The sequence below is a fragment of the Streptomyces exfoliatus genome, assembly GCF_000725545.1.
Classification (GTDB): domain Bacteria; phylum Actinomycetota; class Actinomycetes; order Streptomycetales; family Streptomycetaceae; genus Streptomyces; species Streptomyces exfoliatus.
In genome coordinates this window covers 1-56,217 of the sequence record NZ_JNZP01000017.1, presented here as the reverse complement: position 1 = coordinate 56,217, position 56,217 = coordinate 1, and the positions used below count along the sequence as shown (strand labels likewise).

Sequence of the window (56,217 nt, the reverse complement as noted above, 5' to 3'; positions counted from 1 at the left end):
GCTCGCCCCGCAGGTCGTCGTGGCCGGAGCCGGCTCCGGCAAGACGACGGTGATGGCCGCCCGGGTGGTCTGGCTGGTCGGCACCGGCCAGGTGGCCCCCGAGCAGGTCCTCGGTCTCACCTTCACCAACAAGGCCGCGGGAGAACTCGCCGAGCGCGTCCGCACCGCCCTCGTCCGCGCCGGAGTCACCGATCCCGACGTCATCGACCCGGACGACCCCCCGGGCGAGCCCCGCATCTCCACGTACCACGCGTTCGCCGGCCAGCTCCTCACCGACCACGGCCTCCGCATCGGCCTCGAACCCACCTCCCGGCTGCTCGCCGACGCCACCCGCTACCAGCTCGCCGCCCGCGTCCTGCGCGAGGCCCCCGGCCCGTACCCGGCCCTCACCCGGTCCTTCCCGACCCTCATCACCGACCTGCTCGCCCTCGACGCCGAGCTCGCCGAACACCTCGTACGGCCCGAGAGCCTCCTCGCGTACGACTCCGAGCTGCTCACCGGCCTCGCCGACGCCAAGCTCAGCAACGCCGAACTGCGCAAGATCCCCGAGGCCGCCGCCGCCCGGCGGGAACTCCTCGACCTCGTCGTCCGCTACCGGTCCGCCAAGCGCTCCCGCGACCTGCTCGACTTCGGCGACCAGATCGCCCGCTCCGCCGAGCTGGCCACCACCCGGCCCGAGGTCGGCGAGATCCTCCGCGAGGAGTTCCGGGTCGTCCTCCTCGACGAGTACCAGGACACGTCCGTCGCCCAGCGGCTGCTGCTCTCCGGCCTCTTCGGCCAGCGCACCTCCGGCACCAGCGACGTCACCGGCACCGGCCACGCCGTGACCGCCGTCGGCGACCCCTGCCAGGCCATCTACGGCTGGCGCGGCGCCTCCGTCGCCAACCTGGACGACTTCCCCGAGCACTTCCCGCACGCGGACGGCAGCCCCGCGAGCCGCTACTCCCTCTCCGAGAACCGGCGCAGCGGCGGCCGCCTCCTCGACCTCGCCAACGGCCTCGCCGCCCCCCTGCGCGCCATGCACGCGGGCGTGGAGGCGCTGCGCCCCGCGCCCGGCGCCGAGAACGACGGCAGCGTCCGCATCGCGCTCCTCCCCACCCACGCGGAGGAGATCGACTGGCTCGCCGACTCCCTCGCCCACCTCGTCCGCACCGGACGCGAGCCCGGCGAGATCGCCGTCCTGTGCCGTACCGCGACCGACTTCCCCGCCATCCACGCCGCCCTCGTCGCCCGCGACGTGCCCGTCGAGGTCGTCGGCCTCTCCGGCCTCCTCCACCTGCCCGAGATCGCCGACCTCGTCGCCGTCTGCGAGGTCCTCCAGGACCCCGGGGCCAACGCCTCCCTCGTCCGGCTCCTCACCGGCCCGCGCTGGCGGATCGGCCCCCGGGACCTCGCCCTCCTCGGGCGCCGGGCCCGGCTCCTGGTCCACCGGGGCGGCGAGGAACCCGACCCCGAGCAGCGGCTCGCCGCCGCCGTCGAAGGCGTCGACCCGGCCGAGGTCGTCTCCCTCGCCGACGCCCTGGACACCTTCCTCGACTCCGGCGGCGCGGCCGACGACGGCCTGGCGTTCTCCGCCGGCGCCCGGGTCCGCTTCGCGCGCCTCGCCGCCGAACTGCGCGCCCTGCGCGGCTCCCTCGCCGACCCCCTCATGGACGTCCTGCACCGGGTGCTCACGGCGACCGGCCTCGAAGTCGAGCTGTCCGCCTCCCCGCACGCGCTCGCCGCCCGCCGCCGGGAGACCCTCGGCCACTTCCTCGACATCGCCGCCGGCTTCGCCTCCCTCGACGGCGAGGCCAGCCTGCTCGCCTTCCTCGGCTTCCTGCGCACGGCCGTCCAGTTCGAGAAGGGCCTCGACAACGCCCTCCCGGGCGGCGAGAACACCGTCAAGGTCCTCACCGCCCACAAGTCCAAGGGCCTGGAATGGGACGTCGTCGCCGTCCCCGGCCTCGTCACCGGCCAGTTCCCCAGTACGCGCGCGCGTGAGTCGTGGACCTCCCAGCCGCAGGTGCTCCCGCACGACCTCCGCGGCGACGCGGACACCCTGCCGACGATCGACACGTGGAACGCCAAGTCCCTCACCGCCTTCAAGAACGAGATGCGGGACCACCAGCACACCGAGGAGCTCCGCCTCGGCTACGTCACCTTCACCCGCCCCCGCTCCCTCCTGCTCGGCTCCGCCCACTGGTGGGGCCCCACCCAGAAGAAGCCCCGCGGCCCCTCCGACTTCATGCAGGCGCTGTACGAGCACTGCGCGGCCGGCCACGGCGACATCGAGGCCTGGACGGAGGAACCGGAGAAGGACGCGGAGAACCCATCGCTGACGGACCGGGACGGGGATCTGGCGTGGCCGCTGCCGCTGGACGCGGACTCGTTGCGGAGGCGTCGGGACGCGGCGGAGGCCGTGAAGACCAGGCTGTGGGCACTCGTCCCGCAGGGCGGAACCGCCACCGGCACGGCGCCCGCCCCCCAGGACCCGCACCCGGAGGACCCCTGGCCGGAAGAGGAGGAACCCGTCTGGGACGAGGACGAGGAGGCCCTCCCGGAGGACACCCACGCGGACGCGGTCCCGGCCCCCCGCGAGGAGGCCCATCCGCTCACCCCCGAGGACGCGCGCGCCATCGCCTCCTGGGACCGCGACCTCACCGCCCTCACCACAGAACTCCGCCGTGCCCGCGCCACCACCCGCGACGTCCTGCTCCCCGCCTACCTCTCCGCCTCCCAGGTGCTGCGCCTCGCGGCCGACCCCGACGGCTTCGCCCAGGAGCTGGCCAGGCCCATGCCCAAGGCGCCACAGCCGGCCGCCCGCCGGGGCACCCGGTTCCACGCGTGGGTGGAGTCCCGTTTCGAGGAGCTGCCTCTGCCGTTCCTCGGCCCCGAGGAGCTGCCCGGCGGCGAGGACTTCGCGGGCGAGCCCGAGATCCTCGACGAGCGGGACCTCGACGAGCTCAAGGAGGCCTTCGCCCGTACCGCGTACGCCCACCGCACCCCGTACCGCGTCGAGGTCCCCGTGCACCTCACGCTCGGCGGCCGGGTCGTGCGGGGCCGCATCGACGCCGTCTACCGGGACCCGGACTCCGGCGCGTACGAGATCGTCGACTGGAAGACCAGCAGGGTGCGCACCGCCGACCCCCTCCAGCTCGCGATCTACCGGCTCGCCTGGGCCGAGCAGCACGGCCTCGCGCCCGAGGACGTGGCCGCCGCCTTCGTCTACGTCCGTACGGGTGAGGTGGCCAGGCCCGCCCGCCTGCCCGGCCGGGCCGAGCTCGAAGCCATCCTGCTTGGCGGAGCACCCCCGGACGCCGGATAGGCTCGGAGGCATGAGCGAGACCCCGGACAGCGCCGTCCACGCCGTACGCACGTACATCGACCAGCACCGCGCCGCCTTCCTCGGCGACCTGGCCGAGTGGCTGCGCATTCCCTCCGTGTCCGCCCAGCCGGACCGGGCGGGGGACGTACGGCGCAGCGCCGAGTGGCTCGCCGCCAAGCTCACGGCGACCGGGTTCACCACCGTCGAGGTCTGGGAGACCGACGGCGCCCCGGCGGTCTTCGCCGAGTGGCCCTCCGACGACCCCGACGCCCCGACCGTCCTCGTCTACGGCCACCACGACGTGCAGCCCGCGGACCGCGAGGACGGCTGGCACACGGACCCCTTCGAGCCGACCGTGGTCGACGGCCGGATGTACGCGCGCGGGGCTGCCGACGACAAGGGCCAGGTGTTCTTCCACACCCTCGGCGTCCGCGCCCACCTCGCCGCCACCGGCCGCACGGCGCCCGCCGTCCACCTCAAGCTGATCGTCGAGGGCGAGGAGGAGTCGGGGTCCCCGCACTTCCGCGCCCTGGTCGAGGCGCACGCCGAGCGGCTCGCCGCCGACGCCGTGATCGTCTCCGACACCGGCATGTGGTCTGAGACCACACCCACCGTCTGCACCGGCATGCGCGGGGTCGCCGACTGCGAGATCGAGCTGTACGGCCCCGACCAGGACATCCACTCCGGCTCCTTCGGCGGCGCCGTCCCGAACCCGGCCACCGTCGCCGGCCGGATCGTCGCCGCGCTCCACGACGAGCACGAGCGGGTGGCGATCCCCGGGTTCTACGACGGAGTGACGGAACTCACCGACGCCGAGCGCGCCCTCGTCGCCGAGCTGCCCTTCGACGAGGAGGCCTGGCTGCGTACGGCCACGTCGCACGGCACGCTCGGCGAGGCCGGCTTCACCACCCTGGAGCGGGTCTGGGCCCGCCCCACGGCCGAGGTCAACGGCATCGGCGGCGGCTACCAGGGCCCCGGAGGCAAGACGATCGTCCCCGCCTCCGCCCAGCTCAAGCTGTCGTTCCGCCTCGTCGCGGGCCAGGACCCGTACAAGATCGAACTCGCGGTACGGGACTGGCTCGCCGGACTCGTCCCGGCCGGCGTCCGGTACGGGATCGTCTTCGGCGCCCCGACCCGTCCCTGCCTCACCCCGTTGGACCACCCCGCCCTCAAGGCGGTCGCCGGCGCCATGAGCCGGGCCTTCGACGGCGCCAAGGTCCGCTACACCCGCGAGGGCGGCTCGGGCCCGGCCGCCGACCTCCAGGACGTCCTGGAGGCACCCGTCCTGTTCCTCGGCATCTCCGTACCGTCCGACGGCTGGCACGCCCCCAACGAGAAGATCGAGCTCGATCTCCTCATGAAGGGCGTAGAGACGACCGCCCACCTGTGGGGCGACCTGCCCGCCGCCCTAGGGCGTGTCTGACCGGCCCTGGCCGCCGAGCGCCGAACCCACACACCGATCCGGGGGAGTTGGAAAGCACCTGTGAGCACCCTGAAGAACGCGCCGGACCTGAAGAACGCGCCGGCGGACCGCCCGATCTCGCTCACCGCCCCGAGCGGCATCGACCGCGCCGCGCACCACCGCCTCGACGAGGCGTGGCTCGCGGCAGCCTGGAGCCACCCCACGACCCGTGTCTTCGTGGTCTCGGGCGGCCAGGTGCTGATCGACGACACCCCCGACGGCCGGACCGAACTGGTCATGACCCCGGCGTTCGAGGCCCCGGTCACCGAGACCCACCGCTACTTCCTGGGCACCGACGCCGAAGGCGTCTCGTACTTCGCGCTCCAGAAGGACTCCCTGCCGGGCCGCATGGACCAGTCCGCCCGCCCGGCCGGCCTCCGCGAGGCGGGCCTGCTGCTCTCGGACCGCGACGCGGGCCTCATGGTGCACGCGGTGGCCCTGGAGAACTGGCAGCGCCTCCACCGCTTCTGCTCGCGCTGCGGCGAGCGCACGGTGATCGCGGCGGCCGGCCACATCCGCCGTTGCCAGGCCTGCGGCGCCGAGCACTACCCCCGCACCGACCCGGCCGTGATCATGGCGGTCACGGACGAGCAGGACCGCATCCTCCTGGGCCGCCAGGTCCACTGGCCGGAGGGCCGCTTCTCGACCCTCGCCGGCTTCGTCGAGCCCGGCGAGTCCATCGAGCAGTCCGTCGTCCGCGAGGTCTTCGAGGAGGCAGGCGTCACGGTCGGCGAGGTCGAGTACATCGCCAGCCAGCCCTGGCCGTTCCCGTCCAGCCTCATGCTGGGCTTCTTCGCCCGCGCGACCTCCTCGGAGATCACCGTGGACGGCGAGGAGATCCAGGAGGCCCGCTGGTTCTCCCGCGACGACATGACCGCCGCCTTCGAGTCCGGCGAGGTCCTCCCCCCGTACGGCATCTCGATCGCCTCCCGCCTGATCGAACGCTGGTACGGCAAGCCCCTGCCGAAGCCGGGCGACGCGGTCTGACCCGGACACGACGAAACCCCCGGCCGTGTGGTCGGGGGTTTCGTCGTGTCCGGGTCCGGCTCAGACGCCGACCTTCTGCTTGACCTGCGCGAGGCTCGGGTTCGTCAGCGTCGAGCCGTCCGGGAAGAGGACGGTCGGGACGGTCTGGTTGCCGCCGTTGGCCTTCTCGACGAACGCCGCCGAATCCGGGTCCTGCTCGATGTTGATCTCCGTGTACGCGATGCCCTCGCGGTCCATCTGGCTCTTCAGCCGACGGCAGTAGCCGCACCACGTGGTGCTGTACATCGTCACAGTGCCCTGCATGGCGAGGCGCTCCTCTTCGTTCGCTGACGGGTGCCGAGAAGAAGAACGTACGCCCCGACCGGGCCATTCCCGGAATTCGTATGACCGGCGGCACGTGCCTGTGGACAACGCTCGGCACCGATCGCGCGCGACCTGGCAGCATTGGGGGGTGACAGCAGCAACGCACTCCACTCTCTTCCCGCAGGTCCCGGAGACGGCCGACGCGGTGCTCGACGGGCTCGACCCGGAGCAGCGCGAGGTCGCCCTGGCCCTGAACGGCCCGGTGTGCGTGCTGGCGGGAGCCGGCACGGGCAAGACGCGGGCCATCACCCACCGGATCGCGTACGGGGTGCGGGCGGGCATACTCCAGCCCGCCAGTGTGCTGGCCGTCACCTTCACCAACCGCGCCGCGGGCGAGATGCGCGGCCGGCTCCGCGAGCTCGGCGCGGGCGGCGTGCAGGCCCGTACGTTCCACTCCGCGGCCCTCCGCCAGCTTCAGTTCTTCTGGCCGAAAGCAGTCGGTGGCGATCTGCCGCGGCTCCTGGAGCGGAAGGTCCAGCTGGTTGCCGAGGCCGCGGCCCGCTGCCGCATCCGGCTCGACCGGAACGAGCTCAGGGACGTCACAGGGGAGATCGAGTGGGCCAAGGTCACCCAGACCGTCCCCGCCGACTACCCGGCCGTCGTCGCCAAGTCCGTCAGGGACGCCCCCCGGGACCCGGCGGAGATTGGCCAGATCTATGCCATGTACGAGCAGCTGAAGCGCGACCGCTCGGTGATCGACTTCGAGGACGTGCTGCTGCTCACCGTCGGCATCCTCCAGGACCGGCACGACATCGCCGACCAGATCCGCCGCCAGTACCAGCACTTCGTGGTGGACGAGTACCAGGACGTCTCGCCGCTCCAGCAGCGGTTGCTCGACCTGTGGCTCGGCGACCGCGACAACCTCTGCGTCGTCGGTGACGCCAGCCAGACCATCTACTCCTTCACCGGCGCCACCCCCGACCACCTGCTGAACTTCCGCACCCGGCACCCGGGCGCCACGGTCGTCAAGCTCGTCCGCGACTACCGCTCCACCCCACAGGTCGTCCACCTCGCCAACGGACTGCTCGGTCAGGCCCGCGGCCGGGCCGCCGAGCACCGCCTGGAACTGATCTCCCAGCGCGACCCGGGCCCCGATCCCGTCTACACGGAGTACGCCGACGAGCCGACAGAGGCCGAGGGCACCGCCCGCCGCATCAGGGACCTCATCGCCGCCGGCGTCCCGGCCGGCGAGATCGCCGTCCTCTACCGGATCAACGCCCAGTCCGAGGTCTACGAGCAGGCCCTCGCCGACGCCGGAGTGCCGTACCAGCTCCGCGGCGCCGAGCGCTTCTTCGAGCGCCAGGAGGTACGGGAGGCGGGCATCGCGCTGCGCGGCGCCGCCCGCGCCGGGGGCAACGACTCCCTCCTCGACGACGTCGAGGACCTGCCCGCGCAGGTCAGGGCCGTCCTGTCCACCAAGGGCTGGACCGGTCAGCCGCCCACCGGCTCCGGCTCCGTCCGCGACCGCTGGGAGTCCCTCGCCGCCCTCGTCCGGCTCGCCGAGGACTTCGCCCGCGCCAAGCCCGGCGCCACCCTCTCCGACCTGGTCGCGGAACTGGACGAGCGCGCCGCCGCCCAGCACGCCCCGACCGTCCAGGGCGTCACCCTCGCGTCGCTGCACGCGGCCAAGGGCCTCGAATGGGACGCCGTCTTCCTGGTCGGCCTCACCGAGGGCATGATGCCCATCACCTACGCCAAGACCGACGAACAGGTCGAGGAGGAGCGGCGCCTGCTGTACGTCGGCGTCACCCGCGCCCGGCTCCACCTCACGCTCTCGTGGGCGCTCTCCCGCTCCCCGGGCGGCCGGGCCTCCCGGCGCCCCAGCCACTTCCTCAAGGGACTGCGGCCCGGCTCGGGAACGCTCGGCGCCACGGGCTCCGGCGGTTACGGCTCCGCTTCCTTCGAGCGCGGCGGCGGGGCGGGCCGGCGCAAGCCGCGCGGCCCCGTCCTGTGCCGGGTCTGCGGGGCGACCCTCACCGAGGCGGGCGCGATGAAGCTGATGCGCTGCGAGGACTGTCCGTCGGACATGGACGAGGCGCTGTACGAGCGGCTCCGCGACTGGCGCTCGGATCAGGCCAGGGAGCTCGGCCAGCCGGCCTATTGCGTGTTCACCGACAAGACGCTCATGGCCATCGCCGAGCGCGTCCCCTCCACCGGTGGGGAGCTCTCGTCGATCTCCGGGGTCGGTGCCCGCAAGCTGGACCGCTTCGGGGACGAGGTCCTGGCCATCTGCGCAGGTGGGGTGGGTGGGGCGGGAGACGAGGAGAGCTGAGGAAAACTCGTCGGAAAAATAGTTTGCGCACGCCCCGTCAAGCCCCATAGGTTCTTAACCACGGACACGGCGGCTTCTTCGAAGCCCTGTCTTCGTGCTGTACTTGTCCAATAGAACATGAGGGTCCGGCTCGCACCCGAGCCCTCCGAGACGCCGAGAGGAGGCGATTGAAGTGATCAGCTACACCATCCAGACCAGCACCGCCAGCTTCGTCAGCACCGCCAAAATGACCGATCGCTCCGTCGTCTCCGCCTGCACCCTCGGCCTTTCCGCCTCGGCGTTCATTGGCACCGGTCTGCCTGTCGCCGGCCTGCCCGTCACCGGCCTTCCCGTCTCCGGACTCTCCGGTCTCGGCATGGCCGCCATCGAGCGCCGCGACGAGCGACCGACCAAGGCACTGGAAGCAGTAGCAGCAGGCAAGGCCTCGGCCTATGGCTTTGCGGCGGCCAGTGCCGGCAACCAGCAGACGACGAAGCACCACCACACGATGTGGGCCTTCCGTGGGCTCGAACCCTGGAGTGATCCAGTCTGATCCGTGATCAGACCGGCGCCTTCAGGGCCGCGGAACCCCACCCGGGATCCGCGGCCCTTCTGTTTGTCCCCGAACGGGGACGACGGCGTGAAGGCGCCTCGGGACAGATACCACCCGGTACCAGCCGAAACCCCGGTCAACAGGCCGGAACGACCAGACGAGGAAAGACCACCGTGCAACTCGAAGCGCACGCCCCGTCCGTACCGCCTTCCGATTCGATCCCCCTGCCCGGCCTCACGGAGGACCCCGCTTTGACCCCCGTCACCCCCCTCACCGCGCTCACCGCGCTGGACGACGCCATCGAGAACCTCGGCGTCCCCGTCCCCTGTCGCGCCTACGACCCGGAGGTCTTCTTCGCGGAGTCCCCGGCCGACGTCGAGTACGCGAAGTCCCTCTGCCAGACCTGCCCCCTCGTGGCGGCCTGTCTGGCCGGCGCCAAGGAGCGCCGCGAGCCCTGGGGCGTCTGGGGTGGCGAGCTCTTCGTCCAGGGCGTGGTCGTCGCCCGCAAGCGGCCCCGCGGCCGCCCGCGCAAGAACCCGGTCGCCGCATGAGCGCCACCGGAACCATCGACCGCCCCCTCACGCACGATCCCCAGAAGCAGGCCCCGATGACCTCTTCCGCAAGCGAGCCCGTCGGCTTCGCGACCCCAGTCTTCTCCCCGTCGGCCGCGCCCACCGCGCGTCAGAACAGGACCCGTGAAATGCAACTCATCCCAGAAGCCCTCGCCCGTGCGCATATGGACCAGCGACGGCATGAGGCCGAGGCGGAACGCCAGGCCCTGCGCCTGGTCGCCGCCCGGCGCATGCAGCGCCGCGCCGAGCGCGTCTCGCTGCGTGCCCGCCGCGCGCTGGCCATGGCCGTCATGCACTAGGCAGTGACCTCGCGCCCTCAGGGGCGCCGTCGCGGGGGCCGGTCCGTCAGGACCGGCCCCCGCGGTGCGTTGTCGGGGTCGCGGGGCCTTGTCGGGTTATCGTCACGAAGATGAACGACGCCCGTACCCCCGAGGGACCCCTCGCCTGCGCGCGCTGCGGCAAGACCGCCGACACCCTGCCGTTGACCTGGACCTGTTCGGTGGAGAACGGCAGGCGCAGCTACTTCTGCGAGGACTGCGCCCGCGCCAACATCCGCTCGATCGAGGGCCGTCTCGACTCCTCCTGGTGGTGACGCCCCAGACGTCGGGGCACACGCCCCGGACGTCCGGTCACACGCCACCGGACGTTTCGTCACGCGTCCGGGGCGTCGGGTCACGCGTCCTGGGTGTCCGGTGACACCTCTTCGGCGTCGGCGGGAGCCGCGAAGCCCGGCAGCCACTCCTCCAGTTCGGCCCGCAGCCGTACCGTCGCGTTGAGCTGGCACAGCACCCCGATGGTGCTCAGCGTCACCCGGTGTATCAGCAGGTACGAAGGCGGCAGATTGAGCTGCTTGCCCAACTGGTGGGCGGGGGAGCGGGGATCGGCGATCCGGGCCGCCTGGGCGCGCATCCAGCCGCGGGTGAAGACGAAGGCCTCCGCCTCGGCCGGCTCGATGATCGGCAGCAGGTACTCCAGGACCGTGTCCGGGGCGAGCGCGACGGACTCCTTCACGAAGCCTTCGCCGCGCAGCAGTTCGTAGACGGTGTCGGCCTCACCGGTGAGCGCCATCCGCAGACAGGTGCCGATGGTCTCCGGCAGCCCGCCCGGAAGCCGGTCCACGGTGCCGAAGTCGAGCACCCCGAGACGCCACGACTCCGGCCCCCCGTCCTCGTCGGTGCCCGGAAGCAGCCGGAAGTTGCCCGGGTGCGGATCGGCGTGCAGCAGACCGGTCCGCGCCGGGCCGGAGAAGAGGAACCGGGCGAGGAGCTGGCCCGCCCGGTCCCGCTGCGCCTCCGTGCCGTCCGCGATGACCTCCGCGAGCGGGATGCCGTCCATCCACTCGGTCACGAGGATCTGATCCGACTGGTGCACCACCGCCGGGACCACCACGCCCGGGTCGTCCGCGAACTCCTCCGCGTGCCTCTGCTGCGACGCCGCCTCCAGGGCGTAGTCCAGCTCCTCGGAGACCCGGTCCCGCATCTCGGCGATCAGCGGCTTGATGTCCATCCCCGGGATCAGCGGCCCGAGCAGCCGGGCGAAGCGGCTCAGCTGCGCCAGGTCGGAGAGCAGTGCCTCCCCGGCGCCGGGGTACTGCACCTTCACCGCGACCTCGCGCCCGTCGTGCCACACGGCCCGGTGCACCTGCCCGATCGAGGCCGCCGCGGCCGGCTTGTCCTCGAACTCCAGGAACAGCGCGCGCCACTCGGCACCGAGCCGCTCCTCCAGGACCGCGTGCACCGTCCGTGTCGGCATCGGCGGCGCGGCGTCCTGAAGCTTCGTCAGCGCCGCCCGGTACGGTCCCGCCACCTCCTCGGGAAGGGCCGACTCGAAGACGGACAGCGCCTGCCCGAACTTCATGGCCCCGCCCTTGAGCTCGCCGAGCACCTTGAACAGCTGCTCGGCCGTGCGCTGCTGGAGCTCGCGGGCGACCAGCTCCGCCGATCTGCCGCCGATCCGCTTGCCCAGGCCCCAGGTGGCCCGGCCCGCGAAGCCCAAGGGCAACGCGGCCAACTTCGCGGTCCGGGTGACCGCCTTCCGGGGAAGATCAGACATACGCCCCTCCAAATCCCAGACTGCCGTGCCGCGCAAGGCCGTTACCCCGCCATTGTGTCCTGCGCCCCTCGGGCTGCCGAGACGCGTACCCCCTCTACGTCGTTCGCCGCCCCGCAGGGACAGTCCGGGTGAGGTCTCAGAAGCTCCGCCCGCCACTCCAGTCGCGGCAGTGACGCCGTCCAGCGGGTGCCCGTGCTCGCCGGGAGATCCCCGTCCAGAAAGGCCAGCGCGTGGGCCGCCGCGAGACCCGCCACCGCCGTCGCGAGCCCCAGGTCGCAGGCGGGCAGCGGATGCGCGGCGCCGGAGCGCCACTGGGCGAGCAGCCGGGGCGAGACGGGCTCCCGGTCGGTCCGCGCCTCCTGGAGACACCGCGCGCAGGCGGTGCCGCCCGGCAGGACGAGCGGTCCTACGGTGCCCGTCGCCTCCAGGACCCCGGCGTACAGGTGCGGGGTGCCGGTGCCGATCCACCGCTCGGCCGGGAGCGGATCGGGGACGTACGCGCCGAGACCGTCGCGCGGTGTCACCACGACGAGTGACAGGCCGGCCCCGCCGGATCCCTCACCCGGCCGGCGCCGGTCGTCCGCCGCGGGACCGCTCGACGCGCCCGGTCCGCCGCGTCCGCTCCGCCACCTCCCGACCAGGCGTCGGGCCGCTGTCGCCCGTCTCTCGCCGACGGCCTCGGAGGGAAGGCCGCCCGGGGCGGTCTCCCAGGGCTCGACCCGGCCCGAGTCCACCACGTCGACCCCGCCGACTCCCGCCGCCGAGAGGAGCGCCGCCACCGTCGCCCCCACCCGTCCCGCGCCGCGGACCTGGACGCGCAGGGCCCGCCGGGCCGCCAGGGTCCGTACCGCCCGCTCCGGTTCGGGGTGGACGACGGAGAGGGAGGCCAGATCGGCACGGAGCGGGTCGAGGGCCGGGTCCGTGACGCCTGCTTTCGGGCCCGGCCTGCCGGGCCTTCCGGTCGTGGCGTCGGCGAGCAGGCCGGCCGACTCGAGGCGTTCGAGGAGTGCGTCGAGTCGGCCCTCGGGCATGCCCAGCGCCCGCGCCTCGGCGCGCAGCAGTTCGGTCCCGCGGGTGCCGTTGAGCAGCCCGAGCAGCGTGCCCGTCCGCTGGTCCACGGGGTCGAGGACCACCGCGTGCGCGGGAGTGACGCCGAACTGGACGCAGCGCAGACTCCGCCAGGCGCGCCGCAGCGCCGGTTTCACCATCGGATGCATTTCCCTGGCCCCCGCCCTCGTCCTGTCCCGCACGGATGTATCGGAACGTCGTGATCGCCAACGTCATCGCGTCATGATCGACAACGCCTCTTTCGTCGTCCCGGGGTGAGAATGCCCCGTCGCCGTGACGGCCGCCGAAAGTTGTCCACAGGCGAGGCAATTAGTCATTCGAATGGTGCGGGACGGGGGCGGATCGTTCCCGAAACCACTCTTGGGGCGGGACTTCCCCCACCGCCGGCGGGTAACGTCGGAGCCGTGCCCGCCGACCCACAGCGCAGTGTGACCGACTCCCCGCACCGAGGTGCGGGGACGAACGCGGTCGAGGTCCGCAGAAGCGCACGACGGAGCAGAACCGTCTCGGCCTACCGCGAGGGCGACCGGACCATCGTGCTCATCCCGGCCCGGATGTCCGAGACCGAGGAGCGCCGCTGGGTCGGCGTCATGCTCGACAAGCTCGCCGCCCAGGAGAGCCGCGGCGTCCTCGGGGACCGCGAGCTGACCGAGCGGGCGCTGCGCCTGTCCGAGCAGTACTTCGACGGCCGGGCCCGCCCCCGCTCCGTGCGCTGGGTCACCAACCAGAACACCCGCTGGGGCTCCTGCACCCCCTCCGAGGGCAGCATCCGTCTCTCCCACCGGCTTCAGGGGATGCCCGAGTACGTCGTCGACTACGTCCTGCTGCACGAGCTGGCGCACCTCCTCGTCCCCGGGCACGGGCCGGGATTCTGGCGGCTCCTGGAGGCGTATCCACGGACCGAGCGGGCCCGCGGCTACCTGGAGGGTGTGGTCGCCGCCGCGCGCCTGCCGCACCTCCCGGCCGCTCGCGAGGAGTGACAGCGCCAGTACGCGCACGTGAGCGGGTTTCCCGATTCCGTACCGAAAACGACCTGCCCTGTCTCAATGTCGCACTCAGCGGTTAGCCTGGCGCGAGCAATCGCCATTCGGGATGGGGGACGGTCGTTACGCATGGCCAGGGAATTCCAACGCGGCCACAAGGCCAAGATCAGTGATCTCACCGCGGGAACCGATCTGTACGTGGGCGTGCAGATCTCGGCGCCCGGGCTGACCTTCGACATCAGCTGTTTCGGACTCGACGCGGAAGAGCGGCTCTCCGACGACCGCTACTTCGTCTTCTTCAACCAGCCGAAGACTCCCGAGGAGTCCGTGCAGCTGCTCGGGGCCCAGTCCGGTGACACCGAGTCGTTCCGCGTCACCCTCGACCGCATCCCCGCCAACATCCACAAGCTGTCGTTCACCGCGACGATCGACGGCGCCGGCCAGATGTCCCAGATCGGCCCCGGTCACCTGCGGATCGTGGCGGGTGGCGAGGAGGTCGCCCGGTACGCCTTCACCGGCTCGGAGTTCAGCACCGAGCGCGCGGTGATGCTCGGCGACTTCTACCTCAAGGACGTCTGGCGGTTCGCCGCCGTCGGCCAGGGCTTCGACGGAGGCCTCGACGCGCTCCTGCGGAACTTCGGCGGAGAGGTCGCCGAAGAGGAGCCGGCCGTGCAGCAGCAGGCCGCCGCCCCCGGCTTCGCGCCTCCGCCGCAGGCGGCGACGCCTCCGGCCTTCGGCGCGCCCGCCGCGCCGGCGCCCGCTTTCGGCGCACCCCAGGCACCCGCGCCCGCTTTCGGCGCGCCGCAGGCGCCCACTCCGCCGCCCGCGCCCGCCCAGCCGGTGCACGCCACGCCCACGATGGTGGCGCCGGTGGCGCCCGCGCCGGTCCCGCCGCCCGCGCCGGCTCCCGCCCCCTACGGGCAGCAGCCGCCGCAGCAGCCCCAGTACGGGCCGGTCCCGGGTCAGTACCCGGGCCAGGGCCAGCCGCCGCAGGCCCCCTACGGTCAGGCCCCCGCCCCGTACGGGCAGGCCGCCCCCGCCCCGTACGGGCAGCAGCCGCCATACGGCCAGCAGCCCGGCGTCCCGCAAGGCGTCCCTCAGGGCGTGCCGGCGACCGGAGCGGGGCTCGCCGCCGCGCTCGCCCCGTACAAGGAGACCGCCACCGGCGCCCGCTGGACCCCGCAGAACCAGCAGCTCATGCGGGTCGACCTGGCCATGGGCGGCACCCCCGTCCTCGCCCGGCAGGGCTCCATGGTCATGTACCAGGGCAAGGTCGACTTCTCCCACAAGGGAGCCGGCTTCACCGGCCGGATCGTCGGCAACGCCACCGGCCAGGAGATGCAGCTGATGCGCTGCACGGGCCGCGGACAGCTCTTCCTCGCCGAGGAGGGTGCCCACCTGCACCCGATCGAGCTCCAGGGCGACGGCATCTGCGTCTCCGCCGAGAGCGTCCTCGCGTTCGACGAGTCCCTCCAGTACGAGGTGCGGCGCATCGAGGGCCACGGCATCCCCGGCGGAGCCCTCTTCACCATGCAGTTCCAGGGCACCGGCACCATCGTCGTCAAGACGCACGGCGTCCCCGTCGTCCTGCCCGTCACCCCGACGACCTTCGCCGACTGCAACGCCGTCGTCGCGTGGTCGTCCGCGTCCCAGGTCATCCTCTCCAGCCAGGTGAGGCTCCGGCGCAACGCCTACCCGGGTCACAGCGGGGAGACCGTGAACCTCCAGTTCCGGGGAGCCCCCGGCAACTTCATCGTCGTCCAGCCCTACGAGGTCTGAGGGAGCCCGAAGTCATGAACCAGCAACTCGCGGGCTACGCCCCGACCCCCGTCGCGGCCCGGATGGAGAACCACGGCCGCACCATGCTCAAGGTGGCCATGGCCTCCGGCCAGGACCTGTACGCCCGGACCGGCTCGATGGTCTCCTACGAGGGCTACATCACCTACGAGCCCAACCCGCCCGCCGCCCGCCAGGTCGCCCAGCAGTGGGCCACCGGCGAGGGCGCGCCGATCATGAAGTGCTCGGGCGACGGGCTGCTCTACCTGGCCGACTACGGCGCCGACGTCGTCGTGATCAACCTCCAGAACGACTCGATCTCCGTCAACGGCACCAACCTGCTCGCCTTCGACGCCCACCTCCAGTGGGGCGTCGAGCGGGTCAAGGGGCTCGCCAAGTTCGCCGGACAGGGCCTGTTCAACGTGGAGATCGCCGGTACCGGCTGGGTCGCGCTCACCTCGCGCGGCACGCCGATCGTCGTCGACTGCGGCCGCGGCGACGACGAGACCTACGTCGACCCCGACGCCCTCGTCGCCTGGTCCCCGGCGCTCAAGGTCAAGGGCAAGCGCAGCTTCAAGGCCTCGTCCCTCATCGGGCGGGGCAGCGGCGAGGCGTTCCAGATGGCCTTCTCAGGCCAGGGAATCGTCGTCGTACAGCCGAGCGAGGACAGCACCGACCGCCTGCGGATCCGGGGCTGAGGGGGAGCGAGAACACACCATGCAGAGCCCGCTTTTCAACCACGCCGAACAGCAGAGCCAGGAGCGGTACGTCATCCAGAACCCGCAGCTCCTGCGGGTCAGCCTCACCGGGCAGGACGACATCCTCGCCCGTAAGGGCGCCATGGTCGCGTACCAGGGGCTCGTCGACTTCGACGGCGAGTACAAGACCCCGAGCCAGCGCCGGGCCCAGGCCCGCACCGGTGAGGGCCTCGACCTGATGCGCTGCTCCGGCCAGGGCACGGTCTACTTCGCCAACCTCGCCCAGTACGTCCACGTCGTGGACGTCGAGCAGGAGGGCCTGACCGTCGACAGCGCCTACGTCCTGGCGCTCGACTCGACCCTCAACACCGAGGTCATCGCCGTCGACAGCCAGTACGGCATCTCCGGCTCCGGCAAGTACCAGCTCAACATCTCCGGCCGCGGCAAGGTCGCCCTGATGACCTCGGGTCAGCCGCTGATGATGCAGGTCACGCCCGAGAAGTACGTCAGTGTCGACGCGGACGCGATCGTCGCCTGGTCCACCGGGCTGCGCGTCCAGATGCAGGCGCAGACGCACAACTCCAGCATCCGCAGCCGCCGCGGCAACACGGGCGAGGGCTGGGAGCTCAGCTTCCTGGGCCAGGGCTTCGCCCTCGTCCAGCCCAGCGAGGTCATGCCCCCGCAGAACGCGGCGATCGGACAGGGCGTCGCCGCCCAGTTCGGCGCGGGACAACACGGCTCCCACGCCCAGAACCAGAACAACGCCTGGAACTGAGCACGGGACACACGTGAGGGGCGGTCGCCACGGCGACCGCCCCTTCCGCATGCCCCGTCGGCGCGGGCGACCCGCTACAGACGGTCGAGCGTGTTCTCCAGGAGACGGACCACCGACGTGTCCGCCACGCCCGCCACCTCCTCGTACGCGAACCAGCGCAGGTCCAGCGACTCCTCGCTGATCTCCGCCACCGCGCCGGCCGGCGCGAGCGCCGCGTACTGGACGTCCAGGTGCCAGTGGCACGGCGCCGGAATCGGATGCCGGTCGAGCCGCACCGGACCGCCCGGCAGCAGGGTCAGACCCGCGATCCCCGACTCCTCCGTCGCCTCGCGCAGCGCGGCCGCCTCCACCGTCACGTCGTCCGGCTCGCAGTGGCCGCCCATCTGCAGCCACATGCCCAGCTTCTTGTGCAGAGTGAGGAGCACCCGACCCCGCGAAGGGTCGACGACCAGCGCGCTGCTGGTCAGATGACCGGCACCGCACGGCTTGTACATGCCGTCGGGATGGGCGTCCAGATGGTCCAGATAGACCTGCCGGAGCTCCTCCTGGCCCCCGTACTCCTTCAGTACGAGGACCGCGTCGTCGTGCAGGCTCACTCCTTGCCTTCCCCGTCCTCCGGGGCGTCGCCCCTCGCCGCGTCGCCGAGCATCTTGTCCAGCTCGGTGAAGTCGAGGTGCTCGCGGTGCACGAAGCCGTCCGGGTCGTCCAGGTCGGTCGCCGTCGGCAGCATGTCGGGGTGCTCCCACAGGGCGTCCCGGCCGTCCACCCCGCGCGCGTCGGTCAGCGACGCCCACAGGCGCGCCGCGTCCCGCAGCCGCCGCGGACGCAGCTCCAGACCGATCAGGGTCGCGAAGGTCTGCTCGGCGGGACCGCCCGACGCCCGGCGCCGGCGCAGCGTCTCGCGCAGCGCGTCCGCCGAGGTCAACCGGGACTTCGCGGCCTCGTGGACCACCGCGTCCACCCAGCCCTCGACGAGCGCGAGCGCCGTCTCCAGACGGGCCAGGGCCGCCTTCTGCGCCGGCGTGTCCTCCGGCTGGAACATGCCCTGCTGGAGCGCCTCCTGAAGCTGCTCCGGACGCGACGGGTCGAGCTGGCCGACCGCCTCCTCCAGCTTCGAGGTGTCGACGGTGATCCCGCGCGCGTACCCCTCGACCGCGCCGAACAGGTGCGCGCGCAGCCACGGCACGTGTGCGAAGAGCCGCTGGTGCGCGGCCTCGCGCAGGGCCAGGTAGAGCCGCACCTCGTCGGAGGGCACGCCCAGGTCCTTGCCGAAGGCCTCGATGTTCAGCGGAAGCAGCGCGGCGCGGTTGGCGGGGCCGAGCGGGAGACCCACGTCGGTCGAGCCGACGACCTCACCGGCGAGCGCGCCGACGGCCTGCCCGATCTGCTGGCCGAACATGGCGCCACCCATGGAGCGCATCATGCCGATCAGCGGGCCGGCCATGGCCTGCATCTCCTCCGGCAGGACGTCGCCCATCGCCGCGCCGACCCGCTCGGCGACCGGGTCCACGAGCTGCTGCCACGCGGGCAGCGTCGCCTCGACCCACTCCGCGCGGCTCCACGCCACCGCCGTGTTCGCCCCGGAGGGCAGCGACGTGACCTGGTCGAGCCACAGGTCGGCGAGGCGCACGGCCTCCTCGACCGCGGACTTCTCGGCAGGGCCCACGCTGGCGTCCTTGGTGCCGTCGGCGGTGCCCTGGGCCACCACCTGGCGCGCGATCTGCTTGGCCATGTCCCAGTTCACGGGACCGCCCTCGTAGCTCAGCATCTGGCCGAGCTGCTGGAAGGCCGCACCGAGATCGTTGGGGTTCAGCGAGCCGAACATGGCCGCGAACGGGTTGTCCGCGCCGCCCGGGCCGCCCATGCCGGGCAGTCCGCCGAAGCCGAACGGGTTCGCCCCGAACGGGTTGCCGCCCTGGCCGCCGGACCCCTGGCCACCTCCGGCGGGGTCCTTCTTCTTGCCCTCGTCGCCGTTGTCCGGCTCCTCCGGCGGAAGGCCGAATCCGAATGGGGTGTCACTCACAGGTTTCCTCGGCTCGTAGGGCCGCCGGCCTCCTGCCGACGGCGACTGCCCGACCAGGGCCCGTCCAGACAAGCCCCGCACACCACCAGCGTAGGTGGTGTCCCGCCGATCGGACCGGGCTCGCGACCGGTCCGATCGGCGGGACACCATCTGACACCCGGGCCCGGAAACGGGCTCGGTGCTCCGCAAGGCCCTGCCCTGCGGCAGGATGGACGCCACCTGGTCCGTACGCGTCATGCGCGTACGTACTGAAGACAACCGCTGGAGACGCCCGGTGAGTTCCCCAGATCCTCAGGTTCGCGGAGCGCGAAACCACTCAACCCGGTCCGCCGTGCGCGGCCCCGTCGTCGCGGTCACCGGCGCCGCTTCCGGCGTCGGTGACCTGCTGACCAGGCGCCTCGCCGCCTCCGACGAGGTCAAGAAGGTCGTCGCCATCGACGAGCGCAGGGGCGACGTCGCCGAGGCGCAGTGGCACGTCCTCGACGTGCGCGACCCGGCCATCGCCGAGAAGCTGCGCGGCGCGGACGTCGTCGTGCACCTCGCCGTCGATCTCGACCTGGAGACCGACCCCGCCGCGCGAACGGCCTACAACGTGCGCGGCACGCAGACCGTGCTGACCGCCGCCGCGGCGGCCGGCGTCCACCGGGTGGTGCTGTGCACCTCCGCGATGGTCTACGGCGCCCTGCCCGACAACGACATCCCGCTCTCCGAGGACGCCGAGCTCAAGGCCACGGCGGAGGCCACCGGCGTGGGCGACATGCTGGAGATCGAGCGCCTCGGCCGCCGGGCACCCCGAGCGCACCCCGGACTCAACGTCACCGTCGTCCGTCCGGCCGTCCTCGTCGGCGGTACGGACACGGCGCTGACCCGCTACTTCGAGTCGCCCCGGCTCCTCGTCGTCGCCGGATCCCGGCCGACCTGGCAGTTCTGCCACGTCGAGGACCTGGTCAGTGCCCTGGAGTACGCGGCCCTCGAGAAGGTCGACGGGGAGTTCGCCGTCGGCTGCGAGGGCTGGCTGGAGCAGGAGGAGGTCGAGGAGCTCTCCGGGATCCGGCGCATGGAGCTGCCCTCCGCCGTCGCCCTCGGCGCGGCGGCCCGCCTCCACCGCATCGGCCTCACCCCGTCCCCGGCCGGCGATCTCGCCTACACCATGCACCCCTGGGTGGTGAGCGTCGGACGGCTGCACGACGCCGGCTGGCGGCCGAAGTGGACGAACGAGGAGGTCCTCACGGCGCTCCTGGAGGAGGTCGAGGGCCGTCACACGGTCGCCGGCCGCCGACTGGGCCGCAAGGACGCCACGGCGGCCGGTGCGGCCGGTGCGACGGTGGCGCTGCTCGGCACGGCGGCGCTCGTCCGGCAGATGCGGAAGCGGCGCGGGATCTGACCGGCGCCGGAGCCCGGTCGGACTGAACCCGCCGGGCCGTACCCGCCGGGCCGGGCTGTCGCGCGACGGTCTGTAGGACCCTCCTACCGACGCCGCCGTCCACCGGTCGAAACCGCTATTCCGGGATCCCGCGCGCGTGCGGCACGATGGGTCCATGGCACCGACGTTTGACCACCCCGGCGAGCAGGCCGCGGCCGACCCGATCAAGCTCCTCGCGATCCGGGAGACCCCGCTCTCCCTCGACGAGGTCTTCCGGGCGGTCGGCGACGACGCCTCCGGCGGGACGACGCTCTTCGTGGGCACCGTGCGCAACCACGACGGCGGCGCGGACGTGGAGGCCCTGGGCTACTCCTGCCACCCCACGGCGGAGGCGGAGCTTCGCCGGGTGGCGGAGAAGGTCGTCGCGGACTACCCGGTCCGCGCGCTGGCCGCCGTCCACCGTGTGGGCGACCTGCGGGTGGGCGACATCGCGGTGGTCGTCGCCGTGTCGTGCCCGCACCGCGGCGAGGCCTTCGAGGCCTGCCGCAAGCTCATCGACGACCTCAAGCACGAGGTCCCCATCTGGAAGCACCAGACCTTCTCCGACGGCACCGAGGAGTGGGTGGGGGCCTGCTAGCGGCAACCCCGGCAGGCAAGGCGGCGCGCCGACACCGTGTAGCCGACCGCCCGATTTGCGTAACCGGCCCCCAGGCGCGAGCGTTGGCATCACAGATGACACAGTTCGCTGATCAACTCACTGGGGATGGGAGGTCGGGATGGCAGCGCTGGCCTGGTTGCTGATTCCGCTTTTCGCAGTCGTCGGCGCGGCGATATGGGGAAGCTGGGCATCGAGGAACAAGACCATAGGCGACGTGGCCGAACTCGCGGGCTACGCACGCTTCCGGGACGCGATGGAGCGTTCCCACACCACGACCCCCCATGCCGCCCGCGCGGACCTCGAACCGGCCGCAGCCGCCGGTGTCACCACCTCGCCGTCGAGCTGACTCCGGCCGCCCCGTACGGACCGCCCCAGGGGTGCACTCACAGGCGAGTCCCGTACTGTCGTTCCATGCCACGCCGCACCGCGACGATGCTCGCCTCCACCCTGGTGTTGATCTGTCTGCTCATCGCAGGCGTCCTGATCCCGGTGCCGTACGCGGAGATGAGTCCCGGCCCCACGGTCAACACCCTCGGTGAGGCCAGGGGAGAGCCCGTCCTCTCGATCTCCGGACGCAAGACCTACCCGACCGACGGTCACCTCAACATGACGACCGTCCGTGTCACCAGCGCGGACTACAGGATGAACGCCGTCGAGGCCGTCTACGGCTGGCTGGCCCACGACAACGTCGTGGTGCCGCACGACACGCTCTACCCGGACGGCAAGACCGAGGAGCAGTCGAGCCAGGAGAACGCCGAGGAGTTCAGCCAGTCCCAGGAGAGCGCCAAGGTGGCCGCCCTCGGGGAGCTGGGGATCCCGGTGGTGGCGCGGGTCGTCGTCGGCACGGTGATCAAGGGCTCGCCGTCCGAGGGCAAGCTGCACGCCGGTGACGTGATCAAGGCGGTCGACGGCGTGCCGATCGCCGCCCAGGACGAGGTCGCCAAGCAGGTCACGAAGCGCAAGCCCGGCCAGGACGTCGTGTTCACGGTCGTCCCCGCCAAGGAGGCCGCCGCGGCCGAGAAGGCGCGCAAGGAGCCGACCGTCACCCGGAAGGTGGTCATCACGACCACCACGTCCGAGGAGGGCGACCGGGCCGTCGTCGGCATCAAGGCCGGCACCGACCACGTCTTCCCCTTCACGATCGACATCAACCTGGCCGACGTCGGCGGCCCCAGCGCCGGCCTGATGTTCGCCCTCGGCATCGTCGACAAGCTCACCCCGGACAGCCTCACCGGCGGCCGGTTCGTCGCCGGGACGGGAACCATCGACGACGCGGGCAAGGTCGGCCCGATCGGCGGGATCCAGATGAAGCTGGTCGGCGCGCGCGACGCCGGCGCGGAGTACTTCCTCACCCCGGCCGACAACTGCGCGACCGCCGCCTCCGACATCCCCGAGGGGCTCACCCTCGTCAAGGTCGACACCATCGACGACGCCACGAAGTCCCTGGAGAAGCTCCGCAAGGGCGACACGAAGTCCCTGCCGAGCTGCTCGAAGAGCTGAGCGGCGGATACGCCGAAGGGGCGCCCGGTCGACGGACCGGGCGCCCCTTTCCGTGCCGCCGCGGCTCAGGACTCGAAGGTCGCCGCCAGTGCCTCGGCGAGGCCGGGCACCAGGTCGGGGCCCGTGAGGACCTCCGTCGCGGTGTCCTTCTCGCGCAGCCGGATCGCCGCCTCGCGCGCACCGTTGCGGAGCACCGCCACGGTCATCCGCACCTCCTGGCGGTCCGGGTGGGCGGCCACCCACTTGGCGAGCTGCTTCTCGCCGAGGCCTTGCGGGACCTGCGTCTCGGCCGAGGGGGGCAGCATGAGCCGCTCCACGGTCATGGCGCAGCCGGCCACGGTGTCGGGCCAGGCGACCGTGCCGAGGAACTCGTCGAGGGGCTTTCCGCGCGGCAGCTTGTCCTGCTCGATCGGGGTGTAGGTGGTGGCGTCGTCACCCAGGCCCAGCTGGGAGGCGAGGGCGGGTGCCTTGGCGCGCAGGCGTGCGGTGTCGACGAGGGCGAAGAGACGGGCCGGCTGGTCCCAGCCGAGGCCCGCCGCGTACTCGTCGATCTCGAGCACCGCGCGGGTGAGGGGGCTCGCGGCCATCGCCGGGCCGGAGGGGGAAACGTTGGACATGACCAACATCCTGCCTCCTCCACCCCGGAACACGGGAACTAGGTAAAGCCTCAGTAAGTTGCATCAGTGGGCTCTACGATCGCGGGGCCTGCTTTCAGACGCATCAACATCGAGGGGCGCACGTTGGCTTTCCAGATGCCGGACCGCGGCGGTAGCCCGTCCGGGCCAAGGATGAGGGTCGGCCGGCCGTCCCGGCGGGCCCGTACCTTGCTCATGACTCTCGGGGTGCTGGCCGTTCTGGCCATGGCGTTCGTGATGTTCGCCGGGTTCTGGACGGACTGGCTCTGGTACCGCTCGGTCGAGTACTCGTCCGTGTTCACCACCACGCTGTGGACCAAGATCGGCCTCTTCGCGGTCTTCGGCCTGCTGATGGGGCTCGCCGTCGGCCTGAACATCTGGCTGGCGTACCGGCTGCGGCCGCCGCTCAGCGCGATGTCCCTCGAGCAGCAGAGCCTCGACCGGTACCGGATGGGCCTCGCCCCGTTCAAGAAGTGGGTGCTGCTCGCGGTCACCGCCCTCGTGGCGCTGATCGCCGGCGCCTCCGCCTCGGGACAGTGGCGTACGTGGCTCATGTGGGTCAACGGCGTGAAGTTCGGCCAGAAGGACCCGCAGTTCGGGCTCGACGTGTCGTTCTACGCCTTCGACCTGCCCTGGTACCGCTTCCTGCTCGGCTTCGGCTTCGCCGCCGCCGTGCTGTCGCTGATCGCCGCCGCGCTCACGCACTACCTGTACGGCGGGCTGCGGATCACCAGCCCGGGCGCGCGTGCCACCGCGGCCGCCACCGGCCACCTCTCGGTGCTGCTCGGCGTCTTCGTGTCGCTGAAGGCCGTGGCGTACTGGCTCGACCGGTACGGCCTGGCCGTGAAGTCCAGCGACTTCAAGGCGACCGGCAACTGGACGGGTCTGCGGTACGTCGACGCCAACGCGTACCTGCCGGCGAAGACCATCCTGTTCTGCATCGCCGCGATCTGCGCCGTGCTGTTCTTCGCGACGCTCTGGCGCCGCACCTGGCAGCTGCCGGTGATCGGCTTCGGCCTGATGGTGCTCTCCGCGATCCTGATCGGCGGCCTGTACCCGGCCATCGTGCAGAAGTTCCAGGTCCAGCCGAACGAGCAGGCCAAGGAAGCGCCGTACATCCAGAAGAACATCGACGCGACCCGTAAGGCGTACGCGATCGACGGGACGAAGCCCGAGAACTACTCGGGCAAGTCGACGGTGAAGGCCAAGGACCAGCTGCGGTCGGACGCCGACTCGGCGGCCAGCTACCGCGTCCTCGACCCGAACATCGTGTCGCCGACGTTCCAGCAGCTGGAGCAGAAGCGGAAGTACTACCAGTTCCCGATGACCCTGGACGTGGACCGCTACCAGGGCAAGGACACCGTCGTCGGTCTGCGTGAGCTCAACATCAAGGGCATCCCGAAGCGCAACTGGATCAACGACCACTTCACGTACACCCACGGCTACGGCGCCATCATGGCCTCGGGTACCCAGACCGACGCCAACGGCTCCCCGGTCTTCACCGAGGCCGGCCTGCCGACCACGGGGACGCTCGGCACGTACCAGCAGCGGATCTACTACGGCGAGAAGACCGACCAGTACTCGATCGTGGGCGGCCCGCAGAAGGAGCTGGACTACGAGGAGAACGGCGAGAAGACCACCAGCTACAAGGAGAAGAGCGGCGTAAGCCTCTCCAGCACCTTCAACCGCGCGGCGTACGCGGTGGCCTTCAGCGAGCCGCAGATCCTCTACTCGGGGGCCATCGGCGAGGGCTCGCGGATCCTCTACAACCGCACCCCGAAGGAGCGCGTCGAGGCGGTCGCGCCCTGGCTGACCATCGACGGCGACGCCTACCCGGCGGTCGTCGAGGGCCGGATCCAGTGGATCATCGACGCCTACACGACGACCAACGGCTACCCGTACGCCTCGCGCACCACGCTCGGCGACACCACGGCCGACTCGCTGACCGTCGGCAACCAGCAGCGCGCGGTCGTCGCCCAGCAGAACCAGGTCAACTACATCCGCAACTCGGTGAAGGCCACCGTCGACGCCTACGACGGCAAGGTGACCCTCTACCAGTGGGACACCCAGGACCCGGTCCTGAAGACCTGGATGAAGGCGTTCCCGGACACCGTCAAGCCGAAGTCCGAGATCAAGGCCGACCTGATGGAGCACCTGCGGTACCCGCAGGACATGTTCAAGGTCCAGCGCGAGCTGCTGACCCGCTATCACGTCACCGACCCCGCCCAGTTCTACAGCGGCTCGGACGCCTGGCAGGTGCCGGACGACCCGACCAACAAGGACGGCAACGCGGTCCCGCCGTACTACCTGAGCATGAAGATGCCCGGGGACACGGCGCAGCGCTTCTCGCTGACGACGACGTTCACGCCGAACGGGCGGCCCAACCTGGGCGGCTTCATGGCGGTCGACGCCGACGCCACCAGCAAGGAGTACGGCCGGCTGAGGCTGCTGCGGGTCACCGAGGACGTCCCGGGACCGGCGCAGGTGCAGAGCAAGCTCAACGGTCTGCCGTCGGTGGCCACCTTCGTCCGGGACATGAAGGGCGCCGACTCGGACATCCAGTACGGCAACCTGCTGACCGTCCCGCTCGACGGCGGCTTCCTGTACGTGGAGCCCGTGTACGCCCAGGGACGCAACGCGCTCTACCCGCTCCTGAAGAAGGTGGCCGTGTCGTACGTGGACGCGGACCAGCCGGACGGTGACACGACCAAGGACACCACGGTGTTCGAGGACAACCTCACCGAGGCGCTCAACGCGGTCTTCGGGGTCGACGCACCGACCACACCGCCGCCCACCTCGCCCACGACCCCGCCGGGCACCACCGAGCCGCCGGTCACGAACGACGCCGCGCTCAAGAAGGCCATCGCCGACGCCCAGAAGGCGTACGACGCGGGCGAGGCGGCTCTGGCGAAGGGCGACTGGACCGCGTACGGCAAGGCCCAGGAGGACCTGCAGGCGGCACTCGAGCGGGCCGCCGAGGCCGGAGCGAAGCTCAAGACGACCGGATCAAGCGGCTGACCTGAGGTTTTCCACCCTGCGTCCGTGATACTGTTGGTTCACCGACGCGGGGTGGAGCAGCTCGGTAGCTCGCTGGGCTCATAACCCAGAGGTCGCAGGTTCAAATCCTGTCCCCGCTACTCAGAGGACGAGGGCCCGGATCCATAAGGATCCGGGCCCTCGTCGTGTGTCGGCGTGCGGAGGGGGCCCGAAGAGCGGTAGGGAGGGGGCGAGTTGGCGTGAGTCGTGTTTGACTTGTCTCTCTGTGGGCATGTCGACAAAACGCTGAGTGACCTCACTGGCTGCGGTATACCAGGTGTGCTCGGGTTGCGGGTGGTGCGACGATGGTATTTATGGGGGACAGGGCAACTCTGTTGGAGACAGGGCGGTTTGTGCAGCGGCACGCCAGGAACGCCGCGGACGAGATCATCGAGGCAGTAGGGGCCGTCGATACGGCCGTCGACACCACCGCCGAGACCGATGCCGACACCGAGAACGAGACCGAGACCGAGGCCCGTCACCGGCGCGCCGCCGAGCGCGGCGACCTCGCCGCGATGAGCGCCCTCGGTGCTCTGCTGCTGCGCCGCGGCGACCTCGACGGCGCCGAGCCCTACCTGCGCGGCGCCACCGCCGAGGGCGACCGGGCCGCCGCCAACAACCTCGGTGTCCTGCTGCACCAGCGCGGATACGCGGAAGAGGCCGCCGGCTGGTGGCGGGTCGCCGCCGTCGCGGGCTCCGCGCCCGCCGCCCACGCGCTCGGCCGCCACCACCGCGAGCGCGGCGACGAGCCGGCCGCCGAGTACTGGCTGCGCCAGGCCGCCGAGCAGGGCCACGCCCTCGGCGCGTACGCCCTCGCCGACCTCCTGGAGCACCGCAGCGACGTCGGCGCCGAGCGTTGGCTGCGCGCCGCCGCCGAACAGGGCCACCGCGAGGCCGCCTACCGGCTCGCCCTCGCCCTGGAGCGCCGCGCCACCGAGACGACCCGCGGCCCGCACGAGACCGGCACCCGGCTGCGGGCGTCCGGTACCGGCGCGATCGTGCCCTCCGGCGCGACCGCCACGGCCGGAGCGGCCGCGCCGGGACCCGCCGCCGGTGAGCCCGGCGGGGCACCCGCAGAGGCCGAGCAGTGGTTCCGGCAGGCCGCCGCGCGCGGCCACCGGCGGGCCGCGCTGCACCTCGGCGCGATCCTGGAGCACCGCGGCGAGCTCAAGGAGGCCGGCCGCTGGTACCTCAGCTCCGCCAAGGAGGGCGAGGCCAAGGCCGCCTGCGCGCTCGGCTTCCTGCTTCGCGACGCGGGCGACGAGGAGAGCGCCGCCGTGTGGTGGCTGCGCGCCGCCCAGGACGGCGACGGCAACGCCGCCAACGCCCTGGGCGCGCTCCACGCGGCCCGGGGCGAGCAGCAGACCGCGGAGCGCTGGTACAGGGCCGCCATGGACGCGGGCGACGTGAACGGCGCGTACAACCTGGGTCTGCTCTGTGCCGCGCAGGACCGCATCCCGCAGGCCGAGCAGTGGTACCGCCGCGCCGCCTACGCGGGCCACCGCGAGGCCGCCAACGCGCTCGCGGTGCTGCTCCTCCAGGCGGGCGACGCCAACGGCGCCGAGCCCTGGTTCTCCAAGGCCGCCGAGGCGGGCAGCGTGGACGCCGCCTTCAACCTGGGCATCCTCCACGCCGGCCGCGACGACGACCGTACGGCCCTCGTCTGGTACGAGCGGGCCGCCGCCGCCGGGCACACCGAGGCCGCCCTCCAGGTCGGCATCGCCGCCCTGCGCGACGGCGACGAGCGGACCGCCGAGCGGCACCTGCGCTGCGCGGCCGGCGGCGGCAGCGCCGAGGCCGCCTTCCGGCTCGCCTCGGTGCTCGACGCGCGTCGCCCCGACCCCGGCCCCGCCGTCCTCGGCGCGCCCAGGGAGGAGAAGACCGAGTGCGAGGAGTGGTACGAGCGGGCCGCCCAGCAGGGGCACCGGCGCGCCCAGGTGCGGGTCGGCATGCTGGCCGCCGGGCGCGGCGACCTGGCGGAGGCCGACCGCTGGTACCGCGAGGCGGCGGAGGCGGGCAGCCGCAACGGCGCCTTCAACCTCGGGCTGCTCCTCGCCCGTGAGGGCAGCGAGCGCGAGGCCGCCCTGTGGTGGACCCGGGCCGCCCGGGCCGGCCACGGCCGGGCCGCGCTCCGGCTCGCGCTGCTCGCGGCGCGCCGCGGGGAACTGACGGAGGGGCGGCGCTGGTGCGCCCGCGCGGTGGAGCTGGGCCCCGCGGAGGTCGCCGAGCGGGCGGCGCGACTGAGCGAGGCGCTGCACCAGGAGCTCACCGCGTAAGGGATTTGCGCTGGTCGGGGGCGGTCCCGTAGAGTCGGGTCTACCGACGCGGGGTGGAGCAGCTCGGTAGCTCGCTGGGCTCATAACCCAGAGGTCGCAGGTTCAAATCCTGTCCCCGCTACTCAGTAGCGACGAAGGCCCGGATCCAGTCACTGGATCCGGGCCTTCGTCGTGTGTCATGGCCTGGGACCGAAGGATGCCCCCACCGGAGCGGGGGCATTCTTCGTGCGGTCGTGTCAGGCCGTACTGGCGCAGCTCGGGCAGATGCCCCGGTACGTGACCTCGACGTTCGAGATCGTGAAGCCGAAGCGCTCGGTGTCCGGCAGGTCCGCCAGCGGGTCGCCGCCCGGGTGGACGTCACGGATCGCGCCGCAGCGTCCGCAGACCAGGTGCTGGTGCGGGCGGTGGGCGTTGGGGTCGTACCGCTTGGCGCGGCCGTCGGTCGCGACCTCGATGACCTCACCGAGGGTGACCATCTCGCCCAGTGTGTTGTAGACGGTCGCGCGCGAGATCTCCGGCAGCCGCGTCACGGCCGCCGCGTGGACCTCGTCGGCGGTCAGGTGTACATGGTCCCCGTCGAGGACCTCGGCGACGACACGCCGCTGCGCGGTCATTCGCCAGCCGCGTCCGCGCAGTCGTTCCAACAGGTCACTCATGGGCGCCAGCTTAACAGTCGGGGTGTCGTGATCCGAAGAGGTGTGGTTTTAGAAGCCTGCTTGACTTGGACAATGTCCATTGTAGGATCGAGTACGGCACCGGCCGGAGCCCCACGAGGGCGCGGCCGGCGGACAGGACTCGCGAATGACGCAGGAGGCGCACGTGACGCAGGGACCGCTCACCACGGAGGCCGGAGCGCCGGTCGCCGACAACCAGAACAGCGAGACGGCGGGCGTCGGCGGTCCGGTCCTCGTGCAGGACCAGCTCCTCCTGGAGAAGCTCGCCCACTTCAACCGTGAGCGCATCCCGGAGCGCGTGGTCCACGCGCGCGGTGCGGGCGCCTATGGCACCTTCACGCTCACCCGTGACGTCTCGCGGTGGACGCGGGCCGCGTTCCTCTCCGAGGTCGGCAAGGAGACCGAGACCTTCCTGCGCTTCTCCACCGTCGCGGGGAACCTCGGCGCGGCCGACGCCGTGCGCGACCCGCGCGGCTGGGCGCTGAAGTTCTACACCGAAGAGGGCAACTACGACCTCGTCGGCAACAACACCCCGGTGTTCTTCATCAAGGACGCCATCAAGTTCCCGGACTTCATCCACACCCAGAAGCGCGACCCGTACTCGGGTTCGCAGGAGGCCGACAACGTCTGGGACTTCTGGGGTCTCTCCCCGGAGTCGACCCACCAGGTGACCTGGCTCTTCGGCGACCGCGGCATCCCCGCCTCGTACCGCCACATGGACGGCTTCGGCTCCCACACCTACCAGTGGAACAACGAGGCCGGCGAGGTCTTCTGGGTCAAGTACCACTTCAAGACCGACCAGGGCATCAAGAACCTCACCCAGGACGAGGCCAACCGGCTCGCCGGCGAGGACCCCGACTCGCACCAGCGGGACCTGCGCGAGGCCATCGAGCGCGGCGACTTCCCGACCTGGACCGTGCAGGTCCAGATCATGCCCGCGGCCGACGCGGCGAACTACCGCTTCAACCCGTTCGACCTCACCAAGGTGTGGCCGCACGGGGACTACCCGCCGATCGAGATCGGCAGGCTGGAGCTCAACCGCAACCCGGAGAACATCTTCGCCGAGGTCGAGCAGTCGATCTTCAGCCCGGCGCACTTCGTGCCCGGCATCGGACCGTCCCCGGACAAGATGCTCCAGGGTCGGCTCTTCGCCTACGGCGACGCACACCGCTACCGCGTCGGCGTCAACGCCGACCACCTGCCGGTGAACCGTCCGCACGCCACCGAGGCGCGCACCCACTCCCGTGACGGCCTCCTGTACGACGGCCGCCACAAGGGCGCGAAGAACTACGAGCCGAACAGCTTCGGCGGCCCGCGCCAGACGGACCGGCCGCTGTGGCAGTCGACGCCCGTCACCGGCGGCACCGGCGACCACGCCGCCCCGGTCCACGCCGAGGACGACGACTTCGTGCAGGCGGGCAACCTCTACCGCCTGATGTCGGAGGACGAGAAGGACCGTCTGATCGGGAACCTGGCCGGCTTCATCGCCAAGGTCTCGCGTGACGACATCGCCGAGCGGGCGATCGGCAACTTCCGCCAGGCGGATGGTGACTTCGGCAAGCGGCTGGAGGCCGCGGTCCAGGCCCTCCGCGGCTGACGACGCTTGCCGTAGAGGAGGCGGGCCGGATTTCCGTACGGATTCCGGCCCGCTTCCGCGTACGGGGGCGTCTCAGCCGGCGACGCTGTGCACCGGGATCCAGCAGCGGATGATGTCGCGTACGGAGACGATGCCGACGGGGCCCCGGTCGTCGAGGACGACGAGGTGGCGGAAGCCGCCATGGGTCATGGCCTCGGCCGCCTTCGCCAGGGTCCAGGTGGGAGCGGCGAAGACGACGTCGCGGGTGGTGTGGGACCCCGCGGTCTCGCAGTCGGGGTCCTGGTCCCTGGCGAGGGAGTTGAGGATGTCGCGCTCGGTGAGGATGCCGAGGCCGCCGGCGTCGGTGTCGAGGACGACGGCCGCGCCGACGCGGCGCGCCGACATCAGCCGGGCCGCCTGCCGGAGGGTGTGGGCGGGGCCGATGGTGAGGACCACGGTGCTCATGGCGTCACGGACGAGCATGGGCGGAGCCACCTCCTTGGTGAATTCTTCAAAGAGAAGGGATTCACAAGTTCACAAGTGGGGGGACTCTCAGAGTGGCACCGGGCGTGGGACCCGACAAGGGGGCGCGCAAGGCGCCTATGGGGGAGTGATGGGGGCGCTCAGCCCTCCGCGTTCTCCTGGTTGAGGTAGCTCAGCAGCTCACCGTGGAGCAGACCGTTCGACGCCGCCGCGTTCCCGCTGTGCGGTCCGTGCCGGCCGTCGAGACCCGTGTACGTACCGCCCGCCTCCTGCACCACGACCGCCACCGCCGCCATGTCCCACAGCGACAGCTCCGGCTCCGCGCAGATGTCCACCGAGCCCTCCGCGACCATCATGTACGGCCAGAAGTCGCCGTACGCCCTGGTCCGCCAGCACGCGCGCGTGAGGTCCAGGAAACCCTCCAGGCGGCCCTGCTCCTCCCAGCCGCTCAGCGAGGAGTACGCGAAGGAGGCGTCCTCGAGGGACGCCACCTTCGACACCCCGATCCGGCTCGCCGAGGCCAGGCTGCGCCCGGTGTACGCCCCCAGGCCCTTCGCCGCCCACCAGCGGCGGCCGAGCGCCGGGGCCGACACCACGCCCACCACCGGCTGGAACCCGGTGTCCCCGGCCTCCATCAGCGCGATCAGGGTCGCCCAGACGGGCACCCCGCGCACGTAGTTCTTCGTACCGTCGATCGGGTCGATCACCCAGCGGCGGGGGCCCGAGCCCTCCACGCCGTACTCCTCGCCCAGGATCGCGTCACGCGGCCTGGCCCGCTGGAGCTGCCCCCGGATCAGTTCCTCCGCGGCCTTGTCGGCCTCGCTCACCGGAGTCATGTCAGGCTTCGTCTCGACCTTCAGGTCGAGCGCCTGGAAACGGTCCATGGTGGCCGCGTCGGCGGCATCCGCGAGGACATGGGCGAGACGCAGATCATCGTGGTAATCGGCCATGGTCGGCACTCTATCCCCGTGTGATCCCCGAACGGAGAACCGCCCACGGGCACCCTTGACAGGGTGCGGGCGGCTGCCGACGCTGGGCGGAGAACCGTTCCCTCCCGGAGGTGGCGATGGCGCCCGCCCGCGAGGCCCTGCTCGACGCCGCGCTCGCCGCGCTGGAGCACCGGCCCTGGTCCGCCGTGCGGATGGCCGACCTCGCCGCGACCGCCCGGGTCTCCCGCCAGACCCTCTACAACGAGTTCGGCACCAAGGAGGGGCTCGCCCGCGCCCTCGTGCGTCGGGAGGCCGACACCTACCTCCAGGGCGTACGACGGCTGCTCGCCGCCCCCGCACCGCCCGAGCGGAACCTGGTCGCCGTCGCCGAGTGGACCGTGGCCAGGGCCGCCACCCGCCCCGTGCTGCGGGCCCTGCTCACCGGCGCCTGGGACGCACGGCTGCCGGCGCCCCGGCCCGCCAGGTCCGGCGCACGCCCCGCGGCCGTCCCCGCCCAGCGCCTCGCCGACGAGGGGCCGCCCGCGCCGGGCGAGCTGGTGGCGGCGACCGCGGCCTGCGCCGGCGAGCGGTGGGCGGCGGGCTGCGAGGTGGCCGTCCGGCTCGCGCTCAGCCACGTCGTGGCGCCCGCCGTCCCGTACGACCGGGCGGTGGGGACGGCCGGTCAGTGCGAGGAGCCGGAGAGCTGGAGTCCGATGACCCCGAGGATCACCAGCGTGATCGAGACGATCTTGAGCGTGGAGACCAGGTCGCCGAGGAAGACCATGCCGTAGATCGCCGTCCCCGCCGCACCGATCCCGGTCCACACCGCGTACGCAGGGCCCACGTCGAGCTTGCGCAGCGCGAGCGTGAGGAGGCCGAAGCTTCCCATGGCGAAGATCGCGAAGGCGATCGTCGGCCACAGCCGGGTGAATCCGTGCGAGAGCTTCAGACAGACCGCGAAGCCCGTCTCCAGGAAACCTGCGACCACCACCAGCAGCCACGCCATCGTCAGTGCCTCCCACGCCGTCGGTGACTGCTTCGTCGGACTTGGTGTGATTATGCACTTACCTGGAGCGGTCGGCCCTAAACGCGGACGGCTCAGTCGCCCTCGCGTCGTTCCCGGGTCGCCAGAAGCCGTCGCAGCGACACCAGGCGCGCCGGGTCGGCGTGTCCGTCCGCCACCCACGCGTCGAGCGCGCAGTCCTGCTCGTCGTGGCTGCAGGCGCGGGGGCAGTTCTCCGTACCCGGTACGAGGTCGGGGAAGGCCAGGATCACCCGGGACGGGTCGACGTGGTGCAGACCGAAGGAGCGCACGCCCGGCGTGTCGATGACCCAGCCGCCCTCCTTGTCGTCGAGCGGCAGGGCGAGAGCCGAGGTGGTGGTGTGCCGTCCGCGGCCGGTGACCGCGTTGACCACACCGGTGCTCCGCCGCCGGTCCGGCGGCACCAGGGCGTTGACCAGGGTCGTCTTGCCGACGCCCGAGTGCCCCACGAACGCGGTGGTCCGCCCCTTGAGGTGCTCGTGGACCCGCTCGGCCGCGACCCCGTCGACGAACTCGTCGCGCGTGGTCACCACGTACGGCACACCGAGTGCGCCGTACATCTCCAGGAGCGAGTCCGGCGACGCCAGGTCCGACTTGGTGAGGACGAGCAGCGGGGTGAGCCCGCCGTCGTACGCGGCGACCAGGCAGCGGTCGATCAGCCGGGGACGCGGCTCGGGGTCGGCGAGCGCGGTGACGATCGCGAGCTGGTCGGCGTTGGCGACCACCACGCGCTCGTACGGGTCGTCGTCGTCGGCCGTGCGGCGCAGCACCGAGGTGCGCGGGCTGATCCGTACGATCCGGGCCAGCGTGTCCTTCTCGCCGGACAGGTCTCCGACGATCGAGACCCGGTCGCCGACCACGGCGGCCTTGCGGCCCAGCTCGCGCGCCTTCATCGCCGTGATGACCAGGTCGTCGACCAGACAGGTGAGCCGGCCGCGGTCGACGGTGAGGACCATGCCCTCGACGGCGTCCTCGTGCTTCGGGCGGATGGTCGTACGGGGACGGGTGCCCTTGCGGTTGGGCCGCTGGCGGATGTCGTCCTCGTCGGTGTTCTTGCCGTAACGCCGCATGGTTCAGACCCCGAGCATTTCGGTCCACATCGTCGGGAAGTCCGGCAAGGTCTTCGCCGTCGTCGCCACGTCCTCGATCTCGACGCCCTCGACCGCGAGGCCGATGATCGCGCCCGCCGTCGCCATGCGGTGGTCGTGGTACGTGTGGAAGACGCCGCCGTGCAGCGGGCGCGGGCGGATGTGGAGACCGTCCTCCGTCTCGGTGACGTCGCCGCCCAGCTCGTTGATCTCCTTGGTGAGCGCCGCCAGCCGGTCCGTCTCGTGCAGCCGCAGATGGGCGACCCCGCGCAGGGTGGACGGGGAGTCGGCGAGCGCCGCTACCGCCGCGATGCCCGGCGTCAGCTCGCCGACCTCGCCGAGGTCCACGTCGATGCCGTGGATCCGGCCCGTACCGGTGAAGGTCAGCCCCGCCTCGGTCAGCTCGCAGGAGCCACCCATCTCGGTGAAGATCTCCCGCAGCGCGTCACCGGGTTGGGTGGTCCGCTCGGGCCAGTCCGGGACCGTCACCCGGCCGCCGGTCACCAGGGCGGCCGCCAGGAACGGCTGCGCGTTCGACAGGTCCGGCTCGACCACGAGGTCCCGGCCGCGCAGCGCCGAGGGCGCCACCCGCCACACGTCCGGCGCACCGCCGTGTTCCGGCTCGTCGACCTGCGCGCCGACCGCGCGCAGCATGTCGACGGTCATCCGGATGTGCGGCAGCGAGGGCAGCCGCGTGCCCACGTGCCGTACCTCGACGCCCTGGTTGAAGCGGGCCCCGGACAGCAGCAGGGCGCTCACGAACTGGGAGGACGAGGAGGCGTCGATCTCGACCGTGCCGCCGTCGAGGCCACCGGCGCCGTGCACCGTCATGGGCAGCGCGCCCCGGCCCTCGTCGTCGATGCGGGCGCCGAGCGCGCGCAGGGCGTCGATCACGCCGTGCAGCGGGCGCTCGTGGGAGCGGGGGTCGCCGTCGAAGCGCACCGGGCCGTCGGCGAGCGCCGTGACCGGGGGCAGGAAGCGCATGACCGTACCGGCGTTGCCGACGTCGACGGTCGCGCCGCCGTGCAGCGGGGAGGGGATGATCCGCCAGGCCTCGCCGGAACCGTCGGGGCCGACGCCCTCCTCGATCTTCACGCCGAGGGTACGGAGCGCCTCGGCCATCAGGAGGGTGTCCCGGGAGCGCAGCGGGCGGCGCAGCCAGCCGGGCTCGGAGGCCAGCGCGGCGAGCACCAGGGCGCGGTTCGTGACCGACTTCGATCCGGGCACGGTGACGGTCGCGTCGACGGCGCCGCGGGCGTACGGGGCGGGCCAGAGGTCGGTGGGCGGGTCGGTGTGCGCGGAAGCAGCTGCGGTCATGGAACTCACTGTACGGGGGAGTCAGAAGCCGAGGAGCCAGCGCCCGCCGCCGATCAGGGACGAGATCGCGACCGCGTGGAAGAAGAACAGCCACACGCCCGCGGGCACATGGGTGAGCCTCGCCAGCTGGTCGGCGTCCGAGTCGGGGGTGCCGCCGTGTCGCCGCTTCGCCTGGAGCTCGAAGGCCGGGCGGACGCCGCCGAGCAGCAGGAACCAGACGACCGCGTAGGCGAAGACCGACTGGACCTCGGGAGCGGTCAGCCAGGAGACGAGGAGGAAGGCGGCGCCCGTCAGGACGACGGTGAGGACCCCGTACGCGTTGCGGACCATCACCAGCATGGCGAGCAGCAGGGCGGTCGCGGCCCACAGCAGCAGGGTGACCCGGTGGGTGCCGAGCAGGGCGGCGCCGCCGAGGCCGAGCAGGGGGGCCGCGGGGTAGCCGGCGGCCAGGGTGAGGACCACGCCGAGGCCGGTCGGGCGGCCCCGGCTCACGGTCAGTCCGCTGGTGTCCGAGTGCAGCCGGATGGCTTGGAGGCGCCGGCCGGTGGCGAGGGCGATCAGGCCGTGGCCGCCCTCGTGGGCGATGGTGATCGCGTTGCGGGCCAGGAGCCAGAGGCGGCGGGGCACGGTGACGGCGAGGGCCGCGACGCCGGTGGCGATCACCAGCCATTCGGCCGGGGCGTCCTGCGGACCGAAGAGGTCCATCGAGAGGTCCATCGTTCGGGCCGCTCCTCGGGGGTCGGGGATCGTGGCAGTCTGGCACGTATGTGCGGACGGTATGCAGCGAGCCGGCGGCCCGAGGACCTCGTCGACGTCTTCGGTGTCGAGAAGTGGGCGGAGCCGGAGGAGCCTCTGGCCCCCGACTGGAACGTGGCCCCCACCAAAGAGGTCTGGGCCGTTCTGGAGCGTCCTCTGAAAGACGCGGAATCCCCGCGGCCGGTTCGCCAGCTGCGCACGTTGAAGTGGGGCCTCGTCCCGTCCTGGGCGAAGTCGCCGGAGGGCGCCGCCCGGATGATCAACGCGCGCGCGGAGACCCTGGACGAGAAGCCCTCCTTCAAGAAGGCCTTCGCCGCCCGCCGCTGCATCCTGCCCGCCGACGGCTACTACGAATGGGTCACCGGGGCGGGGGAGCGCGAACTGGAGGTGGAGGGGAAGAAGAAGCGGCCCCGCAAGCAGCCCTACTTCGTGACCCCCGCCGACGGCTCGGTCTTCGCGATGGCCGGGCTCTACGAGTTCTGGCGCGACCGGACCCTGCCGGCGGAGCACCCCTCGGCGTGGTGGGTGACCTGCTCGGTGATCACCACCGAGGCGGAGACCGGGCCGCTGGGCGTGGCCCCGGCCGAGGGCCCGCACTCGCTCGCCGACATCCACCCCCGGATGCCGCTGATGCTCACCGAGGACCGCTGGGACGCCTGGCTCGACCCGGCGCGCACCGACCCGGAGGAACTGCGCGGGCTGCTCGCCGCGCCGCCCGGAGGACTCATGCGGGCCTATCCGGTGGCCACAGCGGTCAGCAACGTCCGGAACAACGGACCCGAACTTGTCGAGGAACTGGCGGGACCGGAGATCGCCACGCTGTTCTGACGGCTCGGGTGCGCGCGTCTCCGACGCACGCGTTTCGGGTGCCTGCGGGGCAGGATGGGCCTGTGACCGACGTGACACAGTACGAGACCGTTCCCACCGACGCCGGTGAGGCCCGCGTTGCCTGGTGCGAGGCGGACGAACCGCGGGCCGTACTCGCCCTCGGCCACGGAGCCGGCGGCGGCGTCGAGGCCCGCGACCTCCAGGCCCTGGCCGGCGCGCTGCCCGCGCACGGCGTGACCGTCGCCCTCGTCGAGCAGCCCTGGCGGGTCGCCGGCAAGAAGGTCGCGCCCGCGCCGAAGACCCTCGACACCGGGTGGCGCGGCCTCTGGCCCGCCCTCGCACGGCCCGGCCTCCCGGTGATCGCGGGCGGCCGCAGCGCAGGTGCCCGGGTCGCCTGCCGGACCGGCCGTGACCTGGGCGCATTCGCCGTCCTCGCCCTGAGCTTCCCGCTGCACCCGCCGGGCAGGCCCGAGAAGTCCCGCGCCGAGGAACTCCTCGGCACCGGGCTCCCGACCCTCGTCGTCCAGGGCGGCAACGACCCCTTCGGGCGGCCGGAGGAGTTCCCGGAAGGCCCGTACGAGCTCGTCGGGATCCCGTACGGGGACCACGGCTTCGCCCTGCCCAAACGCGCGCCCCTCGGCCAGGACGAGGCCCTCGCCGCCCTCGTGGACGGCGTCGTCCGGTGGATCACCGCCCTGCGCTGATCTCCGCCGCCGCACCGGGAATGTGGAGCGGGGGACCACTGTTGTTGCGTGCGTCGGTGTGAGACCAAGGAAGAGGGAGTCCGTCGCATGGGTTCGACCATCTGCCCGGAGCGTGCGCAGGCCGCTGACCTCGACTGGACAGTGCTGGCCGCACCCAAGGGTGCCCCGATTCGGGCGGCGGGCGGAGCGGTTCCTCGTCTATCCTCCGAAACGAGCGGGTCCGCCCTCGGGCTCGCCGCCGCGCTGGAGGAGGTGGGTCCGGTCACTGGGACCGACACAGGGACCGACGACGGCCCCGAGGAGACGACCGAGGAGCGCAACGCGCGCTTCGAGCGGGACGCCCTCGGATTCCTCGACCAGATGTACTCGGCCGCGCTGCGCATGACGCGCAACCCCGCGGACGCGGAGGACCTGGTGCAGGAGACCTACGCCAAGGCGTACGGATCCTTCCACCAGTTCCGCGAGGGGACGAACCTCAAGGCGTGGATGTACCGCATCCTCACGAACACCTTCATCAACTCGTACCGCAAGAAGCAGCGTGAGCCCCAGCGCAGCGCCGCCGAGGAGATCGAGGACTGGCAGCTCGCCCGCGCCGAGTCGCACATGTCGACCGGTCTGCGCTCCGCCGAGTCCCAGGCGCTCGACCACCTCCCGGACTCCGACGTGAAGGAAGCGCTCCAGGCGATTCCCGAGGAGTTCCGCATCGCCGTCTATCTCGCCGATGTCGAGGGCTTTGCGTACAAGGAGATCGCGGACATCATGGGGACACCCATCGGTACGGTGATGTCCCGGCTGCACCGGGGCCGCCGCCAGCTGCGCGGCATGCTCGAGGACTACGCCCGCGACCGCGGGCTGGTACCCGCGGGCGCCGGAGAGTCGTCGAACGATCTGAAAGGCTCGGGCTCATGAGCTGCGGAGAGCCGCACGAGACGGATTGCTCAGAGGTCCTGGATCATCTCTACGAGTTCCTCGACAACGAGATGCCCGACAGTGACTGCACCAAGTTCGAGGTGCACTTCGAGGAGTGCTCCCCGTGCCTGGAGAAGTACGGGCTCGAACAGGCGGTGAAGAAGCTCGTCAAGCGCTGCTGCGGCAGTGACGACGTGCCCACCGACCTGCGGGCCAAGGTGATGGGCCGGATCGACCTGATCCGCTCGGGGCACCTGGTGCCCGAGCAGGAGGTCACGGCGATCCTCCCGACGACGCCGGCTCCGGCGCCGCAGGAGTAGACACCGGGAACCCGGAAGCGGGAACGGAGGCCGTCGCGGCACGACACGCGACGGCCTCCTTCGTCCATCAGCTCGTATCACCCGATGGTGCGAACCTGCGCCACAGCGCCGCCCCCGGCAGCCCAACTCGCTAGCGTGACAGGCGTGATGGGCGTGAAGGTCATTCCGCGAGCGGCCCGCGTGTACATCGGCTGCGCCCTGCTCGGCGCCGGGGCCTGCGCCCTGCCCGCGCTGCGCCCCGGCGCGGCCACCCCCTGGAGCACGGTCGCGCTCCTCGCCGCCCTGTACGCGCTCTGCGAGCTGCCCGCCCGCTGCCGGCTCCTCGGCCGCGCCCTCGGCGGCTCCGTCCCCATGGGCACCGGCTCCTTCTTCCCCGTCCTCCTCGCCGCCGCCCTGCTCCTGCCGCCCTCCGCCGCCGCGCTCACCGCCCTGCCCGGCAGCCTCCTCGCCCGCGTCGACGAACCCCCCGCCGCACCCCGCCGCGCCTGGCGGGCCGCCGCCACGGCCCTCGCCGTCTGGGCCGCCGCCCGCGCCGCCGGGGCCCTCGGCAGCGCCGAAGCCCTCGGACACGGCCCCGACGTCCCCGACTTCCCCTACGCCCTGCTCCCCGCCGGCGCGGCCGCCCTCACCTTCTGCCTCGTCCTGACCGCCCTCGACGGCGGCATCAGGGCCGCCGCCGACGGACTGCCCCCACGGGCCGCCTGGCGCGGCCTCCTCGGCCGCGCGCTCGCCCCGCACGCCGTGCACGGGCTCGCCGGCCTGATGATGGCCGTCCTCTGGCGCAGCACCCACGGCCCGGTCTCGGCGCTCTTCGTGCTCCTCCCGATGTACATCTCCTGCTGGGTCTTCGCCCAGTACCACCGGGAAAGGGCCGCCCACCAGGCCACCATCCGCGCCCTCGTCCAGGCCGTCGACATCAAGGACCGGTACACCCGCGGCCACAGCGAACGCGTCGGACACGCCTCCGTCCTGATCGCCCGTGAGCTGGGCATGCCCGAGGACCGCCTCGACGTCGTACGGTTCGCCGGCATCCTCCACGACGTCGGCAAACTGGGCGTCCCCACCCGCGTCCTCCGCAAGGACGGGCCCCTCACCCCCGAGGAACGCCGGATCATCGAACTGCACCCGGAGTACGGCCACGAGATGGTCCGGGGCATCGGCTTCCTCGGCGACGCGCGGGCCGCGATCCTCCACCACCACGAACGCATGGACGGCAGCGGATACCCGTACGGCCTGCACGGCGACGAGATCCCCGAAGTCGCCCGGGTCGTCGCCGTCGCCGACGCCTTCGACGCGATGACCTCCACCCGCTCCTACAGCCGGGCCCGCCCCGTGCCGACCGCCGTCGCCGAACTGGAGCGGTGCGCGGGCACCCACTTCGACCCCCGGATGGTGGCCGCCCTCGTCAGCGCCCTCGACCGGCACGGCTGGCAGCCCGCCGTCACCGCCGACACCGCCGAGGACCCGGCCCCGTCGGCCGAGCACGTTCCCCCGCCCCGCGAACCCCTGCCCGCCCAACCGAAGGAACACGCGTGAGGCCCGGCGCCGCCACCGTCGGCGCCGTCCACGGCGCCGCACTGCTCCTCAGCCTCGCCGGCCTCGGCGCCACCCTCTGGTACGGCGTCGCCGAACCCGGCAACGCCCTCGCCTTCGGCACCCTCGTGGCCCTCGGCGAACTCGCCCGCTGGGGCGCCTCCCCGGACGAGAGGGAACCGGCACCGCTCGCCGCCGCCGGAGCCCTCGCCTACGCCCTGCTCGGAACGAGCGGAGGCGCCGCCACCACCCACGGCGTCCTCCAGATCGTCGCCGTCGTCGTCGCCGCGGGGCTCGCCGGGATCGTCCCCCACATCGCCCGGGGCCGCGGACCCGGCCGCGACCACCTCGCCCGCCGCGTCCTCACCGTCGGCTTCGCCGCGCTCTGCTTCCAGCCCCTCTACAACTCCGGCATCCTCGTCGAGCACCTCGGCCAGGGCCCGCCGTACGCCCTCTTCCTGCTGCTCCTGCTCGTCCTCACCGCCCTCTGCGACGCGGTCCTCGCCGCCCTCCTGCTCCGCGCCCGCACCGGGTTCCCGTACGGCCCCCTCCTGCGCGACGAACTCCGCGCCCTCCTCGGCATCGGCTCCGCCGTCTGCGCCACCGGCACCGTCATGGCGCTCGGCGTGGCCGCCGCCGGACTCTGGGCCCTGCCCGTGCTCGCCGTACCGCTCCTCCTCACCCAGGTCTCCTTCCGGCGGTACGCCGCCGTGCGCACCGTCAACCGGCAGACCATCGCCTCCCTCGCGCGTGCCACCGAGATCGCCGGCTGCACCCCGCCCGGCCACGCCCGCAGGGTCGCGGCCATCAGCGCGGCCGTCGGGCGCGAGCTGGGCCTCTCCGGGGCCGAGCTGACCGTCCTGGAACACGCGGCGCTCATGCACGACATCGGACAGCTCTCCCTCGTCGACCCGGTCGCGGGCGGCGCCACCGCCCTCCTCCCGTGCGGCGAGCAGCGCCGGATCGCCCTCCTGGGCGGCGAGGTCGTCCGCAGGACGGGCGTCCCCGAGGCCGTCGCCCTCGTCGTCGAGCGGCAGGCCGACCCGTACCGTGACCAGCCGCTGTCCGCCCGGATCGTCCGGGCCGTGAACGCCTACGACGACCTCGCGGGCGGCGAGGGCCCGGTCGCCGCCCTCGACGCCCTGGAGCGGCTCCGGCTGGCCACCGCCCGCGACTTTCACCCGGATGTCGTCGAATGCCTGGCCAGGGTCCTGGCGCGACGGGGAACCGCTGGGGTGACCTCGGCCCCCACGGGGTAACCCATGGGTAATGAGCGCGCGTCCGACCGGGCATGGTTGGATGCGAACAAGAGGGTGAAGCGACCGGCAGGCGGGAATCGTGAAGATCTTCGGGAAGGTACGGCATCGGCCCTCCGCCTCGTGGCGGCAGGCCACCGACCGCGCGTTCACGCTGATCGGCGACGGCCGGTACGAGGACGCGGGCGCGCTCCTCACGCGCGCGGCGGACCTGGAACCCTGGCTCTCGGAGTCCTGGTTCAACCTGGCGCTGCTGCACAAGTTCCGGCACGACTGGGAGCAGGCGCGGGCCGCCGGGCTCCGCGCGGTCGCGCTGCTCGACAAGGAGACCGGCGCCCCCGACTGGTGGAACGTCGGCATCGCCGCCACCGCCCTCCAGGACTGGCCCCTGGCCCGCCGCGCCTGGCAGGCGTACGGCCTCAAGGTCCCCGGCGCCGCCGCGGGCACCGGCGAGCCCGCCGGGATGGAGCTGGGCAGCGCCGCCGTCCGCCTCTCGCCCGAGGGCGAGGCCGAGGTCGTGTGGGGCCGCAGGCTCGACCCGGCCCGGATCGAGGTCCTCTCCATCCCGCTGCCGTCCTCCGGACGGCGCTGGGGCGAGGTCGTCCTCCACGACGGGGTGCCGAACGGCGAGCGGACCACCACCGCAGGCCCCTCCTACCCGGTCTTCGACGAGATCGAGCTGTGGGCGCCCTCACCCGTACCCACCTGGGTCGTCCTCCTGGAGGCCGCCACCGAGGCCGACCGGGACGCCCTGGAGCAGCTCGCCGCGGAGGCGGGCTTCGCCGCCGAGGACTGGTCGTCCTCCGTGCGGCTGCTCTGCCGTGCCTGCTCCGAGTCGACCATGCCCAGTGCCGAGGGCGAGGGCGAGCACTCCGACCCGCACGACCACAGCGAGCCGGGACACCCCGGGCCGCTCGGCCACCGCTCGCCCGGCGAGCTGTGGGTGCCGGAGCGGGAGTGCGGCCTCGCGGCCCCGGCCGGCCTGGTGCGCGGACTCCTCGACGGCTGGGTGGCGGACAGCCCGGACAGCCGTGAGTGGCGCGATCTGGAAGAGGTCTGCTGACCACTGCCCGTAGGCTGTACGGGATCGTTTACTGGGGTTCCGAGGAAGGCACGCGCCGGACATGACGCAGCAGGACACTGACGAGCAGCTCAACGACGGAAACGACGGATTCGTCGTGGACACGGAGGACTGCGAGGCGCGCGAGCTCGCGTACCGCGAGCGTGGCACGGCCCGCCCGATCACCGTCGTCGGCAACCCCGTGCTCCACCGGGAGTGCAAGGACGTCACCGAGTTCGACGACAAGCTCGCGTCCCTCATCGACGACATGTTCGCCAGCCAGAAGGCCGCCGAGGGCGTGGGCCTGGCCGCCAACCAGATCGGCGTGGACCTGAAGGTCTTCGTCTACGACTGCCCCGACGACGAGGGCGTCCGGCACACGGGCGTCGTGGTCAACCCGGTCCTCCAGGAGCTTCCGGCCGACCGGCGCGTCCTCGACGAGTCCAACGAGGGCTGCCTCTCCGTTCCGACCGCGTACGCCGAGCTGGCCCGCCCCGACTACGCGGAGGTCCACGGCCAGGACGCCCAGGGCAACCCGATCAAGGTGCGTGGCACCGGCTACTTCGCCCGCTGCCTCCAGCACGAGACGGACCACCTGTACGGCTACCTGTACATCGACCGCCTCTCCAAGCGCGACCGCAAGGACGCCCTGCGCCAGATGGAAGAGGGCACCCCGAGGTACGAGGTCGTCCCGAACGCCTGACCCCGCCCGCACGCTTGACCCGCCCGACGAGAAGGGCCCCGCACTCCAGGAGTGCGGGGCCCTTCTCGTGTCCGTACGGGTCAGAAGTCCTCGTCCAGGTCCACCGAGCCCTCGACCGCCACCTGGTAGGCGGACGGGCGGCGCTCGAAGAAGTTCGTGAGCTCCTGGACGCCCTGGAGCTCCATGAACGCGAACGGGTTCTCCGAGCCGTACACCGGGGGGAAACCGAGGCGCTGGAGGCGCTGGTCGGCGACGCACTGGAGGTACTCGCGCATCGACTCGGTGTTCATGCCGGGCAGGCCGTCGCCGCACAGGTCGCGGCCGAACTGCAGCTCCGCCTCGACGGCTTCCCGCAGCATGTCGGTGACCTGCTGCTGGAGCGCGTCGTCGAAGAGCTCCGGCTCCTCCTTGCGGACGGTGTCCACGACCTCGAAGGCGAAGTTCATGTGCATCGTCTCGTCACGGAACACCCAGTTGGTGCCGGTCGCGAGACCGTGCAGCAGACCGCGGGACCGGAACCAGTACACGTACGCGAAGGCGCCGTAGAAGAACAGGCCCTCGATGCACGCGGCGAAGCAGATCAGGTTCAGCAGGAAGCGGCGGCGGTCGGCGGCCGTCTCCAGCTTCTCGATCTTCTCGACCGAGTCCATCCACTTGAAGCAGAACTGCGCCTTCTCGCGGATGGACGGGATCTCCTCGACCGCGTCGAACGCGGCGGCGCGGTCGGCCGGGTCGGGCAGGTACGTGTCGAGCAGCGTCAGATAGAACTGGACGTGCACGGCCTCCTCGAACAGCTGGCGCGACAGGTACAGGCGCGCCTCCGGGGAGTTGATGTGCTTGTACAGCGTCAGGACCAGGTTGTTCGAGACGATCGAGTCGCCCGTCGCGAAGAACGCGACCAGGCGGCCGATCATGTGCTGCTCACCCGGCGTGAGCTTGGCGAGGTCGGCGACGTCCGAGTGGAGGTCGACCTCCTCCACGGTCCAGGTGTTCTTGATGGCGTCCCGGTAGCGCTCGTAGAAGTCCGGGTAACGCATCGGACGCAGGGTCAGCTCGAAGCCCGGGTCGAGGAGGTTCTTGTTGTCGCTGGTGCTCATTACTGGCAGGCCTCGCAGGACTCGGGGTTTTCGAGGGAGCAGGCGAGGGCGTCCGCGTCGGGGGTCGCCTGCTGTACGGGAATGGTGGCGGCGGCCGTCGACGCCTGCGCGGCGCGGGCGATCCGGGTCGCCGGGCGGGAACGCAGGTAGTACGTCGTCTTCAGACCCTGCTTCCAGGCGTACGCGTACATCGACGACAGCTTGCCGATCGTCGGCGTCTCCAGGAACAGGTTCAGCGACTGCGACTGGTCCAGGAACGGCGTACGGGCGGCGGCCATGTCGATCAGACCGCGCTGCGGGATCTCCCACGCCGTGCGGTACAGCTCGCGCACCTCGGCCGGGACCCAGGTGAAGCCGGCCACGGAGCCGTTGGCGTCGCGCAGCGCGTCACGGGTCTGCGCGTCCCACACGCCGAGCCGCTTCAGCTCGTCGACCAGGTAGGAGTTGACCTGGAGGAACTCGCCGGACAGCGTCTCGCGCTTGAACAGGTTGGAGACCTGCGGCTCGATGCACTCGTAGACGCCCGCGATCGAGGCGATCGTCGCCGTCGGCGCGATGGCGAGGAGCAGGGAGTTGCGCATGCCGGTCGACGCGATGCGGGCGCGCAGCGCCGCCCACCGCTCCGGCCAGTTCAGCTCGACGTCGTAGTGGTCGGGGTGCAGGACACCACGGGCCGTACGGGTCTTGTCCCAGGCCGGCAGCGGGCCGCTGCGCTCGGCGAGGTCGGCGGAGGCCTCGTAGGCCGCCAGCATGATGCGCTCGGCGATCTTCGTCGACAGGGCGCGGGCCTCCGCCGAGTCGAACGGCAGCTTCAGCTGGAAGAAGACGTCCTGGAGGCCCATGGCGCCCAGGCCGACCGGCCGCCAGCGGGCGTTGGAGCGGCCCGCCTGCTCGGTCGGGTAGAAGTTGATGTCGACGACCCGGTCGAGGAAGGTGACGGCCGTGCTGACGGTGGCGTCGAGGCGCTCCCAGTCGATGTCCTGGGTCGAGGCGTCCACGAACGAGCCCAGGTTGACCGAGCCCAGGTTGCAGACGGCCGTCTCGCCGTCGTTCGTCACCTCGATGATCTCGGTGCAGAGGTTCGAGGAGTGGACGACGGTGCCGGGCTCGGCGGTCTGGTTGGCCGTCCGGTTCGAGGCGTCCTTGAAGGTCATCCAGCCGTTGCCGGTCTGGGCCAGGGTCCGCATCATCCGGCCGTACAGGTCACGGGCCGGCATGCTCTTGCGGGCCAGGCCCTTCGCCTCGGCGGCGCGGTAGGCGGCGTCGAACTCCTCGCCCCACAGGTCGACGAGCTCGGGCACGTCCGCGGGGGAGAACAGCGACCAGTCGGCGTCCGCGTTGACCCGGCGCATGAACTCGTCCGGGATCCAGTGCGCCAGGTTCAGGTTGTGCGTACGGCGCTGGTCCTCGCCCGTGTTGTCGCGGAGCTCCAGGAACTCCTCGATGTCCGCGTGCCAGGTCTCCAGGTAGACGGCGGCGGCGCCCTTGCGGCGCCCGCCCTGGTTCACGGCGGCGACGGAGGCGTCGAGGGTCTTCAGGAACGGCACGATGCCGTTGGAGTGCCCGTTGGTGCCGCGGATCAGCGAGCCGCGGGCGCGGATGCGGGAGTACGAGAGACCGATGCCGCCCGCGTGCTTCGAGAGGCGCGCCACCTGGTGGTAGCGGTCGTAGATGGAGTCCAGCTCGTCCTGCGGGGAGTCGAGCAGGTAGCAGGAGGACATCTGCGGGTGGCGGGTGCCGGAGTTGAAGAGCGTGGGGGAGGAGGGGAGGTAGTCCAGACGGCTCATCAGGCCGTACAGGGCGACCACCTCGTCGAGCGCGCGGACGCTCTCGTCCTCGGCCAGGCCGCAGGCGACGCGCAGCATGAAGTGCTGCGGCGTCTCGATGACCTTGCGGGTGATCGGGTGGCGCAGCAGGTAGCGCGAGTAGAGGGTGCGCAGACCGAAGTAGCCGAAGCGGTCGTCGCCCGCCGGGTCGATCGTCGCGTCGAGCCGGGCCGCGTGCAGGGCGACGAACTCGGCGGTGCGGTCGGCGATCAGGCCCTCGCGGTGACCGGTGGCGACGGAGGCGGAGAAGGAGACCGCGCCCTGGCCGGCCGCCTCGTCGGCGATGGTGACCGTCAGGAGCCGGGCGGCGAGCCGGGAGTACGCGGGGTCCTCGGCGATCAGGCCGGCGGCCGCCTCGGTGGCCAGCTCGCGCAGCTCCGCCTCGTCCGACGCGGCGCTGCGGCCGCGGAGCGCGGCGGCGGCGACCTTGCCGGGGTCGGTGTCGGGGAGATCGGCGGTGAGGTCGGTCAGGGTCCGCAGCAGTACGGTCCCGGGGCCGTCGCTCTCGACCGCGGAAACCTCGGCGGAAGCCGGATCGGCGGGCGCGATGGTCACGTGGGGGCTCTCCCTCGCTCGGCTCGGGGCCGCGGCGGGGGAAGGCGGGCAGGCGGGCATCCGTAACGCCGGACGCGACGCTTCCACCGGCCCACTCCGCGAGGCCCGGACGTCAGTGGCACCCGGAACGGACGGACCGGGTGCGCTGTCGGCAGGTCCTCGGACTCACGTCGTACGAAAATCGTCGTATCCGTACGAAGCACACCGTTGCGGGACAGTTCCGGATTCGCGCCGGATTCCCCTGCGTCGACAGCGAGGTCGAGCATACATGTGGGGGGCACCGCTCTTGGCACCCCCCACATGTTGTGTCGCCCGGCGGCTCAGAACTCCAGGGCGTAGGTCCTCAGCGTGTGGTCGGGGATGGGGTCCCAGTCGCGGTGCGGGGTGCGGACGAAGCCGAGGCGCTCGTATATCCGGTGCGCCGAGACCATCTTCGCGTCCGTGGAGAGCACGAGGCGCGCGCACCCGGGGAGGGCCCGTGCGCGCTCCACGCAGGCCCGTACGAGGGCTTCTCCGACGCCCCTGCCGCGGGCGTCGGGGGTGACCGCGAGCATTCGGAACTCGGCCTCGCCGGCGACCGCGATGTCCGCCCAGGGGGTGCCCCCGGTGGCGAAGGTCACCCCGCCGATGAGGTGCCCGTCGGCCTCCTCGGCGACGAGCACCTCGGCCTCGCGCGCCCGGCGTGCCGTGTCCCTGAGCACCTCCAGATAGAAGTCCTCCGCCCCGTACTTCAGCAGCCCGTCGTTCAGATAGGTCCCTGCGGTCAGCTCGCCGAGCGCCTCGTACTCCTCGGGCCGTACCGCCCTGATCGTGAAGTCCATGAGGGCAGTGTGCCTCCGACCGGCCGCCGGCTCCCAGAACGGCGAAGGCCGTCCTGCCCCCGGAGGGAGGCGGGACGGCCTTCGTGAGGTCGTGAGCGGGCGGTCAGTGGGTGTCGGCGCCGAGCTTCGGCATCTCGGTCTGCACGCCCTTGTCGCCGGCGTCCGCCGTGTAGTCCGAAGGGGAGGTCTCGTCGACGCCCTCGGGGGCCTTGACGGCCTTGAGGACGAAGGTGAGGACGACGGTGACGACGAGGTTCAGGACGAAGGCGGTGAGACCGATGTAGCCGATCTCGCCGATGCCCGGGATCTCGGTGGAGTGGCCGCCGAAGTGCTTCTGGGTCGGGCTGGCGACGCCGTACGCGGCGACCGTGCCGTAGATCATGCCGACGGCCCAGCCGGCGAGCAGCGCCCAGCGGTGCATCCAGCGGGTGAACAGGCCGCCGACGAGGGCGGGGAAGGTCTGCAGGATCCAGATGCCGCCGAGCAGCTGGAAGTTGATCGCTACCGTCTTGTCCATGGTGAGGACGAAGGCGAGCGCGCCGACCTTCACGAGGAGCGAGACCAGCTTGGAGACCTTCGTCTCCTGCGCCGGGGTGGCGTCCTTCTTGATGAAGTCCTTGTAGATGTTGCGGGTGAAGAGGTTGGCCGCGGCGATCGACATGATCGCGGCGGGCACGAGCGCGCCGATGCCGATCGCGGCGAACGCGACGCCCGCGAACCAGTCGGGGAACATCGTCTCGAAGAGCTGCGGGATGGCGAGCTGTCCGTTCTTCACCTGGATCCCGGCGGCGATCGCCATGAAGCCGAGCAGCGCGAGCAGGCCCAGCATCAGCGAGTACAGCGGCAGGATCGTGGTGTTGCGGCGGATGACCTCACGGCTCCGGGACGACAGGGTCGCCGTGATGGAGTGCGGGTACATGAACAGCGCGAGCGCCGAGCCCAGCGCGAGCGTCGCGTACGTCCACTGGCCGGCGTCACCGGGCACGAGCGAGCCGCGCGGCTTTCCGGTCGCCTCGTTGGTCTGCGCGTACGCCTCGCCCGCCTTGGCGAAGATCTCGTCGAAGCCGCCCAGCTTGATCGGGATGTAGATGATCGCCACCGCGATGACGATGTAGATCAGGGTGTCCTTGACGAAGGCGATGAGCGCGGGGGCGCGCAGACCCGAGGAGTACGTGTACGCCGCGAGGACGCCGAAGGCGATGAGCAGCGGCAGGTCCTTGATGAACCAGTGGGTGTCCTCGCCGCCGCCGACGCCCATCACGTCCAGGACGGCCTGGATGCCGACGAGCTGGAGCGCGATGTACGGCATGGTGGCGAGGATGCCGGTGACCGCCACCGCGAGGGAGAGGCCCTTGGAGCCGAAGCGGCCGCGCACGAAGTCCGAGGTGGTGACGTAGCCGTGCTTGTGCGAGACCGACCAGAGGCGCGGCAGGAAGGTGAAGATCAGCGGGTAGACCAGGATCGTGTACGGCACGGCGAAGAAGCCGGCCGCGCCCGCCGTGTAGATGAGCGCCGGGACGGCGACGAAGGTGTACGCGGTGTAGAGGTCGCCGCCGAGCAGGAACCAGGTCACCCAGGTGCCGAACGACCGGCCGCCCAGGCCCCATTCGTCGAGGCTGTTCTCGTTCTCGGCCCTGCGCCAGCGCGAGGCGAGGAAGCCCATGACCGTGACGGCCAGGAAGAAGAAGATGAAGACGGCGAGTGCGACGCCGTTCACGCCGTCCTTCATCGCGCGTCACCTCCCTTGCGGGCGCGCTGGTCCAGCTGCCACAGCTTGTACGCGACCATGGTGAGCGCGGTGGAGATCAGCACCCAGAGCATCTGGTACCAGTAGAAGAACGGAATGCCCGCGAAGAGCGGCTCGGTCTTCGCGTAGGAGCTCACCCAGAGCATCGCCACGAACGGCGCGAACAGGCAGAGTGCGATAACCACCCGCAGGGGCGTGATGGTCCCTTGATTCCCTTGTTTCCCTTGTGTCACTTCTGGCATCGTGCCTCGTCCCCTCGCTGATCACCTTGGTAATGGTGGGGAAATCTAGGGGACGCCTCAGCTCCACGGAACCCCCGTCCGTATAACGGATGTGATTGCCCCACGGAAGTTCCGGACATGCGAAACAAGGGGGTCGCCGAATTTCCGGCGACCCCCTTGTTCGGTGTGCGGATCCGCTCAGCCGTTGGGGCGCTTCAGGCGCGCCACGAACTTGTACCGGTCGCCGCGGTAGACGGACCGCACCCACTCCACCGGCTCGCCCTGGCCGTCGAGGGAGTGGCGGGAGAGCATCAGCATCGGCAGGCCCACGTCCGTACCGAGCAGTCCGGCCTCGCGCGGGGTGGCGAGGGAGGTCTCGATGGTCTCCTCGGCCTCGGCGAGGTGCACGTCGTAGACCTCGGCGAGCGCGGTGTACAGCGAGGTGTACTTGACCAGCGACCGGCGCAGCGCGGGGAAGCGCTTCGCCGACAGATGGGTGGTCTCGATCGCCATCGGCTCGCCGCTCGCGAGCCGCAGGCGCTCGATGCGGAGCACCCGGCCGCCGGTGGAGATGTCGAGCAGTCCGGCGAGCGTGTCGTCGGCGGTGACGTAACCGATGTCGAGGAGTTGCGAAGTCGGTTCGAGGCCCTGGGCGCGCATGTCCTCCGTGTAGGAGGTGAGTTGCAGGGCCTGGGAGACCTTGGGCTTGGCCACGAAGGTGCCCTTGCCCTGGATGCGCTCCAGGCGGCCCTCGACGACCAGCTCCTGGAGGGCCTGGCGCACGGTGGTGCGCGAGGTGTCGAACTCGGCGGCGAGAGTGCGCTCGGGCGGGACCGGCGTGCCGGGCGGCAGGGTGTCCGTCATGTCGAGCAAATGCCGCTTCAGTCGGTAGTACTTGGGCACGCGCGCGGTGCGGGTGGGTGTCCCACCCTCCGTCTCCGTGCTGCCCGCGTCCGTGGCCATGGCCTGCCTTCCCGACTCCTGTGCTGCTGCCGTCACCGGCTCCTCCGTCTGTCGCGGCTCACATGGTGGCACGGACCGGTCACGGGTCGTCGCCCTCCCTCAGGTGTCGGTCCGATAACGGACCCGACTGCCCTTCTTATACACCCTTGACACCCCTAAAGGTCTAGGCCAAGCTCCGGGTACTGGTCTAAACCATTAAAGACCAGGTCCCAGCCCCACGAGCACTACCTGACGTATGTCTTCGCGCGGTGGGCAGGGGTTGCAGGCATCCCTGAGGAGGGTGGCGTGAAGCGCAAGCTCATCGCGGCGATCGGCGTCGCAGGCATGATGGTCTCTATCGCTGCGTGCGGTTCGGACAGTGACAAGGGCAAGGACGGCGGCAAGGCGTCCGCCGGCGGCGACAAGACCCTGACCGTCTGGGTCATGGACGGTTCCGCTCCGGACGCGTGGATGGCCGAGGTGAACAAGGCCTTCGAGGCCAAGCACCCGGGCGTCAAGGTCAAGGTCGAGAAGCAGATCTGGAACGGCATCCAGGAGAAGGTCACCACCGCCCTCTCCGAGGACACCCCGCCGGACGTCCTGGAGCTTGGCAACACCCAGACCGCCGGCTACGCGGTCACCGGCGGTCTCGCCGACCTGACGGGCGACAAGGCCACGCTCGGCTACGACGCCTGGAACAAGGGCATGGTCGCCTCCAACGAGCTGGACGGCAAGCTCTACTCCGCCCCGTGGTACGCCGCCAACCGCGTCGTCGTCTACGACAAGGCGGCCTACAAGAAGGCCGGCGTCACCCCGCCGAAGACCCGCGCCGAGTGGATCGAGGGCCTGAAGAAGCTCAAGGCCTCCGACCCCAAGAGCCAGGCGATCTACCTGCCCGGCCAGAGCTGGTACGTCCTCGCGGGTCTCATCTGGGACGAGGGCAGCGACCTCGCGGTCAAGGACGGCGACAAGTGGAAGGGCAACCTGTCCTCCCCCGAGGCCGCCGCCGCCATGAACTTCTACAAGGAGCTGGCGTCCTACTCGACCGCTCCCAAGGACAAGGACGAGGCGACCCCGCAGCAGTCCACCGACGTCGTCCCCAAGGGCGGCGTGGCGTCCTGGATCGGTCTCGGCTGGGAGGCCGGCGGCGCGATCGACGCCATGAAGAAGGCCGGCAAGACCGCCGACTTCGGCTACTTCCCGATCCCGGGCAAGACCGCCGACAAGCCCGGCTCCGTCTTCCTCGGCGGCTCGAACCTCGCCATCGCCGAGCGCTCCCAGAACAAGGAGCTCGCGAAGGAGTGGCTGGCCCTCGCCGCCGGCAAGGACTTCATGACGAAGTACGCCGCCGCCACCGAGGGTGCGCTGCTTCCGAACACCGACGCCGCGCAGTTCAAGCCCGCCGCCGGCTCCTTCGCCGAGGCCATGGCCCTCTCCTCCGCCTCCGGCAAGGTCACCCCGGTGACCCCGGGCTGGGCGAACGTCGAGACCGCCCCGAACCCGATCAAGGACTACATGACCAAGGTCCTCAAGGGTGAGGACGCCAAGGCGGCCGGCGAGGCGGCCGACAAGGTCATCAACGAGCGCATCAACCAGCAGTAACCCGTAGCCCGGTGGTGCGGCCGGTATCGCACCGGCCGCACCACCGGGCGTTGTGCAGTGATGCAGTGATCAGCGGCCCGCTCCCCCGGGCCGCGCCCCGGTGGGCGCGGGAGCCCCAGAACCGCGAGGAATAAGACCATGACCGTGGACTCCCAGGGGACGGCGACCGCCGATCCTCAGGACGCGCCCGGAAGGGCGGCAGGAAAGTCCCAGACTCCGCCACCTTCTTCGGGCCCGAAGGAAGTCCTTCAGCCTCCACGCGGCAGACGCTCCCTGCCCAGCGGGCTGCTGCCGTACCTGCTCGTCGCGCCGGCCCTGCTGTCGATGGCGGCGCTCCTGCTCTACCCGCTGATCCGCAATGTGATCCTCTCCTTCCAGCAGCTCAACCGGAAGGAGTTCATCACCCGCGAGACGGTGTGGACCGGCTTCGACAACTACACCGAGCTCCTCGGCGACTCGCACTTCTGGACCGTCGTCGTCCGAAGCGTCGTCTTCACGGCCGTCAACGTCGCCCTCATCATGGCGATCGGCACCGGCATCGGACTGCTCCTGAACCGGCTCGGCAAGAAGATGCGCCTGGTCCTCTCGCTGTCCCTGATGTTCGCCTGGGCCATGCCGATCGTCGCCTCCGTCACGGTCTTCCGCTGGCTCTTCGACGAGCAGTTCGGCGTCGCCAACTGGGTGATGCGCACGCTCGGCTTCTCCGGCTACGAGCAGCACAACTGGTTCGAGACCGGCTTCTCCACCCTGGTCATCATCCTGCTCCTGCTCGTCTGGGGCTCCGTCCCCTTCGTCGCCCTCAACATGTACGCCGGCCTGACCACCGTCGGGACCGAGCTGTACGAGGCCGCCAAGATGGACGGCGCCAGCGGCTGGCGGACCTTCTGGGCCGTGGTCTTCCCGAACCTGAAGTCCTTCTTCATGATCACGACCTTCCTGGAGATCATCTGGATCTTCAAGGCGTTCGCCCAGGTCTACGCCATGAACCAGGGCGGCCCCGACCGCGGTTCCGAGACCCTCCCGGTCTACGCCTACATCGAGGGCGTCGGCCAGTTCCACTACGGTGTCGCCGCCGCCATCTCCATCCTGACGATCGTGATGCTCATCGCGGTCATGTCCTTCTACTTCCGCCTGATCCTGAAGCAGGAGGAGGAGCTGTGAGCGCCACCACCCAGACTCCGCAGAAACTGCGCACCAGGAAGCCGCTCACGGTCGGCACTGTCGCCAAGAACGTCAGCGCCCTCGTGCTCGCGGTGGTGTTCGTCTTCCCCGTCTACTGGATGTTCTCGTCCTCGCTGAAGCCGCAGCACGAGATCATGACGAAGGACCCCGTCTTCGTCTTCACGCCGACGCTGGAGAACTACACGACGGCGACCGGTGTCGACCTCTTCTGGACGTACGTCACCAACAGCCTCATGGTCACCATCGGGGCCGTGCTGCTCGCCCTCCTCGTCGCCCTGGCCGCGAGCTTCGCCATCGCCCGGATGAGGTTCAAGGGCCGCAAGGGCATCGTCCTCATCGTGATGCTGGCGCAGATGGCCCCCTGGGAGGTCATGGTCATCGCGATGTACATGATCTCCCGTGAGAACGACATGCTGAACAGCATTCCGATGCTCACGCTCGTCTACTTCGTCATGGTCCTCCCGTTCACGATCTGGACCCTGCGCGGCTTCATCGCCGCCGTCCCGGTCGAGCTGGAGGAGGCCGCGCAGATCGACGGCTGCACCCGCGGCCAGGCCTTCCGCAAGGTGATCTTCCCGCTCCTGGCCCCCGGCCTGATGTCGACCTCGCTCTTCGGCTTCATCACGGCCTGGAACGAGTTCGCCATGATCCTCATGCTGAACAAGGACAAGGAGTCGCAGACCCTGACGCTCTGGCTGACCCAGTTCCAGACCGCGTTCGGCAGCGACTGGGGCGCCACCATGGCCGCCTCCACGCTCTTCGCACTTCCCGTGCTCGTCGTCTTCCTCTTCCTCCAGCGCAAGGCCGTCGGCGGCATGACCGCCGGCGCGGTGAAGGGATAAGGGCCCCATGACCACACTCGTACACGGCACGGACACCCTGACCCGTGACGCGCTCACCGTGCTCCAGCCCGGCTTCGTCGGCACCACCGCCCCCGACTGGCTGCTCCGCCGCATCGGCGAGGGCCTGTCCTCCGTCGGACTGTTCGGCCGGAACATCGTCAGCCCCGAGCAGCTCACGGCGCTCACCGCGCAGCTGCGGGCCGAGCGGGACGACGTCCTCGTCGCCATCGACGAGGAGGGCGGGGACGTCACCCGCCTGGAGGTCAAGCAGGGCTCGTCGTTCCCCGGCAACTACGCGCTCGGCAGCGTGGACGACGTCGAACTCACCCGGGCCGTGGCCCGCGAGCTCGGCCGCCGGCTCGCCCGGTGCGGGGTCGACCTCAACTGGGCGCCCTCGGCGGACGTCAACTCCAACGCCGAGAACCCGGTCATCGGCGTCCGGTCCTTCGGGCCGGACCCGGACCTAGTCGCCCGGCACACCGTGGCGTACGTCGACGGCCTCCAGGGAGTCGGGGTCGCGGCCTGCACGAAGCACTTCCCCGGACACGGCGACACGAACGTGGACTCCCACGACGCGCTGCCCCGGATCGATGTGGACCTCGCCACACTGCACGCCCGTGAGCTGGTACCTTTCCGCGCCGCCGTCGCCGCGGGTACCAAAGCGGTCATGAGCGCGCATATTCTGCTCTCCGCGCTCGACCCGCACCGCCCGGCCACCCTGAGCCCGCAGATCCTCACCGGTCTGCTCCGCCAGGAACTGGGCTTCGAGGGGCTGATCGTCACCGACGGCATGGAGATGCAGGCCGTCGCGGCGACGTACGGCATCGAGCGCGGATCCGTCCTCGCCATCGCCGCGGGCGCCGACGCCATCTGCGTCGGCGGCGGGCTGTGCGACGAGGGCACCGTACTGCGGCTGCGCGACGCGCTCGTGAACGCGGTACGGACCGGTGAACTGCCCGAGGAGCGGCTGGCCGACGCCGCGGCGCGCGTGCGCGCCCTGGCGGCCTGGACCCAGTCGCACCGGGCGAGGGGCGGGGCTGAGACGGTGCCGGGCGCGGCAGTGCAGGAGGGGACCGCGCCCGGCGCCGACATCGGACTCGTCGCCGCCCGCCGGGCCCTCACGGTGACCCGGGGGGAGCGGCCGTACACGCCGATGACCAGCGCTCCCTACGTGGCCTCCTTCACGCCCGTCGCCAACTTCGCGGTCGGCGACGAGACCCCCTGGGGCATCGCCGCCGAACTCGGGCGACTGCTGCCCGGCACGGAGACCGGCTCCTACGCCGATTCCTCCGTGGACGCGGTCCTCGCCGCCGCGGGGGACCGGCGGATCGTGGCGGTGGTACGCGACGCCCACCGGCACCCGTGGATGACGGAGGCCCTGGACAGCCTCGTCGCGGCCCGCCCGGACACCGTGGTGGTCGAGATGGGCCTCAACGAGGCCGAGCCCCGTGGGGCCCTGCACATCGCCACCCACGGCGCTGCCCGCGTCTGCGGCCGCGCGGCCGCGGAGGCCGTGGTCGGTACCGCTTCCTGAGGGACTCCCGTACGCGAAGGGGCCCGGCACCTGGATCGAGGTGCCGGGCCCCTTCCTGTACGGGGGAGTGCGCACGGGGGTGCGTGCGGGTCTAGATCCCCTGCCAGGCGGGCTTGTTCGCGAAGGTGTGGCGGAAGTAGTCCGCGAGCTTCAGCTTGGAGGCGGCGGCCTCGTCCACCACGACCGTGGCGTGCGGGTGCAGCTGGAGCGCGGAGGCCGGCACGAGCGCCGCGACGGGGCCCTCGACGGTCTGCGCCACGGCCTCGGCCTTGCCCTCGCCGGTGGCGAGCAGCACCAGGTGGCGGGCCTCCAGGATGGTGCCGATGCCCTGG

At 71.5% G+C, this 56,217-nt stretch carries 51 protein-coding genes, 2 tRNA genes, 1 pseudogene and 1 riboswitch (1 of these 55 only partly in view); of the genes and pseudogenes, 34 read left to right on the top strand and 20 right to left on the bottom strand.

Features of this window, described 5'->3' with window-relative positions:
* From IO20_RS0120885 to nudC, 3 genes are all read left to right on the top strand, one after another.
* A protein-coding gene (locus IO20_RS0120885; RefSeq protein ID WP_030548491.1) for an ATP-dependent helicase crosses the window boundary here: on the top strand, nt 1-3,307 show its 3' portion. Its footprint begins 89 nt before the window's first position; only the last 3,307 of its 3,396 coding nucleotides appear in the window; its start codon lies off the left edge, out of view; it ends in the stop codon at nt 3,305-3,307.
* Nucleotides 3,308-3,317: 10 nt separating this feature from the next.
* Nucleotides 3,318-4,730, top strand: coding sequence for a dipeptidase (locus tag IO20_RS0120880; RefSeq protein WP_030548489.1), 1,413 nt, complete (start codon nt 3,318-3,320; stop codon nt 4,728-4,730).
* Between the two features lie 69 nt (nt 4,731-4,799).
* Nucleotides 4,800-5,756 (top strand): NAD(+) diphosphatase, encoded by a 957-nt coding sequence (gene nudC / locus IO20_RS0120875; RefSeq protein WP_245685001.1) that lies wholly within the window; start codon nt 4,800-4,802, stop codon nt 5,754-5,756.
* 60 nt (nt 5,757-5,816) lie between these two features.
* Here nudC and IO20_RS0120870 read toward each other — a convergent pair whose 3' ends face one another.
* Nucleotides 5,817-6,059 (bottom strand): mycoredoxin, encoded by a 243-nt coding sequence (locus IO20_RS0120870; RefSeq protein ID WP_004925982.1) that lies wholly within the window; start codon nt 6,057-6,059, stop codon nt 5,817-5,819.
* A gap of 205 nt (nt 6,060-6,264) precedes the next feature.
* On the opposite strand from IO20_RS0120870, the gene IO20_RS0120865 reads away from it, so the two are divergent.
* The 5 genes from IO20_RS0120865 (at nt 6,265) to IO20_RS0120845 (ending at nt 10,087) form a co-directional block, all read left to right on the top strand.
* Nucleotides 6,265-8,391, top strand: a complete 2,127-nt coding sequence (locus IO20_RS0120865) for an ATP-dependent DNA helicase UvrD2 (protein WP_397787751.1) — start codon at nt 6,265-6,267, stop codon at nt 8,389-8,391.
* A gap of 172 nt (nt 8,392-8,563) precedes the next feature.
* Nucleotides 8,564-8,923 (top strand): hypothetical protein, encoded by a 360-nt coding sequence (locus IO20_RS0120860; protein ID WP_030548481.1) that lies wholly within the window; start codon nt 8,564-8,566, stop codon nt 8,921-8,923.
* A 173-nt stretch (nt 8,924-9,096) separates the two neighbouring features.
* Nucleotides 9,097-9,474 (top strand): WhiB family transcriptional regulator, encoded by a 378-nt coding sequence (locus IO20_RS0120855; RefSeq protein WP_030207475.1) that lies wholly within the window; start codon nt 9,097-9,099, stop codon nt 9,472-9,474.
* On the top strand, nt 9,471-9,794 hold the full coding sequence (locus IO20_RS0120850) for a hypothetical protein (protein WP_030207473.1): 324 nt from the start codon (nt 9,471-9,473) through the stop codon (nt 9,792-9,794). The genes IO20_RS0120855 and IO20_RS0120850 overlap by 4 nt, the downstream gene beginning before the upstream one ends.
* 110 nt (nt 9,795-9,904) lie before the next feature.
* Entirely contained in the window at nt 9,905-10,087 is a 183-nt protein-coding gene (locus IO20_RS0120845; RefSeq protein ID WP_030207471.1) for a hypothetical protein, read from the top strand.
* Between the two features lie 80 nt (nt 10,088-10,167).
* Here the strand turns inward: IO20_RS0120845 and IO20_RS0120840 are convergent, their stop codons facing one another.
* Entirely contained in the window at nt 10,168-11,547 is a 1,380-nt protein-coding gene (locus IO20_RS0120840; RefSeq protein WP_030548478.1) for an ABC1 kinase family protein, read from the bottom strand.
* A 41-nt stretch (nt 11,548-11,588) separates the two neighbouring features.
* Nucleotides 11,589-12,764: a TOMM precursor leader peptide-binding protein gene (locus tag IO20_RS0120835; protein WP_030548476.1), complete on the bottom strand. Its 1,176-nt coding sequence runs from the start codon at nt 12,762-12,764 to the stop codon at nt 11,589-11,591.
* A gap of 255 nt (nt 12,765-13,019) precedes the next feature.
* Here IO20_RS0120835 and IO20_RS0120830 point away from each other — a divergent pair, with 255 nt between their 5' ends.
* From IO20_RS0120830 to IO20_RS0120815, 4 genes are all read left to right on the top strand, one after another.
* Entirely contained in the window at nt 13,020-13,595 is a 576-nt protein-coding gene (locus tag IO20_RS0120830; protein ID WP_030548474.1) for a M48 metallopeptidase family protein, read from the top strand.
* Between the two features lie 132 nt (nt 13,596-13,727).
* The gene (locus tag IO20_RS0120825) at nt 13,728-15,377 is read left to right on the top strand and encodes a TerD family protein (protein WP_030548472.1); all 1,650 of its coding nucleotides are present in this window, start codon (nt 13,728-13,730) and stop codon (nt 15,375-15,377) included.
* Nucleotides 15,378-15,391: 14 nt separating this feature from the next.
* Nucleotides 15,392-16,072, top strand: coding sequence for an AIM24 family protein (locus IO20_RS0120820; protein ID WP_030548471.1), 681 nt, complete (start codon nt 15,392-15,394; stop codon nt 16,070-16,072).
* A gap of 19 nt (nt 16,073-16,091) precedes the next feature.
* A complete protein-coding gene (locus tag IO20_RS0120815) occupies nt 16,092-16,847 on the top strand; it encodes an AIM24 family protein (protein ID WP_030548470.1) in 756 nt (251 codons plus the stop codon).
* A 74-nt stretch (nt 16,848-16,921) separates the two neighbouring features.
* Here the strand turns inward: IO20_RS0120815 and IO20_RS0120810 are convergent, their stop codons facing one another.
* Both IO20_RS0120810 and IO20_RS0120805 read right to left on the bottom strand, forming a co-directional pair.
* The gene (locus tag IO20_RS0120810; RefSeq protein WP_030548469.1) at nt 16,922-17,443 is read right to left on the bottom strand and encodes an NUDIX hydrolase; all 522 of its coding nucleotides are present in this window, start codon (nt 17,441-17,443) and stop codon (nt 16,922-16,924) included.
* Complete coding sequence (locus IO20_RS0120805) at nt 17,440-18,870, bottom strand: zinc-dependent metalloprotease (protein ID WP_030548466.1); 1,431 nt, start codon at nt 18,868-18,870, stop codon at nt 17,440-17,442. Before IO20_RS0120805 ends, IO20_RS0120810 begins: the two co-directional genes overlap by 4 nt.
* A 274-nt stretch (nt 18,871-19,144) precedes the next feature.
* On the opposite strand from IO20_RS0120805, the gene IO20_RS0120800 reads away from it, so the two are divergent.
* From IO20_RS0120800 to IO20_RS0120785, 4 genes are all read left to right on the top strand, one after another.
* Nucleotides 19,145-20,254, top strand: a complete 1,110-nt coding sequence (locus IO20_RS0120800; protein WP_030548464.1) for an SDR family oxidoreductase — start codon at nt 19,145-19,147, stop codon at nt 20,252-20,254.
* Between the two features lie 154 nt (nt 20,255-20,408).
* On the top strand, nt 20,409-20,870 hold the full coding sequence (locus IO20_RS0120795; protein WP_030548462.1) for a molybdenum cofactor biosynthesis protein MoaE: 462 nt from the start codon (nt 20,409-20,411) through the stop codon (nt 20,868-20,870).
* Between the two features lie 139 nt (nt 20,871-21,009).
* Nucleotides 21,010-21,237: a hypothetical protein gene (locus IO20_RS38735; protein WP_078945922.1), complete on the top strand. Its 228-nt coding sequence runs from the start codon at nt 21,010-21,012 to the stop codon at nt 21,235-21,237.
* Between the two features lie 65 nt (nt 21,238-21,302).
* Nucleotides 21,303-22,391 carry a YlbL family protein gene (locus IO20_RS0120785; protein WP_030548459.1) on the top strand — a complete coding sequence of 363 codons (1,089 nt, stop codon included), beginning with the start codon at nt 21,303-21,305 and terminating at the stop codon, nt 22,389-22,391.
* A 65-nt stretch (nt 22,392-22,456) separates the two neighbouring features.
* On the opposite strand, the gene IO20_RS0120780 is transcribed toward IO20_RS0120785, so the two are convergent.
* On the bottom strand, nt 22,457-23,008 hold the full coding sequence (locus tag IO20_RS0120780; protein WP_030548457.1) for a PPA1309 family protein: 552 nt from the start codon (nt 23,006-23,008) through the stop codon (nt 22,457-22,459).
* A gap of 135 nt (nt 23,009-23,143) precedes the next feature.
* On the opposite strand from IO20_RS0120780, the gene IO20_RS0120775 reads away from it, so the two are divergent.
* The 4 genes from IO20_RS0120775 to IO20_RS0120760 all read left to right on the top strand — a co-directional run bounded on the left by IO20_RS0120775 (nt 23,144) and on the right by IO20_RS0120760 (nt 28,459).
* Entirely contained in the window at nt 23,144-26,044 is a 2,901-nt protein-coding gene (locus IO20_RS0120775; RefSeq protein WP_030548455.1) for a UPF0182 family membrane protein, read from the top strand.
* Nucleotides 26,045-26,089: 45 nt separating this feature from the next.
* A tRNA-Met gene (locus IO20_RS0120770) sits at nt 26,090-26,163 on the top strand.
* Between the two features lie 204 nt (nt 26,164-26,367).
* Nucleotides 26,368-28,338: a tetratricopeptide repeat protein gene (locus tag IO20_RS0120765; RefSeq protein ID WP_030548453.1), complete on the top strand. Its 1,971-nt coding sequence runs from the start codon at nt 26,368-26,370 to the stop codon at nt 28,336-28,338.
* A 47-nt stretch (nt 28,339-28,385) separates the two neighbouring features.
* A tRNA-Met gene (locus IO20_RS0120760) sits at nt 28,386-28,459 on the top strand.
* A gap of 115 nt (nt 28,460-28,574) precedes the next feature.
* Here IO20_RS0120760 and IO20_RS0120755 read toward each other — a convergent pair.
* Nucleotides 28,575-28,994 carry a Fur family transcriptional regulator gene (locus tag IO20_RS0120755; RefSeq protein ID WP_030548451.1) on the bottom strand — a complete coding sequence of 140 codons (420 nt, stop codon included), beginning with the start codon at nt 28,992-28,994 and terminating at the stop codon, nt 28,575-28,577.
* Between the two features lie 145 nt (nt 28,995-29,139).
* On the opposite strand from IO20_RS0120755, the gene IO20_RS0120750 reads away from it, so the two are divergent.
* Nucleotides 29,140-30,609, top strand: a complete 1,470-nt coding sequence (locus IO20_RS0120750) for a catalase (RefSeq protein WP_030548449.1) — start codon at nt 29,140-29,142, stop codon at nt 30,607-30,609.
* A gap of 72 nt (nt 30,610-30,681) precedes the next feature.
* Here IO20_RS0120750 and IO20_RS0120745 read toward each other — a convergent pair whose 3' ends face one another.
* Together IO20_RS0120745 and hisN are read right to left on the bottom strand one after the other, a co-directional pair.
* Entirely contained in the window at nt 30,682-31,071 is a 390-nt protein-coding gene (locus IO20_RS0120745; protein WP_030548447.1) for a CBS domain-containing protein, read from the bottom strand.
* 140 nt (nt 31,072-31,211) lie between these two features.
* Nucleotides 31,212-32,021 carry a histidinol-phosphatase gene (gene hisN, locus IO20_RS0120740; protein ID WP_015036048.1) on the bottom strand — a complete coding sequence of 270 codons (810 nt, stop codon included), beginning with the start codon at nt 32,019-32,021 and terminating at the stop codon, nt 31,212-31,214.
* A gap of 116 nt (nt 32,022-32,137) precedes the next feature.
* Between hisN and IO20_RS0120735 the strand changes: the two genes are divergently transcribed.
* Entirely contained in the window at nt 32,138-32,791 is a 654-nt protein-coding gene (locus IO20_RS0120735; RefSeq protein WP_030548443.1) for a TetR/AcrR family transcriptional regulator, read from the top strand.
* Here IO20_RS0120735 and IO20_RS0120730 read toward each other — a convergent pair.
* The 4 genes from IO20_RS0120730 to IO20_RS0120715 form a co-directional block, all read right to left on the bottom strand.
* Nucleotides 32,683-33,006, bottom strand: coding sequence for a DMT family transporter (locus IO20_RS0120730; protein ID WP_030548441.1), 324 nt, complete (start codon nt 33,004-33,006; stop codon nt 32,683-32,685). The two genes, IO20_RS0120735 and IO20_RS0120730, sit on opposite strands and share 109 nt — an antisense overlap.
* Nucleotides 33,007-33,098: 92 nt before the next feature.
* A complete protein-coding gene (rsgA, locus tag IO20_RS0120725; protein WP_030548439.1) occupies nt 33,099-34,112 on the bottom strand; it encodes a ribosome small subunit-dependent GTPase A in 1,014 nt (337 codons plus the stop codon).
* A 3-nt stretch (nt 34,113-34,115) separates the two neighbouring features.
* On the bottom strand, nt 34,116-35,447 hold the full coding sequence (aroA, locus tag IO20_RS0120720; RefSeq protein WP_030548437.1) for a 3-phosphoshikimate 1-carboxyvinyltransferase: 1,332 nt from the start codon (nt 35,445-35,447) through the stop codon (nt 34,116-34,118).
* A 21-nt stretch (nt 35,448-35,468) separates the two neighbouring features.
* A complete protein-coding gene (locus tag IO20_RS0120715) occupies nt 35,469-36,164 on the bottom strand; it encodes a M50 family metallopeptidase (protein WP_030548435.1) in 696 nt (231 codons plus the stop codon).
* 48 nt (nt 36,165-36,212) lie between these two features.
* On the opposite strand from IO20_RS0120715, the gene IO20_RS0120710 reads away from it, so the two are divergent.
* The 8 genes from IO20_RS0120710 (at nt 36,213) to def (ending at nt 43,516) form a co-directional block, all read left to right on the top strand.
* On the top strand, nt 36,213-37,031 hold the full coding sequence (locus IO20_RS0120710) for an SOS response-associated peptidase (protein WP_030548433.1): 819 nt from the start codon (nt 36,213-36,215) through the stop codon (nt 37,029-37,031).
* A 71-nt stretch (nt 37,032-37,102) separates the two neighbouring features.
* Entirely contained in the window at nt 37,103-37,735 is a 633-nt protein-coding gene (locus IO20_RS0120705; protein ID WP_106978558.1) for an alpha/beta hydrolase family protein, read from the top strand.
* Between the two features lie 252 nt (nt 37,736-37,987).
* On the top strand, nt 37,988-38,644 hold the full coding sequence (locus IO20_RS0120700; RefSeq protein ID WP_030207410.1) for a sigma-70 family RNA polymerase sigma factor: 657 nt from the start codon (nt 37,988-37,990) through the stop codon (nt 38,642-38,644).
* Nucleotides 38,641-38,964, top strand: coding sequence for a mycothiol system anti-sigma-R factor (rsrA, locus tag IO20_RS0120695; RefSeq protein ID WP_030548429.1), 324 nt, complete (start codon nt 38,641-38,643; stop codon nt 38,962-38,964). Before IO20_RS0120700 ends, rsrA begins: the two co-directional genes overlap by 4 nt.
* Nucleotides 38,965-39,117: 153 nt before the next feature.
* Nucleotides 39,118-40,500, top strand: a complete 1,383-nt coding sequence (locus tag IO20_RS0120690; protein ID WP_342668779.1) for an HD-GYP domain-containing protein — start codon at nt 39,118-39,120, stop codon at nt 40,498-40,500.
* The gene (locus tag IO20_RS0120685; protein ID WP_030548425.1) at nt 40,497-41,756 is read left to right on the top strand and encodes an HD-GYP domain-containing protein; all 1,260 of its coding nucleotides are present in this window, start codon (nt 40,497-40,499) and stop codon (nt 41,754-41,756) included. The genes IO20_RS0120690 and IO20_RS0120685 overlap by 4 nt, the downstream gene beginning before the upstream one ends.
* A gap of 79 nt (nt 41,757-41,835) precedes the next feature.
* Nucleotides 41,836-42,816, top strand: a complete 981-nt coding sequence (locus IO20_RS0120680; protein WP_030548424.1) for a tetratricopeptide repeat protein — start codon at nt 41,836-41,838, stop codon at nt 42,814-42,816.
* A gap of 61 nt (nt 42,817-42,877) precedes the next feature.
* Complete coding sequence (gene def, locus IO20_RS0120675; protein ID WP_030548423.1) at nt 42,878-43,516, top strand: peptide deformylase; 639 nt, start codon at nt 42,878-42,880, stop codon at nt 43,514-43,516.
* 80 nt (nt 43,517-43,596) lie between these two features.
* On the opposite strand, the gene IO20_RS0120670 is transcribed toward def, so the two are convergent.
* The 6 genes from IO20_RS0120670 to IO20_RS0120645 all read right to left on the bottom strand — a co-directional run bounded on the left by IO20_RS0120670 (nt 43,597) and on the right by IO20_RS0120645 (nt 50,746).
* Nucleotides 43,597-44,613, bottom strand: a complete 1,017-nt coding sequence (locus IO20_RS0120670) for a ribonucleotide-diphosphate reductase subunit beta (protein WP_030548422.1) — start codon at nt 44,611-44,613, stop codon at nt 43,597-43,599.
* On the bottom strand, nt 44,613-46,994 hold the full coding sequence (locus IO20_RS0120665; protein WP_030548421.1) for a ribonucleoside-diphosphate reductase subunit alpha: 2,382 nt from the start codon (nt 46,992-46,994) through the stop codon (nt 44,613-44,615). The genes IO20_RS0120670 and IO20_RS0120665 overlap by 1 nt, the downstream gene beginning before the upstream one ends.
* A gap of 133 nt (nt 46,995-47,127) precedes the next feature.
* A riboswitch (cobalamin riboswitch) is annotated at nt 47,128-47,260 on the bottom strand.
* Between the two features lie 54 nt (nt 47,261-47,314).
* Entirely contained in the window at nt 47,315-47,815 is a 501-nt protein-coding gene (locus tag IO20_RS0120660; RefSeq protein ID WP_030548420.1) for a GNAT family N-acetyltransferase, read from the bottom strand.
* Between the two features lie 103 nt (nt 47,816-47,918).
* Complete coding sequence (gene mctP, locus IO20_RS0120655; RefSeq protein ID WP_030548418.1) at nt 47,919-49,544, bottom strand: monocarboxylate uptake permease MctP; 1,626 nt, start codon at nt 49,542-49,544, stop codon at nt 47,919-47,921.
* Nucleotides 49,541-49,804, bottom strand: a complete 264-nt coding sequence (locus IO20_RS0120650; protein ID WP_063761386.1) for a DUF3311 domain-containing protein — start codon at nt 49,802-49,804, stop codon at nt 49,541-49,543. The genes mctP and IO20_RS0120650 overlap by 4 nt, the downstream gene beginning before the upstream one ends.
* A 177-nt stretch (nt 49,805-49,981) precedes the next feature.
* On the bottom strand, nt 49,982-50,746 hold the full coding sequence (locus IO20_RS0120645) for a GntR family transcriptional regulator (protein WP_030207378.1): 765 nt from the start codon (nt 50,744-50,746) through the stop codon (nt 49,982-49,984).
* 285 nt (nt 50,747-51,031) lie between these two features.
* Here IO20_RS0120645 and IO20_RS0120640 point away from each other — a divergent pair, with 285 nt between their 5' ends.
* The 4 genes from IO20_RS0120640 (at nt 51,032) to IO20_RS0120625 (ending at nt 55,885) form a co-directional block, all read left to right on the top strand.
* Entirely contained in the window at nt 51,032-52,327 is a 1,296-nt protein-coding gene (locus IO20_RS0120640) for an extracellular solute-binding protein (protein WP_030548413.1), read from the top strand.
* A gap of 138 nt (nt 52,328-52,465) precedes the next feature.
* Nucleotides 52,466-53,488: a carbohydrate ABC transporter permease gene (locus tag IO20_RS0120635; RefSeq protein WP_030207372.1), complete on the top strand. Its 1,023-nt coding sequence runs from the start codon at nt 52,466-52,468 to the stop codon at nt 53,486-53,488.
* The gene (locus tag IO20_RS0120630; protein ID WP_078623429.1) at nt 53,485-54,351 is read left to right on the top strand and encodes a carbohydrate ABC transporter permease; all 867 of its coding nucleotides are present in this window, start codon (nt 53,485-53,487) and stop codon (nt 54,349-54,351) included. The genes IO20_RS0120635 and IO20_RS0120630 overlap by 4 nt, the downstream gene beginning before the upstream one ends.
* A gap of 7 nt (nt 54,352-54,358) precedes the next feature.
* The gene (locus IO20_RS0120625) at nt 54,359-55,885 is read left to right on the top strand and encodes a glycoside hydrolase family 3 protein (protein WP_030548411.1); all 1,527 of its coding nucleotides are present in this window, start codon (nt 54,359-54,361) and stop codon (nt 55,883-55,885) included.
* A gap of 91 nt (nt 55,886-55,976) precedes the next feature.
* Here the strand turns inward: IO20_RS0120625 and IO20_RS0120620 are convergent.
* Nucleotides 55,977-56,217: pseudogene (locus IO20_RS0120620) on the bottom strand (glucosamine-6-phosphate deaminase); the annotation flags it as partial.

Excerpts from the sequence above, each read along its gene's own strand:
- IO20_RS0120880 (WP_030548489.1), top strand. The coding sequence starts at position 3,318 with ATGAGCGAGACCCCGGACAGCGCCGTCCACGCCGTACGCACGTACATC.
- IO20_RS0120870 (WP_004925982.1), bottom strand. The coding sequence starts at position 6,059 with ATGCAGGGCACTGTGACGATGTACAGCACCACGTGGTGCGGCTACTGC.
- IO20_RS0120850 (WP_030207473.1), top strand. The coding sequence starts at position 9,471 with ATGAGCGCCACCGGAACCATCGACCGCCCCCTCACGCACGATCCCCAG.
- IO20_RS0120845 (WP_030207471.1), top strand. The coding sequence starts at position 9,905 with ATGAACGACGCCCGTACCCCCGAGGGACCCCTCGCCTGCGCGCGCTGC.
- IO20_RS0120840 (WP_030548478.1), bottom strand. The coding sequence starts at position 11,547 with ATGTCTGATCTTCCCCGGAAGGCGGTCACCCGGACCGCGAAGTTGGCC.
- IO20_RS0120835 (WP_030548476.1), bottom strand. The coding sequence starts at position 12,764 with ATGCATCCGATGGTGAAACCGGCGCTGCGGCGCGCCTGGCGGAGTCTG.
- IO20_RS0120825 (WP_030548472.1), top strand. The coding sequence starts at position 13,728 with ATGGCCAGGGAATTCCAACGCGGCCACAAGGCCAAGATCAGTGATCTC.
- IO20_RS0120820 (WP_030548471.1), top strand. The coding sequence starts at position 15,392 with ATGAACCAGCAACTCGCGGGCTACGCCCCGACCCCCGTCGCGGCCCGG.
- IO20_RS0120815 (WP_030548470.1), top strand. The coding sequence starts at position 16,092 with ATGCAGAGCCCGCTTTTCAACCACGCCGAACAGCAGAGCCAGGAGCGG.
- IO20_RS0120795 (WP_030548462.1), top strand. The coding sequence starts at position 20,409 with ATGGCACCGACGTTTGACCACCCCGGCGAGCAGGCCGCGGCCGACCCG.
- IO20_RS38735 (WP_078945922.1), top strand. The coding sequence starts at position 21,010 with ATGGCAGCGCTGGCCTGGTTGCTGATTCCGCTTTTCGCAGTCGTCGGC.
- IO20_RS0120785 (WP_030548459.1), top strand. The coding sequence starts at position 21,303 with ATGCCACGCCGCACCGCGACGATGCTCGCCTCCACCCTGGTGTTGATC.
- IO20_RS0120780 (WP_030548457.1), bottom strand. The coding sequence starts at position 23,008 with ATGTCCAACGTTTCCCCCTCCGGCCCGGCGATGGCCGCGAGCCCCCTC.
- IO20_RS0120775 (WP_030548455.1), top strand. The coding sequence starts at position 23,144 with ATGCCGGACCGCGGCGGTAGCCCGTCCGGGCCAAGGATGAGGGTCGGC.
- IO20_RS0120765 (WP_030548453.1), top strand. The coding sequence starts at position 26,368 with ATGGTATTTATGGGGGACAGGGCAACTCTGTTGGAGACAGGGCGGTTT.
- IO20_RS0120755 (WP_030548451.1), bottom strand. The coding sequence starts at position 28,994 with ATGAGTGACCTGTTGGAACGACTGCGCGGACGCGGCTGGCGAATGACC.
- IO20_RS0120750 (WP_030548449.1), top strand. The coding sequence starts at position 29,140 with ATGACGCAGGAGGCGCACGTGACGCAGGGACCGCTCACCACGGAGGCC.
- IO20_RS0120745 (WP_030548447.1), bottom strand. The coding sequence starts at position 31,071 with ATGCTCGTCCGTGACGCCATGAGCACCGTGGTCCTCACCATCGGCCCC.
- hisN (WP_015036048.1), bottom strand. The coding sequence starts at position 32,021 with ATGGCCGATTACCACGATGATCTGCGTCTCGCCCATGTCCTCGCGGAT.
- IO20_RS0120735 (WP_030548443.1), top strand. The coding sequence starts at position 32,138 with ATGGCGCCCGCCCGCGAGGCCCTGCTCGACGCCGCGCTCGCCGCGCTG.
- IO20_RS0120730 (WP_030548441.1), bottom strand. The coding sequence starts at position 33,006 with ATGGCGTGGCTGCTGGTGGTGGTCGCAGGTTTCCTGGAGACGGGCTTC.
- rsgA (WP_030548439.1), bottom strand. The coding sequence starts at position 34,112 with ATGCGGCGTTACGGCAAGAACACCGACGAGGACGACATCCGCCAGCGG.
- aroA (WP_030548437.1), bottom strand. The coding sequence starts at position 35,447 with ATGACCGCAGCTGCTTCCGCGCACACCGACCCGCCCACCGACCTCTGG.
- IO20_RS0120715 (WP_030548435.1), bottom strand. The coding sequence starts at position 36,164 with ATGGACCTCTCGATGGACCTCTTCGGTCCGCAGGACGCCCCGGCCGAA.
- IO20_RS0120710 (WP_030548433.1), top strand. The coding sequence starts at position 36,213 with ATGTGCGGACGGTATGCAGCGAGCCGGCGGCCCGAGGACCTCGTCGAC.
- rsrA (WP_030548429.1), top strand. The coding sequence starts at position 38,641 with ATGAGCTGCGGAGAGCCGCACGAGACGGATTGCTCAGAGGTCCTGGAT.
- def (WP_030548423.1), top strand. The coding sequence starts at position 42,878 with ATGACGCAGCAGGACACTGACGAGCAGCTCAACGACGGAAACGACGGA.
- IO20_RS0120670 (WP_030548422.1), bottom strand. The coding sequence starts at position 44,613 with ATGAGCACCAGCGACAACAAGAACCTCCTCGACCCGGGCTTCGAGCTG.
- IO20_RS0120660 (WP_030548420.1), bottom strand. The coding sequence starts at position 47,815 with ATGGACTTCACGATCAGGGCGGTACGGCCCGAGGAGTACGAGGCGCTC.
- mctP (WP_030548418.1), bottom strand. The coding sequence starts at position 49,544 with ATGAAGGACGGCGTGAACGGCGTCGCACTCGCCGTCTTCATCTTCTTC.
- IO20_RS0120650 (WP_063761386.1), bottom strand. The coding sequence starts at position 49,804 with ATGCCAGAAGTGACACAAGGGAAACAAGGGAATCAAGGGACCATCACG.
- IO20_RS0120645 (WP_030207378.1), bottom strand. The coding sequence starts at position 50,746 with ATGGCCACGGACGCGGGCAGCACGGAGACGGAGGGTGGGACACCCACC.
- IO20_RS0120635 (WP_030207372.1), top strand. The coding sequence starts at position 52,466 with ATGACCGTGGACTCCCAGGGGACGGCGACCGCCGATCCTCAGGACGCG.
- IO20_RS0120625 (WP_030548411.1), top strand. The coding sequence starts at position 54,359 with ATGACCACACTCGTACACGGCACGGACACCCTGACCCGTGACGCGCTC.